The sequence below is a fragment of the Microvirga zambiensis WSM3693 genome, from assembly GCF_016735695.1.
Taxonomy (GTDB): Bacteria; Pseudomonadota; Alphaproteobacteria; order Rhizobiales; family Beijerinckiaceae; genus Microvirga; species Microvirga zambiensis.
Genome location: NZ_JAERQD010000035.1, coordinates 1 through 54,555 on the forward strand (window position 1 = coordinate 1; position 54,555 = coordinate 54,555).

A 54,555-nucleotide genomic window follows, 5' to 3' on the forward strand; every position below is an offset into this window, starting at 1 on the left:
GCCTCGTGATCACCAACAACGTGCTCGCCGGCGTCGGCAACGTGCACTACAGCACCTACGGCGCCAACACGGGCCTGGTCAATTCGACGATCGCGCCGAACTCGATTCACAGCAGCGCGGACGCCATCGCACGTCCGGTGCCCAATTCGACGCCTTCGTCGACGCCTGCTCCGACGCCGACCACCAGCCTGACGCCGGACGGAACCGATCAGCTGACGGGCACTGCCACCAATGACGTCCTTAAGGGCACTGCCGGTAACGACGTCATCAAGAGCGGCGCCGGCAACGACGTCATCAAGGGTGGTGCCGGAAACGACAAGATCTGGGGTGGCGCAGGAAATGACGTGATCTTCGGCGGTCACGGCAAGGACACGCTGACCGGCGGTACGGGTCATGACGTTTTCGTGTTCAATACCAAGCTCAAGAAGACTGCCAACACGGACAAGATCACCGATTTCAACGTGAAATACGATGCGATCTGGTTGGACAACGCAGTGTTCAAAAAGCTCGGCACGAAGGGTACCGAGTCGGATCCGGCCAAATTGAACAAGGGCTTCTTCACCGTCGGCTCTGCCGCGAAAGACAAGGACGACTACCTTGTCTACGACAACAAGAAGGGCGCGCTGTACTACGATGCGGACGGCTCCGGAGCGGGCAAGGCTGTGCAATTCGCTACTCTCTCCAAGAACCTGAAGTTGACGGCAGCCGATTTCTTCATCGTCTGAGCCGACATCATTCCCGATCAAGTGAAAGGAGCTGCCATCCGTATCAACTCGAACGGTGCGGCAGCCAATCATTTGACCCTGCATCCGACCCGCCAAAAACGGCAGGCCCGTGAGCGGCTAACGCTGCCCACGGGCCTGCCTGCATCTGCGCCCAATAGGGACGAGCTGAAGATCGAAGTTTTACATAAGTATTATATTCAGGGCATCAGGAAAAAAGACCGACAAAGGCCAAGTCATCGATGTTCGTGATCTTTCCGAATGTATTGTTCCGCGATGGGAAAGCTTTGTTCGCCTTCATCGTCCGAGGTATACCTCCCTCTAAAGAGCCGCATCCTGGATCTAGCTTTTCTTCGCAAGCCCGGTCATTGAGAGATGATGACCCAAGGCTGCCCCTACGGGTCACAACTTCGCGCCTTCCCTCGGGAGGCGCTTTCTTTTTGGTTCGACAGCCCGGCACAGGACCGCCCCGCGGGACGGGACGATTTGTCCGCCCTCCTCCCGGCTTTCGAGAAAACCCTCACGCCAGCTTCGCCGGATATTGAAAGCATTCTTCCGCCTTAGGGATTGCAAGCATGAGCCCCTGGACGCCCGAGCGCAGATCGAGACCGCGCCATTCCACCTATCTGGAAGGGCGGATCACCGGCAAGGACAGCGGGGCACCGCTCGACTGTACTGTCTGGGACCTGTCGGAGACGGGCGTAAGGCTCATCATCCCGGCCCCGGCCGACGTTCCTCTGAAATTCGAGCTCCAGATCCCGGCGGAAGACGCCCGGGCCATGGTTCAGCTGGTCTGGAACTCCGGAGCGCATTACGGCGCAAGGTTTATGGATTAGCGCATCGTGCAGACCCGGAGGGCCGCGTCAGCGAAAAGTGGACCCGGTTTTCACTGACGTGGCCCTCCGGGTCTGCGTTCAACGATGCGCTCTCCCAAGAGTGGAGCATCGGATTGGATCCCAAAAGTGGGTCCACTTTTGGGTCCGATGCTCTAGCCCTCGCTTTCGCAGGCGAGGCAATCTTTCCAAGACCCGGTGAACCGGATATTGGGCATGTTCCGTTGCGGAATATTCCTATAATTACATCTCGAGCGGGACGAGAGGGCCGATGAAGACCTACCGACTGTTCAACAAGCTCGGTCGCCCACGCAGTTACGCGGGTCGGATCCTGCTGATCTGCTTCGTCGGCACTCATATTCCTCTGATCGCGTTCGCATTCTGGATCCTTATTGCCAATCCGAACCTCGGCCGTGAGCACTGGAATGAACTGCTTGTGCTGCTGCTTGCGACCCTTGCCGGCACGGGACTGACCTTTTTCTTCGTCAATGGGATGCTGGCTCCCGTCCGTGTCGTGTCCAGAGCCCTCGGCGACTATCGCCAGAACAAGCAGATCCCGACCCTGCCCCGCGATCTTTCGGACGAGGCGGGCCATATGCTCGAGCAGGTTCAGGACGCGATCGAGGAGCTGGACCTGACCTTGACAAATCTCGCGAGAGCCGCGGAGACCGATCCCCTGACCGAGATCGGCAACCGGCGATGGCTCGTCAGCCGGGCGGAGGAGCAGATCGCCCGCGCGCAGCGGAACCAGACGCCGATTTGCGCCATCCTTTTCGATCTCGACCGCTTCAAGACCATCAATGACCAGCATGGCCATGCCAAAGGCGATGCAGTCCTGGTCGGCGTGGCAAGGTTCGTGAAGACAATATTGCGCCCCGCCCATCTCTTTGCCCGGACAGGCGGGGAGGAATTCTGCATCGTCCTGCCCAACACGCCACTGAGCGACGCGGTCGAGACGGCTCGATTGATCCAGGAAGGCCTTGCGACCCGATCGATCGGGCGCCTGACACCCGGCTTGGTAACTGCGAGCTTCGGGGTGGTCGAACGTTCTCCGGAGGAGAAGGATCTTTCGGCCCTGCTGCGGCGGGCGGACGCCCTGCTCTATGAGGCGAAGAATGACGGCCGCAACAGGGTTGCGGCATCGACTCTGGTGTAGAAAAGCCTCAGCGCCTGAAGACCGGGTGCTCCACCCGATCTCCAGGTTTGATCCCGAGCTTGGCCGCCGTGCCGGCATTCAACTCCAGCACTGCCAGAACCGGCTCGCCGGACGGGATCGTCCGGGTCGAAAGCGGCTCGGTATTCGCCGCGATGCGGGCTATGGTGCCATCCGAGCGGATGAAGAGCATGTCGAGCGGCAGATAGGTGTTCTGCATCCACATGGAAACGGGCTCGACCCGGCCGAAATCGAACAGCATTCCCTGGTCGGCCGGCATCGCCCGGCGGAACATCAGCCCCTGCGCCCGGTCGGCATCGTTGCGCGCGACCTCGACCCGGAAGCTCTGACGCTGCCCGCCCTGCGACGAGATGGAAAGCTGCTCGAAAGCCTGGGCGTAGACAGCCCCTGCGAGAAGAACGAGAAAGCCCAGGGCCGGGAACGCAGGCCGAAAACGCGACAGCACGGGAACGCTCGCTAGTGGGAGTGCGGCAGGGCCATATCGGCCAGACGGACTTCGGCGGCCATGAGGCCCTTGGAGCCATCGCCGAAGCGGACGAAGACGCGCTCGCCCGGCTTCAGCTCGGCAATGCCATAGCGGCGAAGGGTCTCCATATGAACGAAGATGTCAGGCTTGCCTTCGCCCTGGGTGAGGAAGCCGAAGCCGCGCAGGCGATTGAACCATTTCACCACAGCCGGCTCCAGACCGCTTGTGGGCACGACCTGGACATGGGTGCGGGGCAGCGGGAGTTCCGAGGGGTGCAGCGCCGTCGATTCATCGAGGGAGAGAATCCGGAAGGCCTGGAGACCGCGCGGGCGTTGGACTGCTTCGACCACGATCCGGGCGCCCTCATTGGCGGCTTGGTAGCCGTCGCGCCGCAGGCAGGTCACATGGAGCAGAACGTCGGGCTTGCCATCGTCGGGCACGATGAAGCCAAAGCCCTTGGCCACATCGAACCACTTGATCCGACCACTGACCTGGATGAGTTCGAGAGCCCCCTCTTCATTGGCCGGCTGCGGAACTTCGCGGCGACCCTGATCTAATGAGGGATTCTCCTCTCGGAGACTAAAAGAATTGGAGCCGTAATCGCCAGTCATGAAATTACCCAAACTCGAATCATGAACCCGATTCTTAATAAGAGGATAACATCGTCCTGAATCAGGGGAAGCCGGAAACGCGACTCAACCGGCGATGAAATTTTCGGCAATCTGCATGTTCTTGAATTTACGTGATAAATTTTGAGAAGATCGGGCCGATTTCCGCATGAATCACCAGATCCGCCTCAGAATCGAGGGGTGTCGGCTCCCGATTGACGATGATCAGCCGCGCTCCGTTCTCCTTGGCGAAGGCCGGAAAGGCCGCGGCCGGATAGACAATTAGTGACGAGCCCGCGACGAGAAACAGGTCGCAGGATCGCGCGAGTTTCTGCGCCCGGCGCATCGCCTCATCGGGCATCGCTTGCCCGAATGAAATGGTTGCCGATTTGAGAACACCGCCACAGGCGATGCATTCAGGCGGATCGCCATCGGAGTCGAAACATTGTCTCACCCAATCGAGTTCGTGACGCCGGTTGCAGGACAGGCACTTGGCGTAAGTGCCGTTGCCATGCAGCTCGATGACTTGGTCGGCGGAGAGGCCGGATTCCTGATGAAGACCGTCGATGTTCTGCGTGATCACCGCCGGCATGCGGCCGGATGCGGCAAGTGCGGCGAGACCGATGTGCCCTTGGCTCGGACGCGCACCGCGATAGAGATCGTCCATCGCGAATTTCCGCCGCCACGCCTCTCTCCGGGCTTCCGCGCTTTGCAGGAAGAGATCGAACGGAATTGGCTTGTGGCGCATCCAGGGAGAGCCGGGCGACCGGAAATCGGGGATGCCGCTCTCCGTCGAGATCCCAGCTCCCGTAAAGCCGGCAATCAAGCCGGCCTCTTGAACCATGTCCAGGAATGTGGCGATTGACGCAGGATGGCTCTCGGTCATTTCACAAAACTAACGCCTCGCGACCCGGAGGGAATGGCCCTGTCCATGACACAAGCAGATTTGACCGCCCTCTCCTCCTCAGGGGCCAGAGCCGCCGCATCCCAGCGCTGGGACGCCGTCGACGTCGCCCGCGGCCTCGCGATCGTCGCGATGATCGTCTACCATTTCAGCTGGGACCTGAGCTTCCTCCAGCTGATCGCGACGAACATCCTGCAGATCCCGGCATGGCGCTGGTTCGCGCGCGGAATCGCCGGTTCGTTTCTCTTCCTTGCGGGCTTCGGCCTTGTCCTGGCTCACGTCCAGGGCTTCCGCCGGAGGCCGTTTCTCAGGCGCCTGATGAAGGTCGGCGGAGCGGCTCTCGCGGTGACGCTGGTGACGTATTTCGCCTTTCCGGAGAGCTACATTTTCTTCGGCATCCTTCACTGCATCGCCGTATCGAGCGTTCTGGCCCTGCCCTTCCTGAGGCTTCACCCTGCACTGACGCTGGCAGCGGCTGCCTTATGCCTCATCGCACCGCAAATCTTCACGAGCCCGGCTCTCGACGCGCCCTGGCTCGACTGGCTCGGGCTCGGCGCATCGGAACCGGTTGCCAACGATTACGTGCCGATCTTTCCCTGGTTCGGCCTCACCCTGATCGGGGTGGCCGCAGGACGGCTGTTGCTGCCGCGCCAACAAACGATGAGCCTTGCCCGCTGGCGCGCAGAGAATGCGCTCTCCCGTGGATTGGTCTGGGCGGGGCGCAAGAGCCTGCCCATCTACCTCATCCATCAGATCGTTCTGCTCGGCATTCTCTACGGTGTCGCGCAGATGGTCGGGCCGAACACGACGGCGGCCTGCCAGCAGATCTGCCTGGCGCAGAATGGCAATCCGGCCCTCTGCCCATCCGTCTGCTCATGCATCGTGCAGCAGGTGCCCGAGCGCGATCTCTGGCAGAGGCTCCTCGCCGGCACGGCCGCGGCGGAGGACAGCACCCGGATTTCGCGCGCCGCGCAGCAATGCATGCGCCAAAATCCGCCGTCATAGATCGTGCTCCTCAGCACGTCATCACCTCCCCGGACTTGATCCGGGGATCGATGCCGGTGATCCCGATGACGAAGAGTGCGGCGCTTCTCAGTATCGAGATGGTCGGGACAAGCCCGGCCATGACAAGTGGGACTTGCTCAAATCACTTCGAGCTGTGTTGCTCTCGAGCGCTGCTCGCTCCGCGCTTCCGCCAGCAGGCAAAGCAACTCGAAGGCAATGGAGGCGCCGACCAGTGCCGTTCCGCCCGATTGGTCGAGCGGCGGCGAGACTTCCACCATATCCGCGCCGATGAGGTTGAGGTGCCGGAAGCCGCGCACGAGCTGCAGGGCCTCGCGGCTGGTGAAGCCGCCGATTTCCGGCGTGCCGGTGCCGGGCGCGAAGGCGGGATCGATGGAATCGATGTCGAAGGTGAAATAGGTCGGCTCCATGCCGACCACGCGGCGGGCCTCGTCGATGGCGTAGGAAATGCCCTTCTCAGCCACCTCTTCCATATCGATGATGCGGACGCCCTGATCGAGGGCCCATCGGCGCTCGTCGGCTGAATACATGGTACCGCGAATGCCGATCTGAACCATGCGTTTCGGATCGAGCACGCCGTCCTCGATCGCACGTCGGAAAGGCGTGCCGTGAGTCAGCTTCTGGCCGCCGAAATAGGTGTCGCCGGTGTCGCTATGTGCATCCACGTGGATCAGGCCCACCGGTCCAGAGGATCCCAGCGCCCGCAGGATCGGATAGGAGATGATGTGATCGCCACCGATGGACAGCGGCGTCACGCCGCCTTGATGCAGATACGACACCTCGGCCTCGATCCGACGCAGGGTGTCGTGCACGTCGATGGGATTGACCGGCACATCGCCCACATCCGCGCAGGCACAGAGATCGCAAGGCGCGACGAGCGTCCCGTAATTGACGAGGCGCATGAGCGAAGACGCCTCGCGCACCTGACGCGGGCCGAGGCGCGCGCCGGGGCGGTTCGTGGTCGCCCCGTCGAAAGGAATCCCGAGAATGGCGATATCGATCTCGCCGGGGGCCTGCGTCGGCGCGACGTGCGGCAGGCGCATGAAGGTCGAGATCCCGGCAAAGCGCGGCACGACCATGCCGGACAGGGGCTGGTAGGCTTCGAGGCGCTGTTCGCGGCTTGCGGGAGCGGTCTTTTTCTTGAGGTTCTTCATCATCGCTCGTCTACCCCTTGCATCAGTGAACGGCGCGGGCGAAGACCCGCTCGATCCGCTCCATTCCCCAATCGATCTCGTCGCGGGTGATGGTGAGCGGCGGCGCAAAGCGCAGCACTGTGCCGTGGGTGTCCTTCGAGAGCACGCCGTTCTCGAGCAGCGCATCGCAGACGGACCGCGCGGAGACGACGTTCGCATCGACTTCGACGCCGACCCATAGGCCGCGGCCGCGCACATCCTTCACGATGTTGCTGCGCATGGCGCGCAGCCGATCCTGAAGGTAGCCGCCCATCTCGGCGCTGCGCTCGACGAGATGTTCCTCTTCGATGATGGCAAGCGCCTCCAGTCCGATCCTGGCGGCGAGTGCATTGCCGCCGAAGGTCGAGCCGTGCGAGCCCGGATTGAACACGCTCATGACGTCGTGCGTGCCGACGAAGGCGGAAACCGGATAGACGCCGCCGCCCAGCGCCTTGCCGAGGACGAGGCCGTCCGGCTTGATGTCCTCGTGCTGGTGGGCGAACCAGCGACCCGTCCGCCCGAGGCCTGACTGAACCTCGTCGAGGATCAGAAGGACATTGTGCCGGTCGCAGATAGCGCGAAGATCCTTCAGGTAGCCCTCCGGCGGCACCACGATTCCCGCCTCGCCCTGGATCGGCTCGATCAGGACGGCGCAGGTGTTTTTCGTCATCATTCGTTCGACGGCAGTGGCATCGCCGAACGGCACCAGCTTGAAGCCGCCTGCGAACGGCCCGAATCCCTCGCGATACGATTCATCGGACGAGAAGCCGACTATGGTGGTCGTCCGGCCGTGAAAATTGTTCTCGGCAACGATGATCTCGGCCTGGTCCGGTGCGATCTTCTTCCTGGAATAGCCCCAGCGCCGGGCAGCTTTGATGGCAGTCTCCACGGCCTCCGCGCCGGTGTTCATCGGCAGCGCCATATCGAGACCGGTGACCTGGACGAGGCGTTCCAGGAAGGGACCGAGAATGTCGGTGTGATAGGCGCGGCTGGTGACGGCCAGCCGGGAAGCCTGCTCCATCATGGCGTTCAGGATCCGCGGGTGCCCATGGCCGAGGCTGACGGCCGAATAGGCGCTCATCATGTCGAGATAGCGCCGGCCTTCCGTGTCGGTGACCCAGACGCCCTTCGCCTCCGTCAGGACGACGGGCAAAGGATCGTAATTATGTGCGGTGACCGATCGTTCGAGAGCGATGAAATCCATGGGATCCTCCATGGATAAGCTTATGTCCCATGCGATCCGGTTGAGGCTGAAATCCGCACGGACCACAGCCGATTCTGTCGTCGGTCCGCTGCACTCGGATCAATCCCGGTTGTCGGGGACAGGATAGCCCTCGAAATCCTTGAGCGTTTTCAGGACGAAAGTCGTGTGGATACGCCCGATTCCGAAGCCGGGATCGGCGAGATAAGCCTCCGTCAGCGTCTCATAGGCTGCCAATGTCGGCGCCACGATGCGGGCGACATAATCGTACTCGCCGTTCACCACCTGCAGATCGATCACAGCGGGATTGGCGGCGAGCGCCCGCTCAAGACGCTGTCGCGTCCCCGTGGACGGGTCCCGCATGCTGATCCCAGCAAGCGCGATGATGTCGTGCCCAAGGGCGGAAGGGTCAATCTGGGCCGCATAACCTCGGATCACCCCCTTTTGTTCAAGCCGTCTGACGCGCTCGAGGCAGGGTCGTGCCGACAGCCCGACACGTTCCGAAAGGGCCTGATAAGTGATGCGCCCATTGTCACGAAGGGCATCGAGAATCAGGAGATCGATCCGGTCGAGAGCGGGCTTGGCGCTGCGGCTCGGCAGCTTCGATGGCGGCTTCATGTCTAAGCTCGAACGAAACCCATGCGGACCGGGACGGATCCGATGGCGGTTCATCAGGTCTCTATCCACGAACCGCGGGCGGCGCAATTCCGCCGATAGGCGGGTGCGGAATTCGCCGCTTGGCGATGCGAAAGAGAAACCAGAAATTGTTCGCATCGCCATCCCACAATCAAAGAAATATAATTGGATATACTATACCAAATTACCCATTCAATTATTATTAATTACACAAGGAATTATATCATTTCATTGTTGAACGAAGATGTTTTCCCGATATGACTCTACGTCAATTGAATCGGGGCAAAACCAGTGACCTCTACTCCGGAGGGGGATGTCGCAAAGCGTATCGTAGCGCTTTGCCAATCGCTCAACAGCAACAGCAAGACGCCGATCGGTCTCGATACATCACTGACTTATGCTCTTGGTTTCGATTCCCTGAGGCTCATGCAGTTCTTCGCCGGGGTCGAGGAATTGTACCCTGGTGTTGCCCTCGAAGACTGGTTCATCGAGCACAGCACCGATGGGCAGGATACGATCCGCAGCGCCGTTTCTCATCTGACACGATTTCTCGCGCCGCCGGCGACAAAAGGTTGAAACCCGTTTTCATCTTTGCCAACTAGAACACCGGATCGATGGCCGCCTTGCTGCGGCATGGAGGTGATGTGGTGCTGCGGGATTATCTGACCGAACTTCCTCTGATCGCCATCCTGCGAGGCCTGAAGCCCGAGAACGCCGAGGCCGTCGGCAACGTTCTGGTCGAAGCGGGTTTTCGAATCATCGAAGTGCCCCTGAACTCGCCCGACCCGTTCCGCAGCATCGGGATTCTGGCCAAGACCATGCCGAAAGGCGTGCTGGTCGGTGCAGGCACGGTGATGAATCCTGAGCAGGTGCACGGCGTCCGAGATGTCGGCGGCAGGCTGATCGTCATGCCCCACGCCGATATCGAGGTGATCGAAGTCGCCAAGGAGCAGGAGCTCGTCTGCACCCCCGGCGTCGCCACGCCGACCGAGGCTTTCGCCGCACTGAAGGCGGGAGCCGACGCCATCAAGATCTTCCCCGCCGAGGCCATTCCTCCCGCAGTCGTGAAAGCCTGGCGAGCCGTGCTGCCCAAGGAGACCGTCGTGCTCCCCGTCGGCGGCATCAAGCCGGACAACATGAAGCCCTACCTCGATGCGGGCGCCAACGGCTTCGGGCTGGGCTCCGCGCTCTTCACGCCATCCATGTCGGTGGAGGAGATCGGCGGCAACGCCCGCGCGTTTGCGACCGCCTGGCAGGTCTTAACGGCGGGTTGAGCCTTAAAAACCATCTGAAACACCAGAGCAGGAACCCCTCGGAGAGAAAGCCGTTCTCACCGGGTCAGGCTTAACGTTGGAGTTTCACGATGAAGAAGACTGTCATTATCCTCGCCGCTTCGCTTCTCAGCACGGCCGCCTTCGCCCAGGACACGACCACCACCATCAAGAAGGAAGAGGGCATCCTGGGCAGCAAGACCACGATCGAGCGCACGACCGAGCCGAGCACGACGTCCTCCACCTCCGTCACGACCTCCACGGGCAGCGTGGGCTGCACAACGGAGACCAAGCAGAAGACCGACGAGTTCGGCGACACGACCACCAAGAAGAAGACCGAGTGCTGATCGCTCGACGTCGATTGGCAGAGAGGGCCCGGCTCGAAGCCGGGCCTTTTCTTTGGAGCATCGGACGGACCCGGAGGGCCGTCTTGACCGATGCTCTCATTCAGTAAGAAACCATTGGGATCATCCCAAAAGCGCAAATCCACTTTTGGGTCCGATGCTTTAGCGACGCCGCCCGCCCTGCCCCCCTCGGAAGAACGGAACCGTCAGAAGGCGCCGGCCGGTCTCGTCGGTGATCTCGAGCTCGATATTGCCCGCATCGGCCAACTCGTCCCGAAGCTCTTCGACGGTGGCGAGCGCCTCGGCGCGGGCTGCATCGAGATCGGGCAGCTCGATGCCCTCCTCGTCCTCGTCGACGTCGTAGCCGTCCCGAATGTTGAAAAAATAGCGCGGCATGGGAGTTCAGCTCAACGATATCTATGGCGAGAGAAACGCGTCTGCAGGCAGCAGGTTCAACGGAAGGTCTAACCCACCCCCATACATCATGCAAAGGGGCCTCATATTGCCTCACAGCTTCAGAATGAGGTTCATCCGGTCGGCCGCCTCGCCGGAAAGTGCCGCCTGCCTGGCCCGTCCAGACAGCCTCAGCTGGCTACGGCCGGCCCGCTTTGCCTCGGAAAGCGCGTCGTCCGCCTCGCCATAGAGCCTCTCGAAGGTGTCGTCGGGGCCGCGGATCGCGATGCCGGCCGACATCGTCACCTGGATCGCGCCGGTCGGGGTGATGATCGGCGTCCTCCCCACCGCGCGCAGCATGTCAGTTATGACGTTCACGATTCGCTCGATGGGCGTCTCGAACGAGATGAGCGCAAACTGCTCGCCGCGCATATGGCCGACGAGGCCGTAATCGGAGAGATGCGCCTCGATGGTCCGGGCCAGGGCCTGGAGCACGACGTCGCCAGTCCGAAGGCCGTGATTGTCGTTGATCGCGTCGAACTGATCGATATCGGCAATCACCATCGCGGTCGTCGCCGGGGTCGGCGAACTGATCGCCTCGATCAGGGCGCGGCGGTTCGGCAGGCCGGTAAGCGGATCGGTATGGCTGATCGCTTCGAGGCGGCGCTTCGTTTCCTGCAGCTCGCGCTGCGCCCGCCCAAAGATCCAGGAAACGGGGATCGCGATCACTCCGACGGTCAGGGTCGTGACGATTGCCGTTCGCAGCACTGCCGTCCATGACGTGAAAAAGACGATCTGCGTGGTCAGGTCGGCCGCGAGCGAGATGACGAGCGCGAAAACCGTCACCTTTACGACGTAGCGCACGAGGTCCGCCTGGCTCGTGATCGTCGGCATGGTGAATTTGCGGATGAAGTTCCGGAACATCGACATGGTTGGAGAGCGGCCTGAGACGACACTTTATAGCAGAGCCGTTAGCCGATCTGAAATCGCTTGGATAGAGGTAATTCCACTCAGCTCAGCTGGAGCTTTTTCCGCTGGCCGGCGTTTAGAGCCATGCCGAGGGTCAATGCGGGTCAACCGTCAAGGGAACGCCATGATCCGCTACCCACTCGCGACCATCGGGGCTATCGCGGCCCTGATTGCGATCGCGCCGTCCGCCGGCGCCCAGACCGCCTGCGCCCCCCGTGAACAGCTCGTGAAGCTGCTTGCCGATCAATACAAGGAAGGCCGGGTCGGGATCGGCCTTGCCCAGCCCGGACAGGTCATGGAGGTCTTCGCCTCCTCGCATGGCTCCTGGACCATGGTGCTCACGCTGCCCGATGGCAAAGCCTGCATGATCGCGAACGGCAATAATTGGGAAATGGTCACGAAGATCAAAGGCAGCCCGATCTAGCGCTGGCACAGCTATCGAACCGGCTGAGGTCTGGAAGGATATCGATTTCCGGAATTGTAAGGTGGCGCGCCCTACGGGACTCGAACCCGTGTTTTTGCCGTGAAAGGGCAACGTCCTAGACCGCTAGACGAAGGGCGCAATTTCGGGGCGGTGCCGCCGAAGTGGGCGAACCTATAGATGGGTTCGTGACGCACCGCAAGCACCAGATTTCAATTATTCCGGCCGCGCCGCGTCCATGATCCGCACCTCGACTTTCTCGTTTCCGCCCCAGCGGTCGACCGAGAGAGTTCCGGCGACATGGAGCGGATTGCCGATGCCGTGGGACAGGACATTCCCGAGCGGCTGGCCGGCCGCGCGGAATGCGATTCCGCCGATGAAGCTGCCATCACCGCCGCGCATCTTGACCCGCATGTGCCCGCCGCTACCCACTTCCCGCGCCTCGACGACCCGGTGCTGCGGGAACACGAAAACCGGCTCGGGCTGCCCCTGTCCGAAGGGCCCTGCCCGTTCGAGGGCGCTCACCACTGCTGGCTGTGCGCCCGCCGCGGTCAGCGTCGCGTCGACGGCGAAATTGTCCCGCAGGCGCGTGGCGCTCACGGGCTCCGAGAGCTTATCGGTGATGAACTCCAGAAAACTCTGAAGATTGGCCGCCCGGATCGTCACGCCGGCCGCCATGGTGTGGCCGCCGCCCTTGATGGCAAGACCTGCATCGACGGCAGCGCGCACGGCGTAGCCCAGGTCGACGCCAGGCACTGAGCGGCCCGAGCCGGTCGCCGTACCGTCGGGATTGAGGGTGAAGGCGAAGGCCGGGCGGCGGAACCGCTCCTTGGTGCGGGCGGAGATCAGGCCGACCACCCCCGGGTGCCATTCGGCGGATGCCGTCATCAGAACGGGGCGGTCCGGCATGTTCTCGAGAGCGAACAGGGCCTGCGCTTCGGCCTCGGCCACCGCCACCACTTCGATGGCCTGGCGCTCGCGGTTGAGCCGGTCGAGTTCGGCGGCGAGCTTGGCCGCCTGGACGGGATCCTCCGTCAGCAGCAGCCTCGAGCCTAAGGCCGCATCGCCGATGCGCCCGCCCGCATTGATGCGCGGCCCCACGAGATAGCCGAGATGCCAGCTTTCCGGCGCACCGGCGAGGCCGGCGGAATCGAGGAGCGCGGCAAGGCCGACCCGGCGGCGGCTCTTCATGATGGCCAGCCCCTGCCGGACGAAGGCCCGGTTGAGGCCGGTCAGCGGCACCACGTCCGCCACCGTCGCGAGGGCGACCAGATCGAGGCTCGCCATAAGGTCGGGCTCGGGCCTGCCCTGGAAGAAGCCGCGCAGGCGCAGGGCGCGGTTGAGGGCGACGAGGAACAGGAACACCACGCCGGCCGCGCAGAGATGGCCGAGGCCCGACAGATCGTCCTGCCGGTTCGGGTTCACGATGGCGAGCGCGTCCGGCAATTGCTCCGGCGCCTGATGGTGGTCGAGGACGATGGGATCGAGGCCAAGCCGCTTCGCCTCGGCCAGAGGCTCGATGCTCGCGGTTCCGCAATCGACGGTGACCAGGATATCGGCCCCCTGCTCCTTCAGCGCCCGGATGGCATCCACGTTCGGGCCATAGCCCTCGGTGATCCGGTCCGGGATGTGGATGGCATAGTCGAGCCCGCAGGCGCGCAGGTATTCCGCCAGCAGCGCGGCGCTGCAGGCGCCGTCCACGTCGTAATCGCCGAAGATCGCGACCTTCTCGTTGCGACGGACCGCATCGGCCAGCCGGGAAGCCGCCGCTTCCATGTCGGTCAGCACATGCGGATCGGGCATGAGGTCGCGCAGACGCGGATTCAGGAAGCCCTCGGTGTCGTGGATGCCGACGCCTCGTCCGGCAAGGACGCGGGAGAGCACGTCGGGAAGGCCATGGGTCTGGGCGATGGCGAGCGCGATCGTGCTCTGGGCGGCATCGCAGCGCTCGACCCAGGTTCGCCCGAGAGCAGAATTCGTAACGCCCAGGAAGGGCTTCGGCAGGAGGAGAGGCGATGATTCGGTCACAGCGCCAGTCTTACCCGCGAATTGTGGTCAAAGCATCCTGGCACCCCTGCGGCTATCCACCGTGTCATTCCCGGCCGGAGCGGAGCGGAGGGGAAGGGAATCCACTCGCACGCTCGGCGCAATGGATCCCCTTCCCTCACCTTCGGCTCGCCGGGGATGACACAGCTGATCAGCCGAACAGCTGCCGATACTGGATGAAGCCGCTGCGGTCGGCGACCTTGTCGTAGAGGGCTCGCGCGGTCGTGTTCGTCTCGTGCGTCAGCCAGTAGACCCGGCTCGCGCCGGCGGCCTTCGCCTTCTCGTACACCGCCTCGATCAGGGCTCGCGCCACGCCCCGGCCCCGCGCCTCCTCCGCGGTGAACAGGTCCTGCAGGTAGCAATAGTCGCTCGTCGTCCATGTGGAGCGATGGAAGATGTAGTGGACGATGCCGACGATCCGGCCGTCGAGGACGGCGGCGAGCCCATGGATCGGCTCTGCGGGATCCAGGAAGCGGTTCCATGTCGCCTCCGTCACCTCGGCCGGGACGGAGGATTTGTAGAAGGTCAGGTAGCCCTGCCAGAGAGGCTCCCAGGCCTCGCGGTCGTCCGAAGTGAAGGGGCGGATTTGAAGCATATGATGTCCAGTCTCATGAAACACTGCCCTCATCCTGAGGAGCAGACGAAGTCTGCGTCTCGAAGGAGGCTCCAGAGAGCACTGGATCCTCCTTCGAGACGGTCGCTCCGCGACCTCCTCAGGATGAGGTGAGAGTCGGTCGAAATGCAAATGGCCGGGACGAGCCCGGCCATGACGATCGACGAGATGCCTGAAGCGCTAATCCAGGTGGAACTTCGACAGCTCGCGGTGCTCGCCGTAGATGCGACGCACGGTGCCGGTGGCGGAGCGATAGACGACCGTCTCAGTCGTGATCACCTCTTTGCCGAAATGGACGCCCTTGGTGAGAGCGCTGTCGGTCACGCCGGTCGCCGCCACGATCACGTCGCCGCGGGCGAGGTCCGTCATGTCGTATTTCTTGTTGGGGTCGGTGACGCCCATCTGGAGGGCACGGGAGCGCTTCTCCTCGGTGTCGAGGATCAGGCGGGCCTGCATCTGGCCGCCGATGCAGCGCAGGGCGCCGGCCGCCAGCACGCCTTCGGGCGCCGCGCCGATGCCGAGATAGATGTCGATGCCGGTTTCCGCAGGCTTCGTCGTGAAGATCACGCCGGCCACGTCGCCGTCCGAAATCAGGCGGACGCCCGCGCCGGTCTTGCGGATGGCGGCGATCAGTTCCGCGTGGCGCGGCCGGTCGAGCACGAGGGCGGTGAGCTCGTTCACCTTCACTCCCTTCGCCTTGGCGAGGCTGTGGAGGTTCTCCTCGGGGCTGGCATCGAGATCGACGACGCCCTTCGGATAGCCGGGACCGACGGCGATCTTGTGCATGTAGACGTCCGGAGCGGCCAGCAGGGTGCCGGCCTCGGCCATGGCCATGACGGCGATGGAACCGGGCATGTCCTTGGCGCACAGCGTCGTACCCTCGAGCGGATCGACGGCGATGTCGACCTTCGGACCCTGCTTGTTGCCGACCTTTTCGCCGATGAAGAGCATCGGCGCCTCGTCGCGCTCGCCCTCGCCGATCACCACCGTGCCGTCGATGGGGAGCTTGTTCAGCTCACGACGCATGGCGTCCACGGCGGCCTGGTCGGCGGCCTTCTCGTTGCCACGGCCACGCAGCCTTGCGGAGGCCACCGCCGCGCGCTCGGTGACGCGGACGAGCTCCAGGGTCAGAATGCGTTCGATGATGAGGCCCGGTTGGACGGTAATGCCCTGCGACATGGACTTGTCGTCTCCCTTATTGAGGTCGGCAGCTGGCCTGTCGGCCCTGCGTGAGGTTACTCGCGTTCGATGCGGATGACTTGGGGCGGCTCGGCGATAAGACCATCCCCCGTGATTTTTTCCAAGGCCGAGCGGATCGAGGATTCGGCGGCCGCATAGGTGATGAGAACCAGCGGCACCGGCGTGCCGGACCGCCCGTGCGGATCCTTCGTCGCCGCGATCTCGGAGCGCTTCTGCAGGATGCTCTCGAGCGAGATGTCGGCCTCGGCCATGCGGGTCGCCACCCCCGCCGCGACGCCGGGACGGTCATGCACCGTCAGGCGCACGTAGTAACCGCCCTCGTGCCGCTGCATCGGCGCGCGCTGCGCCTTTTCGAGCTGGCCGGTCGGGGCGCCGAAGAGCGGCTGCACATTGCCGGTCGCCACATCGGCGATATCGGCCACGACGGCGGATGCCGTGGCATCGCCCCCTGCCCCTGGTCCGATCAGGGTCAGCTCGCGCACCGCATCGGCATCGATGGTGACGGCATTGGTCACGCCCATGACCTGGGCGATGGACGAGGTCCGGGGCACCATGGTCGGGTGCACGCGCTGCTCGATCCCGGTCCTGGTGCGCTCGGCGACGCCAAGAAGCTTGATGCGGAAGCCAAGTTCCCTCGCCATCGCAAGGTCGAGCGGCGTGATCGAGGAGATGCCCTCCACGTAGATCGCCTCGGCGTCGATCTCGGTGCCGAAGGCGAGGCTCGTCAGGATCGCAAGCTTATGGGCGGTGTCGAAGCCTTCCACGTCAAAGGTCGGGTCCGCTTCCGCATAGCCGAGGCGCTGCGCATCCGCCAGGCATTCGGCGAAGGTGAGCCCCTCGAGCTCCATGCGGGAGAGGATGTAGTTGCAGGTGCCGTTGAGGATGCCGTAGAGGCGCGAGATGCGGTTGGCCGGAAGCGCCTCGCGCAGGGTCTTGATGATCGGGATGCCGCCGGCGACGGAGGCCTCGAAGGCGAGCGAAACGCCCTTCTCCTCCGCCAGCTTCGCCAATTCGAGGCCATGCTTGGCCAGGAGCGCCTTGTTGGCGGTCACGACATGCTTGCCGAGCGACAGGGCTGTCCGAACCGTCTCCAGCGCCGGACCGTCCGCGCCGCCCACCAGTTCGACGACGCAATCCACATCGGTCGAGCGGGCCAGCTTCACCGGATCGTCGAACCACGTGAAACGGGCGAGATCGAATCCCCGATCCTTGGCTCTATCACGGGCCGAGACGGCCACGATCTCGACCGGCCGGCCGCCGCGCTGGGCGACAGCCTCGTTCTGGCGGTCGAGAATGCGGATGACCGAAGCGCCGACGGTGCCGAGGCCGGCAATGCCGACCCGAAGGGGACGTGTCACGAACAACAGCTCCTTGAGATTTGCCGGGCCGCTTGTACGACCCTCAAGGTTCCATGTCCATGGCGGCGCGGCACCCGAATGGCATGCCGCGCGCTCTGGTGGAGATCAGCCCCGGCGCACCATCGGCACGACGTTGTGGAGCGTCTGGTCGGCGTTGTCGAAGAACTTGCGGATGTTGCGGGCGGCTTGGCGGATGCGCTGCTCGTTCTCCACCAGCGCGATGCGCACATAGTCGTCGCCGTGCTCGCCGAATCCGATGCCGGGGGCGACCGCCACATCGGCCCTCTCCACCAGGAGCTTGGAGAATTCGAGGCTGCCCATGGCGCGGAATTTCTCCGGGATCTGCGCCCAGGCGAACATCGACGCGGTGGGAACCGGCACCTGCCAGCCCGCCTTGGCGAAGGATTCGACCATCACGTCGCGGCGACGCTTATAGGTCGCGCGCATCTCGCGAATGCAGTCATCCGGCCCGTTCAGCGCAGCGGTGGCCGCCACCTGCACCGGCGTGAAGGCGCCGTAGTCGAGATACGACTTCACCCGGGCGAGCGCCGCCAGGAGCCGCTCGTTGCCGACCGCGAAGCCGATGCGCCAGCCGGCCATGGAGAAGGTCTTGGACATGGAGGTGAACTCCACCGCCACATCCATCGCGCCGGGCACCTGCAGGATCGAGGGCGGCGGGTTCGACTCGTCGAAATAGACCTCGGAATAGGCCAGATCTGACAACAGGATCAGCTCGTGCTTCTTCGCGAAGGCGACGAGGTCGCGATAGAAGTCGAGGGAGGCCACGTAGGCGGTCGGGTTCGACGGATAGCAGACCACGAGCGCCACCGGCTTCGGAATCGAATGCGCCACCGCGCGCTCGGCGGCGACGAAGAATTCCGGGGTCGGCTCGGCCGGGACCGAGCGGATGACGCCGCCGGCCATCAGGAAGCCGAAGGCATGGATCGGATAGCTCGGGTTCGGCACCAGGATCACATCGCCCGGCTCGGTGATGGCCTGGGCCATGTTGGCGAAACCCTCCTTCGAGCCCAGGGTCGCTACCACCTGCGTGTCGGGATTGAGCTTCACGCCGAAGCGGCGCTCGTAATAGCCGGCCTGGGCGCGGCGCAGGCCGCCAATGCCCTTTGAGGCGGAGTAACGGTCGGTACGCGGCTTGCCGACGGTCTCGACCAGCTTGTCGATGACGTGCTGGGGTGCCTGAAGGTCCGGATTGCCCATCCCGAGGTCGATGATATCGGCGCCGTTGGCTCGGGCGGCGGCCTTGATGCGGTTGACCTGCTCGAAGACGTAAGGCGGGAGGCGCTTAATCCGGTAAAAGTCAGGCATCGTTCTCGTCCTCGCGCGGAATCAGGGATTCCGGTATAGATTCTAAGGCGTTCTCTTGGAATTAATCTTCTGGCGCGTCGGCTGCGACGTGTTGGCCGGGAGCTTGATCGGTTCGGGCGGCGGCGTGTTGCCGAGTTCCGCGGCGGCAGCGCCGGCCGCCTCGTTTTGGGTGCGCAGGGCGTCGAGCTCCGCCTCGGCCGCCTTGATCTCGTCCGCCGTGCGCGCCGGCGTCGGCCGCTCCGGAATCGGGGCGCCGATCGGCATGTATTCCAGATTGGCCGGCCGCGAGCGGGCGACGAAATCGGGCGTCGCCGCCGATTGCGGTCCGGCGCCCAAGGAGGACGCCACATCGCGGACAGGGTTGAAGCTGCCGTTGCAGCCTGCAACCCCGGAGGCCGCCAGCATCGCCAGGGCAATGGACGACCGGCGGTGGATCGAAAAAAGCGTCATACGCATTGTGATACCTAAGAGCTGCAACTTGACGCTGGCATATCCGACAGGTCGAACGGTAAGATGTCGGAAATGCGGCTTGCGGGCAATGCTGCTGCGATAGAGGGAGATCGCCTTATGGACAAGCCATACGGTGAGGAGAAGCTTCAATCCTCCACCCCGGATTTCGAAGAACTCTCCCGCAACATGGCCCGCTTCATCGAGGGAGCAGGCAAGGCTGCAGCCGCCTATCTCAAGCCCGTTCAGGAAGGCCAGCCCCCGGCTGCGGGGGATGCTTCCGAAGCGATGAAATCCCTCGGCCGGGTGGCTGAGGCATGGATGAGCGACCCGCAGAGAGCGTTCGAAGCGCAGTCGCGCCTCGGCACCCAGTTCCTGAATCTCTGGGCCTCGACCCTGAAGCGCGCTCAGGGCGAGACCGCCGAGCCGGTGGCCGAGCCGGAGGCGAGGGACAATCGCTTCAAGGACCCGGAATGGTCCGAGAACCCGGTCTTCGATTTCCTGAAACAGGCCTATCTGATCTCGTCGCGCTGGGCGGAGGATCTGGTGGAGGATGCGGACGGGCTCGACGAGCGCACGCGGCACAAGGCGCAGTTCTATCTCAAGCAGCTGTCGAGCGCGCTCTCGCCCTCCAACTTCCTTCTGACCAACCCCGAACTCATTCGGGAAACCCTGCGGGAGAACGGCGCCAACCTCGTTCGCGGGGTCACGATGCTCGCCGAGGATATCGAGGCGGGTCGCGGCGAGCTGAAGATCCGCCAGTCGGATCCGAGCAACTTCAAGATCGGCGTGAACATCGCGACCACGCCCGGCAAGGTCGTATTCCGCAATGAGCTGATCGAGCTGATCCAGTATTCTCCCGTGACCGAGAAGGTGCTGAAGCGTCCGCTCCTGATCGTGCCGCCCTGGATCAACAAGTTCTACATTCTCGATCTCAACCCGGAGAAGAGCTTCATCCGCTGGGCCGTCTCGCAGGGGCTGACCGTCTTCTGCATCTCCTGGGTCAACCCCGCCGAGCAGCATGCGGAGATGGGCTTCGAGCATTACATGCAGGACGGCATCTTCGCGGCGCTCGATGCGATCGAGCAGGCGACGGGCGAAAAGAAAGTGACGGCCATCGGCTATTGCGTCGGCGGCACGCTGCTGGCCACGACGCTCGCCTACATGGCCGCCAAGAAGGACAAGCGGATCGACAGCGCCACGTTCTTCACCGCACAGGTGGACTTCACCCACGCGGGCGACCTCAAGATCTTTGCCGGCGAGGAAGAGGTCCGCAGTCTCGAGACCGCCATGAAACAGCGCGGCTATCTCGAGGGCTCGCGCATGGCCAATGCCTTCAACATGCTGCGGCCGAACGACCTGATCTGGCCCTATGTGGTCAACGTCTACATGAAGGGTCAATCGCCCTTCCCGTTCGACCTGCTGTACTGGAACGCGGACTCGACGCGCATGCCGGCTGCGAACCATGCTTTCTATCTGCGCAACTGCTACCTCGAGAACAAGCTCGCGAAAGGCGAGATGGAGCTTGCGGGCCTAAAGCTCGATCTGAAGAAGGTGAAGGTGCCGATCTTCAATCTGGCGACGAAGGAAGACCACATCGCCCCTGCCCGTTCGGTGTTTCTCGGCTCCAAGGCCTTCGGCGGGCCTGTCGACTATGTTCTCGCCGGATCGGGGCACATCGCCGGCGTCGTCAACTCGCCCAACAAGCCGAAGTATCAGTTCTGGACCGGCGGCCCGGCCGAAGGCGAACTGGAAGACTGGATGAAGAACGCGACCGAGACGGCGGGTTCCTGGTGGCCTTATTGGCTCGAATGGATCAAGGCGCAGGCGCCGCGCATGGTGGCGGCAAGGAAGCCGGGCGGTGGAAAGCTCAAGCCGCTCGGGGATGCGCCGGGCACTTATGTTCTGACGAAGTCGTAGGATCCATTCCGCCTCACAGTGCCAAAAGAAAAAGGCCGGCGTGATGTCGGCCTTTTCGTTGCGTCGGCGCATCGTGCGGAAAAGCGGATCCGGTTTTCGCTTGCGCGGCCCGCTGGGTCCGCACTCAACGATGCGCTCTTCAAAGAGTGGAGCATCGGACCCAAAAGTGGGGCCACTTTTGGGTCCGATGCTCTAGTGGAACCGATCAGTACTTGCGCACGATCGGAGCGGCCGGGATGGCGACCTTCGGGTCGTCCCAGCGATAGCGCACGGCGGCAGAGATGATGTCGACGGTGGCATCGGCCTCGGCGACGAAGGGCAGCCCTTCGAAGTCCTGCTGCCCGGGAACGATGCGGATATCGCCTTCCTTCGCGAAGATATGCGTGTAGGCGACGTCGAACGACAGCTTGTCGTTCCACTGATAGGTCGCACCGATCGACGCCCAGATGCGGTCGCTGTCGGGCAGTCGCGTGGAACGGACGCGCGTGTCGATCGGCGAATCCTCGTAGGCGAGACCGGCGCGCACGGTCAGCTGGTCTGTCAGCCTGTAATCGAAGCCGAGGGAGTAGAAATAGCCGTCGTCATAGTTGAGCGGCAGATCCGTGACCACGACGCCGCCGGGTCCGACGACGAGCGGAGTCTTGAGGACGCTCCAGTTCGTCCACTCGAAGCCGGCATGGACGGTCAAAGCAGGCGTGAAGGCGTGCGAGATGCCCACCGTGATCTGGTCAGGGGTGGTCAGGTCGGCGGTGATCGGAACCTGCGCGGCAATGGGGGCAAGAACGCCCGCGGGCGCCTTCACCGTTCCCTCGAGCTCATGGTCGATCTGCGAGCGGTAGCCGATACCGATCGTAGTGCCGGCGAATGGGGTGATGGTGACACCGGCCGTGAAGCCGAAGCCCACATCGTCGCCGTCGAGAATGAGGCTCGGCGCGCCCGGCGTGATGCCTGCGGCGCGCTTGAGGCGGATGTCGAAATACTGCAGCGACGGACCGGCGGCGACCGACAGCCAGTCGTTGATCTTGACGCCGAGCACCGGGTTCACGTTCACCGAGAAGATCCTGGACGAACGCGAATAAAGCTGGCCGGACCAGGTTTCGCGCGGATCGGTCACGAGGCCATAGGGCGAGGTGGCCGAAAGACCGACCCAGAACATGTCGTTGATCTGGTAGGAATAGTAGCTGGACGCCAGGATCGCGTCCTGACCGATATCGCCAGAGCCGCCGAGCGCGAAGGTCGGCACCGAGGGCAGCGGGTTGATGTCGACCCGCGGAATGATCAGCGAGGCATGGCCCTCGCTCCAGATGCCCGGCATCATCGTGATGACGGCAGGGTTCCAGTACATCGAGGACAGGAAGCCCGAACCGGACGCGGCGCCGGCGAAGGAATATCCCTGAGCCGTGGCGCTCTGCTCACGGAGTGCGAACGCACCGGCCTGCGCACCACCCTGCGCGGCAATGAGCGCTGCAAGGGAGACCGCGGCCAGGGACAAAGAACGAGAGAGATGACTCATGGAGGTTTTCCTGCCCTTATGCTTCTTGTGCGGGAGAATCCCGCGTCTCGCTCCAATGTGCCAATGCTTAATTTTGGCCGCAATCTCTCTATTAGGCTCCGGCAAGGCATTAAAATTGTCTAAAGGTCAAGCTTCGTTACTTTATTCAACTTCACTATGCTTTGTTACTCATCAGCAACCGCACAGCACTTCCTAAAGGTTCACATGTAAACCGATGTATAGTCGGCCAACTGGCTGGCTTCGCGGGAGCCCGGAAGAAACGTGGAAATTCGCCCTTTTGTGCGGGTTCGTGGCATAACGGCAACATATTTGCGCCAGGAACGTGCATTGTAGCGGTGCGCGTTCGCGCCAATTATGCCCATGCCGCAACGAGAGGAGCGCCTGATGAAGCTGGTGAGATTTGGGGCACCCGGAGAAGAGAAACCCGGTCTGTTGGATTCCCAAGGACAGATTCGCGATCTGTCGGGTCTGGTTCCCGATATTTCCGGAAAGAACCTGTCTGCAAAGTCCCTCGATCGCATCCGCCAGACCGACCCCAACAGCCTCCCCCTCGCTCCGTCGGGACAGCGCCTGGGGGCCTGCGTCGGACAGGTGCGCAATTTCATCGCCATCGGCCTGAATTACGCCGACCATGCCGCCGAGACCGGCGCCGCGATCCCGGCCGAACCGATCGTCTTCAACAAGGCTCCGTCCTGTATCGTCGGTCCCAACGACAACGTCGTCATCCCGCGCGGCTCGCAGAAGACGGACTGGGAGGTAGAGCTGGCCATCGTGATCGGCGAGCGCGCATCTTACATCGGCGCCAACGAGGCGATGGACTTCGTTGCCGGCTACTGCGTCTGCAACGACGTCTCCGAGCGCGAATTCCAGATCGAGCGCGGCGGCACGTGGACGAAGGGCAAGGGCTGCCCGACTTTCGGCCCTCTCGGTCCCTGGCTCGTCACCAAGGACGAGATCCCCGATCCGCAGAACCTCGCCATGTGGCTCGACGTGAACGGCGAGCGCATGCAGAACGGCTCGACGAAGACCATGATCTTCAACGTCGCGCAGATCGTTTCCTATGTGTCGCACTTCATGATCCTGGAGCCCGGCGACGTCATCACGACGGGCACGCCTCCCGGCGTCGGCATGGCCATGAAGCCGCAGCGATTCCTCAAGGACGGCGACGTGGTCGCCCTCGGCATCGAAGGCCTCGGCGAGCAGCGCCAGAGCGTCGTCGGGTTCAAGGGGCATGCGACCGACATCGGCAAGAGCTGGAAGGGGCATTAGCTGCTCCCTCGACGTCATGGCCGGGCTTGTCCCGGCCATCCCGATGCTGAAAAGCGCTGCGCTCTATGCGATCGGGATCACCGGCACGAGGCCGGTGATGACAACGCGGATATTGCCCGGCCTCAGATCAGCCCCAGCATGAGCTGGATGTTCTGCACGGCGGCACCCGAGGCGCCCTTGCCGAGATTGTCGAGCCGCGCGACCAGGACGGCGTGGTTGTAGCTGTCGTGCTTGAACACGAAGAGTTCGAGCTTATCAGTGTCGTTCAGCGCCTCCGGCTCGATCCGCTCGATCTTCTTGCCGTCCCGGATGCTCGGCACCACGCTGACGAGCCCGCCGGTCTTGTAATGCTCCAGCAGCGCCGCTTCGAGATCGCCTGCCTTCGGCTTGCCCGGCAGCAGGTCGAGATGGAGCGGCACGCTCACCAGCATGCCTTGGCGGAAATTGCCGACGGACGGGATGAAGATCGGCCGCCGGGTCAGGCCGGTATATTTCTGCAGCTCGGGCACATGCTTGTGCTCGAAGCCGAGGCCGTAGAGCTCGAAGGACGGCGCCGTGCCGGCCTCGTAGGCCTCGATCATCGAGCGTCCGCCGCCGCTATAGCCGCTGACCGCGTTCACGCTGATCGGGTAATCGGTCGGGATGAGGCCTGCATCCACGAGCGGCCGGATCAGCGCGATGGCGCCGGTCGGATAGCAGCCGGGATTGGCGACCCTGTCGGCATCGGCGACGGCCTTGCGCTGGGCAGGCTCGAGTTCGGCAAAGCCGTATTCCCAGCCGGGACTGACCCGGTGCGCGGTGCTGGCGTCGAGAATGCGGGGCTTGTGGCCGGGCAAGTCGTCGACGAGGCTCACGGTCTCCCGGGCCGCGTCGTCGTGGAGGCAGAGCACCACGAGATCGACTTGCGTCAGGATCTCGCGCTTGGCGGCCGGATCCTTGCGCCGCTCCGGGTCGATGCTCCGGATGGCGACATTGGGAACGTCCTTCAGCCGCTCGCGGATGCCGAGGCCGGTCGTGCCCGCCTCGCCGTCGATGAAGACGGTCTTTGTCTTGAGCTCAGCGTTTGAGGCTCTGTCGAGGGTCGCGGTCATAGTCGATCCATTCTGTCGGTCGGGACTGACATAGGGCGTAACGCCTGAGCCCCTCAAGGTTTCAGAAAAACAAAAGCCGCGCAGAGGGCGCGGCTTGCTAGACGGACGGACGGGCAGCCGTCATCGCAGGCGCGCGGGCGCAGCGAAGAGGCGACGTCGGATGTCTGAAACGATCAACATGCCAAACCTATGCGGCGAGACGGCTGCGCTTGTCAAGGAACCGGCGCAGGATCGGCGCGGTTGCCCCTCCATTCTCCGAACAGGACAGGCGGTTTTCATGGCGGCAACGGCGAAGAAGACCAATCCCAGGCTCTGGGAGACGGTGAAGGCGAAGATCACCCGCGGGGCCAAGGGCGGCAAGCCCGGGGAATGGTCTGCACGCAAGGCACAGATGGCCGTCGCCGAATACAAGGAAAAAGGCGGCGGCTATGAGGGCCGTAAGTCCAAGGACAACCATCTCCAGCAATGGCAGGACGAGGATTGGGGCACCAAGTCGGGCAAGAGGAGCGGCGAGACTGGGGAACGCTACCTGCCGCGCAAGAGCCGCGAGGCGTTGACCGACACGGAATATAAGCGAACCAGCGACAAGAAGCGCACCGATACGCGCAAGGGCAAGCAGGTCTCGAAGCAGCCCCGCGATATCGCCAAGAAGGCCGCTGCCGCGCGCAAGAGCGCCGGCGGAACCGCGACGACGAAAGTTGAGCTCATGCAACGGGCGCGCAAGCGCAACCTTCCCGGCCGCTCGCGCATGACGAAGGCGGAGCTGGAGCGCGCCCTGGCGTGAGACCGGGCGTCACTTGAGCGGGTCGTGCCCCCAGTTCATCAGGGAATAGCGCCAGCGGCTGTCCTTGATCTCGCTGTCGGGACGCTGCGCCATGTGCCGATGGACGTAGCCGACCACCTTGCGCATATGGGCGTAGTCGTCCTCGTCCAGTTCGGCCTTCTGTTTGCGCTTGATCGCGACGATGCGGCGCCCGGAATGGTGGCCGACGGACTCACCCTCGCCTTCCTTCGTCCAGCCGACAGACCGGCTCTCATCCGTCTCGAGCCATTTCTCGAGCTCGGCCGGCGCCATGTTGACGGCTTCCTGAAAGTCCTTCGCGATCTTGTCTTGGTCATCCATGGGCGTTCGGTCTCCGATGCGAGGAGGAAACGCGGAGCCGCCGCACGCGTGCGGCGGTCAGAACGACGCATGAAAAAGGGCGGCCCGAGGACCGCCCTTTCCAAACCATATGGCTGAGTAAGCCTTAGCGCATCGTGCGGAAAAGTGGCTTCGGTTTTCCGCGAAGAACGATGCGCCAACGTAACGAAGAAGCATCGAATGGATCCCAAAAGTGGAATCCACTTTTGGGTCCGATGCTTTAGCGCTTCGAGAACTGGAAGCTGCGGCGGGCTTTCTTCTTGCCGTACTTCTTACGCTCGACGACGCGCGGATCGCGGGTCAGGAAGCCTTCCTTCTTGAGCGGGCCGCGAAGCTCCGGCTCATAGTAGGTCAGCGCCTTGGAAAGGCCGTGACGGACCGCGCCGGCCTGGCCGGAGAGACCGCCGCCATCGACGTTGACGGTGATGTCGTACTGGCCATCGCGCTGAGCGACCTGCAGCGGCTGCGACAGGATCAGGCGCAGCACCGGACGGGCGAAGTACACCTCGACCGGACGGCCGTTGATCACGATCTTGCCCGAGCCGGGCTTGATCCACACGCGGGCAACCGCGTCCTTGCGCTTGCCGGTGGCATAGGCGCGGCCGAGCGAGTCGAGCTTCTGGACGTGCTTCGGAGCTTCCGGAGCGGCGGTCTGGGCGTTCTGGCCCAAATCGGCGAGAGACTGGAGGGTCGCCATGATTAAGCTCTCACGTTCTTGCGGTTGAGGGCAGCGACATCCAGCGCTTCCGGCTGCTGAGCGGTATGAGGATGCTCAGCGCCACCGTAGACACGCAGATTGCCCATGATCTGGCGGAAAAGCGGGCCGCGGGGGAGCATGCGCTCCACAGCCTTCTCGACCACGCGCTCGGGGAAACGGCCATCGAGAATGAAGCGCGCGGTGCGCTCCTTGATGCCGCCGGGATAGCCGGTGTGGTGATAGTACACCTTCTGCTCGCGCTTGCGGCCGGTGAACACCACCTTATCGGCGTTGATGACGATGACATTGTCGCCGCAGTCGACGTGGGGCGTGTAGCTCGCCTTGTGCTTGCCACGCAAACGCATGGCAACGATCGAAGCGAGACGACCAACGACGAGACCCTTCGCGTCGATGACAACCCACTTCTTCTCGACCTCGGCGGGCTTCAGCGAAGTCGTAATCTTCATTGCGCTGGTTCCCGTTGGAGCCTTTCGGCTCAGGTTCTGAAAAACGACAAACCGCCGCGAGATGCGGCGGCGAGTGAGGGGTGTTTAGTGTTTTATGCCTGGCAAGTCAACAGACATCAGCTGACAGAAACATACAAAATATCTATTAAAATACAATAACTTAACCTCGGAAGGTATTTAAATACCGTATATGTGGTATCAGAAAACCACACCAATTTGCTGAACGCCTTGGACGAAGCTATTGTACCGCTTCCCTTATCATACCTTGAGGCTTTCGAATGGCTGAGGAACTCGTCTTCTATACCAATCCCATGTCGAGGGGCCGCATCGTGCGATGGATGCTGGAGGAAACCGGCTGCGCCTATCGGACGGAGATTCTGGGCTTCGGGAAGGAGATGAAGTCCCCCGGCTATCTTGCCGTCAATCCCATGGGCAAGGTGCCCGCCATCCTGCACAGGGGAACGGTCGTCACCGAGGGGGCCGCGATCTGTGCTTATCTGGCCGATGCCTTTCCCGAGGCCGGCCTCGCACCGGCTCCGGGCGATGCCCGCCGGGGGCCTTATTACCGCTGGATGTTCTTTGCCGCCGGCCCCGTGGAGGCCGCGCTGAGCAACAAGGCCTTCGGCTTCGAAGTGCCCACCGACAAGCAGCGTGCGGTCGGCTATGGCAGCGTCGAGGATGTGATGAACGCCCTGGAATACGCCGTCTCCCAGTCCGAATACATCGCAGGAGACCGCTTCACGGCGGCGGATGTCTATGTCGGCTCGCAGATCGGCTGGGGCATGATGTTCGGCACTTTGGAAAAACGTCCCGCCTACGAGGCCTATTGGCAGCGGATCGGCAACCGCCCGGCGGCGATCCGGGCACGGGAGATCGATGACGCGCTCGTGCCGCCGAAGGCGTGAAAGTTATCTCGTCATTCGTTGTAAAGCGCAGTGGCCTTTCCCTCCCCCTTGTGGGGAGGGCTAGGGTGGGGGTGTGAGCCATAGCCTATGCGAATGTGGCTCGCGCTCACCTCTCCCAGAGGGAGAGGTCGGACCGTCAGGTCCGGGTGAGGGGTTACAGATTTATCCGGGAAAGCCTATGCCCCCTCAGCCTCGCTCCGCTCGACCTCTCCCCGCCGGGGAGAGGTATGGCTGCGCCATGCTCGGATAACTATCGCATCTAACAGCCAGGCTTCGAGGCCGAGGCCGCTAACGGCGCTCCGGGATCGAATAGGTCCCGGTCGCATGGCAGACCACCTCCGGAATGCCTTCGGAAAAGATTGAGACTTCGCCCACCGCCAGCCGCTTGCCGAGCTTGAGCAGACGGCAATCGGCAATGAGGGCGCGGGGCTCGGGCTTTCGTAAGAAATTGAAGTTGAGGCTCGTGGTCACCGCGAGCGCCACAGGCCCGATATGCGCGAGAATCGCGGCGTAGAGGGCGAGATCGGCGAGTGCCATCATGGCCGGCCCCGAGATGGTGCCGCCCGGCCGCAGGTGGCGCTCGTGGTAGTCCATCCGCATCCGGGCCGAGAGCGGGCCGATCTCGTCGATGAAATAGCTGCGCCCGCCTGCGTGCATCTGCGGAAATTCGCGGTCGAGGAAGGCCGCGAGCTCGTCCTTGGTCATGATCGGGTGGTGCGAAGCCATGCGTCAAATGCTCATTGAACTGCCCTGCCCTATCCCATACGTTCCAGCCATGAACCACGACAATTATCCGAACGATTACATTCGCGGCATCCTCAACAGCGTGAAGACCATCGCGCTGGTCGGCGCCTCGCAGAACCCGGCCCGGCCGAGCTGGATCGTCACCAAATACCTGCTGGAGCGCGGCTACGACGTGATCCCGATCAATCCCGGCCTCGCGGGCGGCGAACTCCTCGGAAAAAAGGTCTACGCCTCTCTCAAGGATGTGCCTTTCCCCATCGATATGGTCGAGATCTTCCGCAATTCGGAAGCCGCCGGCCCGATCACGGACGAGGCCCTTGCCCTCGACCCGCTGCCCAAGGTCCTGTGGATGCAGCTCTCCGTCCGCAACGATGCGGCGGCCGCCAAGGCCGAAGCCAAGGGCCTAAAGGTGGTGATGGACCGCTGCCCGAAGATCGAGTTCGGCCGCCTCTCCGGCGAGATCTCCTGGCAGGGCGTGAACTCGCGGATGATCAGCTCCAAGAAGCCGGTTCTCTCGGGCAAAGGGTTCCAGAAGCTCAGCCTCAACCGGCCTTGATCCCTGGTGTCATTCCCGGCCGGAGCGCAGCGGAGGGAAAGGGAATCCATCAGCGAAGCGCTTGATCGTGGATCCCCTTTCCGACCCTCCGGGCCGCCGGGGAAGACAAACGGGCAACCCAACACTCTCCTTGACGAAAGAACGATCCGTTCGATAAATAGAACGGACTTTTTCTCCTAGAGGAACGCCCCATGACCGACCGCCTGCCAGGCTTCAACACGCTCGCCATCCATGCCGGAGCAGCCCCTGACGCCGCGACGGGCGCGCGGGCGACGCCGATCTACCAGACGACCTCCTTCGTCTTCGACGATGTGGATCATGCGGCCTCGCTGTTCGGTCTGCAGGCCTTCGGCAACATCTATTCCCGAATCGGCAACCCGACCTGTGCCGTGCTGGAAGAGCGCGTGGCGGCACTGGAAGGCGGCACCGCCGCTCTTGCGGTGGCCTCGGGCCATGCAGCCGAGTTCCTGGTGTTCCACACCCTGCTCCAGCCCGGCGACGAGTTCATTGCGGCGAAGCAGCTCTATGGCGGCTCGATCAACCAGTTCAACCATTCCTACAAGAACTTCGGCTGGAACGTCGCCTGGGCCAATGCCGACGACCCGTCGAGCTTCGAGGCCGCCATCACGCCGAAGACCAAGGCGATCTTCGTCGAATCGATCGCCAATCCGGGCGGTGTGATCGTGGACCTTCAGGCCATCGCGGCGATCGCCAAGAAGCACCGCATCCCGTTCATCGTCGACAACACGATGGCGACGCCGTACCTGATCAAGCCGTTCGAGCATGGCGCCGACATCATCGTCCATTCCGCCACCAAGTTCCTCGGCGGCCACGGCAATTCCATCGGCGGCGTGATCGTCGACGGAGGCTCGTTCAACTTCGCCGGCGACGACCGCTATCCCATGCTCTCGAAGCCGCGCCCCGAATATGGCGGCATGGTGCTCGGCGAAACTTTTGGGAATTTCGGCTTCGCCATCGCCTGCCGCGTGCTCGGCCTGCGCGATCTTGGACCGGCGCTATCGCCCTTCAACGCCTTCCTGATTCTCAACGGAATCGAGACCCTGCCGCTGCGCATGCAGCGCCATGCCGACAACACCCTCGCCGTCGCGGAGCATCTCTCGACCCACAACAAGGTATCCTGGGTCAGCTATCCCGGCCTGCGCGACGATCGCTATCACAACCTCGCCAAGCAATATTGCCCGAAGGGCGCGGGCGCGGTGTTCACTTTCGGCCTGAAAGGCGGTTACGAGGCGGGCGTAAAGCTGGTGTCGAACCTGAAGCTATTCTCGCATCTGGCCAATATCGGCGACACGCGCTCGCTGGTGATCCACCCGGCCTCCACCACGCACCGCCAGCTCAGCGACGAGCAGAAGACGCAAGCCGGTGCCGGGCCCGAAGTGGTGCGGCTCTCCGTCGGCCTGGAAGACAAGGAAGACCTGATCGACGATCTCAATCAGGCTCTGGACGCTGCGTAAGCTGCGTCCGACTTAGAGACACACTGTCATTCCGGGGCCGCGTAGCGGAGCCCGGAAACCATAAACACGACCTCTCTCGGAAGGGCGGGCAACGCTGCGCTTCTTTTCCGCATTGTCAGCGGTTATGGATTCCGGGCTCCGCTACGCGGCCCCGGAATGACAGTAAGGCAAACAAAAAGGGCGGCTCTCAGGCCGCCCTTTTCGCTGCACTGAAACCGAAACTTATGCGGCGCGCGATGCGCCAGCTTTCTTGTAGGTGTTGTGGATCGCGTTGAGCGAGCGCTCGAGGGCCGTCCAGAGACGGCCGATCTCGTCCGCACCCTGCGAATGCGCATCGTACTCGCGCGCGCCCTCGCCCGTCGAGAGAGACAGCGTCAGCTCGGGACGATGCGTGATCTGGCCGGCCCAGACGGGGACCTGAAGCGCGTTCAGCGCGCCGCGGGCATCGGCCACCACATGGGCCTCCGCATCGCCGTGCCTGGCCGGTGCGGCGTTGATCACGGCGGCATAAGGCTTGCGATGCTCGCGGGCGATGGCGACTGTATCCTGGAGAGCCGCGATGTCGAACAGGCTCGCGCGGGTCGGGATAATCACCAGCGTGGCGTGCTTGATCGCATCCGCAACGATCGAGGACTTGTTCGGCGGCGTGTCAACCAGCACCCATTCATAACCCTCGCGCTTGGCATCCCTAAGCGCATCACCGATATGACGGGTATTGTGCCTGAGGCCGAGATGTTCCTGGCTGCGGATCTTGTGCCAGAGCGACAGCGAGCCCTGCGGATCGTTGTCGATCAGCAATGTCCGGCGCGAAGGGTTGGCGATATAACTCGCGAGGTGAGCAGCAAGCGTGCTCTTTCCCGAGCCGCCTTTCCGCGAAGCAAAGACCAGCACATTCATGCCTGACTCCTTATCAGCCTGTTCCTGCAGCACTGCGCTTGAGGGTTAATCACATCTTAATATTGTTCACCTGTAGCAGGGCAAGTACTGATTTCCTAATTCAAGCCCTATTCCCACTGCGATTTTTCATTTTCGACAGCATCCATCGCCCTGTTCCGAACGATGCGCCGCCTGCCCAAGCTTCCCATGGGAAAGCGCCACGGTCGCTGGTTTCCCAGGCATTCCAAGCCGCGCAAGCTCGGCGATACATGAGTTTTGTTCCCGATTTGAAACGTTTTTCCGACTCGGAACCACCGCTCCGCTTGGCCGTTAAGCACCAGACTTCACCAGTCTAGGAGCTGACACATGAAGAAGATCTTGTTTGCAGGTGCCGTTCTCGTCGCCCTCGCCCCGGTCGGCGCCTTCGCCCAGTCCGGCGGCGCAGCGGCCGGTGCGGCCACGGGCGCCGTCGGCGGCGCCATCGTCGGCGGCCCCATCGGTGCTGCAGTCGGCGGCGTGACCGGCGCCATCGTCGGCGGTCTGGCCGATCAGCAGCAGCCGCAGTTCCGCCAGTATGTGGTGACCCAGGGCGTCCCGTCCTACCGCTATCAGGAAGAGGTGCGCGTCGGTGCGGTGCTCCCGTCCTCGGGCGTGACCTACTACGAGGTTCCGGCCCAGTACGGCGTGCAGAACTATCGCTATACGGTCGTGAACGACACGCCGGTTCTGGTCGATCCCGGCACCCGCCGCGTCGTTCAGGTCATCCGCTAAACGCCTTTAGAATCATGAATGGGGCGGCCCTCGAGGCCGCCCTTTTGTTTTTCGCTAAGCCGCGCTCACGCGCGCGTGGACCACTGCCATTGCGAGCACCACCATGGCGAAGACCTGATGCGCCAGCCCGGCCCAGAGGGGCACCACGAGCAGCAGCGTCACGATTCCGAGCACCATCTGCGCCAGCGTCAATCCAGCCATCGCCGTTGCTCGCTTCGCTGTCTTGGACACGGCGCCACGTCGACGAATCGTCAAGGCATGCCAGACGGCAAAGGCCACGATGGCATAGGCGACGAGGCGATGATTGAACTGTACCAGCACCACGTTGTCGACGAAGTTCTCGATCCAAGGCTTGACCACGAAAAGCGCCGAAGCCGGCGGGACGAGAGCACCATCCATCAATGGCCAGGTGTTGTAGGTCAGGCCGGCCTTGGAGCCGGCCACGAGGCCGCCGAGGGCGATCTGGAACAGAATCAGCGAAACGAGAATGCGCGGCACGGCTCCCGCCTTGACCTCGAGATGAGCCGTCTCGGAGCGGTCCCTCAGCCCGGCCGCCACCCAGACGAGGCAGGCCAGGATGATGCTGGCCACCGTCAGGTGCAAGGCGAGCTTGATCGGCGCGACCGCCGTCATGCCCGGCTCGAGGCCTGAGGCGACCATGAGCCAGCCGATGGCGCCCTGAAGGCCGCCAAGGGCGCCGATCCCGAGGAGCGTCAGCGCCAGCCTGTGCTTGATCGTTCCCCGCAACCAGAACCAGATCAGGGGCAGGAAGAAGACGATACCGATCAGGCGGCCGAGCTGGCGGTGGCCCCATTCCCAGCCGTAGATGAACTTGAACTCGGCCAGGGTCATGCCCTTGTTGACGAGCTCGTACTGGGAAATCTGCCGATATTTCTCGAACTCGGCGAGCCAGGCCTGCTCGGTCAGGGGCGGGATCGCGCCGGTCACAGGCTTCCATTCGGTGATCGAGAGGCCGGAGCCGGTCAGGCGGGTAGCACCTCCGACCGAAACCATCAGCACGACCAGCGCCGCAAGGCTGTAGATCCAGATGCGGACGGCGGACAAAGATCGGGTTTGCGGCGCGCGCGCCAGCGGCATGCCCTCGGTGGAGGCTGCGACAGCCATGCTCATTCTCATCGTCGATTTGGGCTTGAACCCGGGATATGGACGTCACATAGAGGCTGTGCCTCCGGGAGGCAATTCATGCCGGTGACGCACCGCGATGGCGGGCATTGAATGAGGACATCGAGGATTTCCGCCATGGGCATTCGCACGCGCAAGCTGATCGGGACGGTGGCGATGCTCACCTTCATCATTTTCTATGCGCTGTTCGCGATGGCGATCGCCGAAGGCCGGATTACGCAGGCGCCGAAGCTGGTGCAGACCGTCGCCTATATCGTTCTCGGCCTGATCTGGGTGGTGCCGATCCTGCCGTTGGTCCGCTGGATGGCGAAGCCGGATAAATCCTGACCGCAGCAGCCATCAAGCCTCCGGCTGCTCGATCCCTGAATAAGAAAAGGCCCGCTCGAAGCGGGCCTTTTTTTGAGAAAATCAGCGGCAAACCCTGCGGTTGCGGTGCTCCCAGCCCCAGCCGGGAACCCATTCCCGGTAGCGCTCGGTGTAGCAGCGCTCCACATAGACCTCGCGGACGGGGCGCTCGTAGTAAACGGGCGCCCGCTCTTCCACATAGACCGGCGGCGGGGGCGGCGGCGGAGCGCGATACACCACGGGCGGCTGAGGCTGAGCGACGGCAGCGCCAACGGCGGCGCCCACGGCAAGACCTCCCAGCGCGCCGAGAGCCACGGCGGCACCCGGGGAGAGACGGTCGCGGGCGGCGGCCGGCTGAGCGGCCGCCAGACCGGTGACCAGGGCAAGAGCCGCAGCGGTACCGGAGACAAGACGGAAGATCTTCATGATCGTCACCTCGACAGGAGGGAGGCCACCTGCCTTCCTCTTCATGTCATGAGATATACTGTTCAAAACCTCTCTGAAAGCTGAACGGATTGTGGCAAAGCTTGGGCGTGAGCCATTTGTGCCGGAATGGTGAGCGAGTGATTAACGCCCATTTACCTTGCGATAATCAGGTCCCGGCGCTGCGCAGCGGCACCGACAGAAGCACCCGCACCAGATCCGCCTGCCGATTCGTATCCGTCTTGCGGAACAGGTTTTTCAGGTGGAAGACGACGGTGGTTTGCGCCACCTCGAGCTCCTCGGCGATCTGATCGAGGCGCTTGCCGTCGATGAGCATCAGCGCGACCCGCGTTTCCGAAGGCGTCAGGTTGTAGAGCCTGACGAGCGTATCGCCCGAGACCTTGGCGCGCTGTTCCGTGTCGATGACGAGCAGCACGACGGCTTCCGGCCGCTCCTCCACGGAAAAGCGCTGGCCCGGGATGAGCACGAGATAGGGCCGGCCGCCCGAATTGCGCGGAAACGAGACGATCTCGTCCAGGGCCTCTTCCTCGAATGCCTTCTCGATCGCGGAATAAAGCTTTCCGTTCTGCTTGACGGCTGTGCCCTTCAGCACGCCCTGAGTGACGCTCAGACCGTCCTCCTCCGCCAGGATGCGTTGCGCTTCCTTGTTCATGACGCGGACGGTCCCGGCCTCGTCGACGATCACCACGCCGACCAGGAACCGGTCGAAAGCGAAGGTTGCCTTGTAAAGGGCATCGACGGTTCGCCCCTTCGAAGACTTGAGGATTTCCTGCCAGGATTCCTCGGCGCGGTGCACGGCACTCGTCTGGACCCGGGCCACCTGATCGAGACGCGCCGCGACGGTCGCGAGCAGAATCTCGTAGTCGATCGGCTTGACGAGATAATCGTCGGCGCCGGCCTGCTTGCCGGTCAGGACGTCGTTCCGCTCGGCCAAAGCCGTCAGGAAGATGAAGGGCACGTCGGCCATGGTCCCCTGCTCGCGCAAGGCCTTGAGCACATCGTAGCCACCGAGTCCCGGCATGGTGATGTCGCACAGGACGAGATCGGGTCGGTGCTTCTCGAGCAGGCTCAGCGCCTCGCTGCCATTTGCAGCCTGGAGCACACGATAATTCGCAGCCTCCAGTTCCTCGGCAATGTCGCCCCTCAGGTCATCTTCGTCTTCGACGCAAAGAATTGTTTTTTTTGTCGTCATTGGAGTCAGTCACTCATGCTGCCTGTTGCGTTTGGTCGGCATTGGCGATCGGCAGGTCGAACGTGAACAAGGAGCCGGCAGCCTCATAGCTCTCAACCTGAATTTCACCCCCATGCAGATGCATGATCCTCTGGGCAAAGTTTAACCCGATCCCCGTCCCGGCGATGCCAGACGCCGTGCGTGCGCGATAGAACCTGTCGAAGATCTTCGGCAGTTCATCCGCCGGAATTCCAATGCCCCAGTCGCGTACAGAGCAGAAAGCCCGCGACCCGTCCATCCAAATCTTGATTTCGACCACAGGTGTATTGCCCGAATACTTGATGGCATTCGACAACAGATTGACGACAACCTGCTCGATGAGCATGCCGTCGCAATAGACACGGGCCGGGAGATCGGGAACGTCGAAGCGAATATCGGCCTGAGCGCTCACTTCTTTCTGCCGCTCGCAGATATCCATCACCAGATCGACGAGATTGTAGGAGGCCGGATTGAGTTCGATCGTACCGGCATCGAGTTTTGCCGCGTTCAGGACGCTGTCCACGAGCCGTGTCAGCCGCGTTCCCGCGTTACGGATTTTCTGGATGCGGGTGACGAGTTCGTCCTCCGTCATGGCCGCGCCGCGGCGCAGAATGCGCTGCGCGCTCGAATCCAGGATCGCCAGGGGCGTCCTGAACTGATGCGACACCATGGAGACGAAGCTGCGATAGGCATTCGTCGTTTCGCGTTCGCGCGCGAGCGCCGATTCAAGGGCCCTGGCCACCTGTTTGTAGCCGGTGATGTCGGTCAGGCGCACGAAGATCGTGGCGCCATCAGCTTTCGTAAGGGAAAGCCTGGACCACGTGTCCTTCTTCATCAGGAGATCGAACTCGAGCTCCTCGAAGGGCGACTGGGCATTGACGAGCCGCCGATCCGCACCTTCGCACATGGCAAAGCACTGCAGGAACGCTGTGAGGCTCATCTCCTCGCGGCACCAGAGGGAAACGGGGGCCGCCGCCCAGATCTGATCGTTCGCGAAGAGCAGCTTGCCGGTCCAGTCGAAGGCGGCGAATCCCTCGGAGGCGGAATTGATGGCGGCGATCAGCCGGCGCTCGGCCTGGCGCAGGGCAGCCGTTCTCTGCAGGACCTTGATCTCCAGGTCGAAGTTCTGCCGCTCCGCCTGTTTGCGGGCGAGCCATTGCTCGGTCACGTCGCGGATGAAGGCGATTCCGAGCTTGCGCTCCGCCATGAAGACGGGGAAGCAGTTGATTTCCAGGCAGCGTTCGTGCCCCTCCGAGGCGGCTGACTCGTCCTCGAAAATCGAGCTCGTTCCTTCCGTTGCCCGGGTCAGCGCCCCGACGACGTCCTCCTTTGCAAAAAGCCGATCCAGATCCTGCATCCGCCGGCCGACCGCCTGATCGGGCTTGATGGTCAGAAGGTCCTCCATGCCCGGATTCCAGAGCAGGCATCTCAGCTGACCGTCGAACATGACGATGCCCTGGTTGCTGATATTGCTGATCACGAGGTCGGACAGCTCCTGCTCCTGCTTGAGCAGTTGTTTCGCCTGGCTGGCTTCCTGAACGCCCTTGAAGAGCCGCACCATCAGGAACGCGGCGCAGAGAACGATGCCGGAGAGATAGGCGACGCTCTCGAACACCACCTGCAGGTAATTGGAGCGCTTTGCGACGGCCTCTTCTCGACTGAGCCAGACGATCCTGTTGGCGGCATCTCGGAGCTTGTAGGAAAGATCCCGGATCTGCTCACGCAATCGCGTCGCCGCTTCGTGGTCGATGGTCCCCTGAAGGATATCGTCCGCCATCGTCAGTTGGAGATAAGCCTGCTTGAGGTCAGACGAGACCCCGAGGATTTCCAATGTCCGGCCCTGAGGTCCTTCGAGAAGGACGGCGAGACGGCTGATCAGAATGTCGGCGCGAAAGGAAGGAGCGTGCTCCGGGTTTGCGAACGTCTCGCCGCCGGCCGCGCGCGCAAGGCTCTCGGCGAAAATCGCAGCCTCGAACTGCGCCTGCGTGACATACCAGGTATTGGCGTACATCGCATCCGTTCGGAACTCGCGCTCGAGCTCGAACAGCCGGGCAACCGTGAATCCGAGGCAGACGATCAGGCTCGCCATCGCCGCGAGCGTGACCAAAGCCGCCTTGTAGCTATGCAGATTCAATCTCATCACTACTCGATATTCAGCTTACTGAGCTGCCAGACCCATCGAGAATCGTAGCGTATATCCTGAAGGACCTTGTGGGCATCTCTCGGATAGACGATCCATAGAGGCCCCTTGTCCCGGACGGTCAGAACGCGATTATCCGCGCGCATCGCGAGAATCGGATCGAACTGCAGATCTTCGAGAGGGATCACGATGACGTAGTCGTTGAGAGCGGTCGCTCTCATCGCATTTCCCTTCGCGCCCACCCGCTCCAAAACCGCCCGCAACGGCACGCCGTCGAAAACCTGCGGAATGCTCGACACCTCTGACCGCGTGGTAATGGAGGCACGGCCGAGTGTTTCGAGCATCTCCCTGTCGAACTGCGCCCCTGCGGCACTGTTCGTCTGGTCGACATTCCCGGAAATCGTCAGGATCACCGGGCCTTTCGCCGGCGGGAGAGGCTCGGCCGCATGAGACAGCGTTGCCAATCCGAAGAAGACGAGCAAGGACGAAAAGGCGGCCGGGCGCTGCATGATTTCCTATTTCACGACAGATTATAATAGAACGTCCGCATCTTCCGCGATTTTGTGCAAAAAATCCAGTGCCGGCGGCGAGCGACGTTCATCGACTTCCCTTGAGGTTTTTCGTAGCGCTCGCCCAATGCAATCATGAAGGGAATTGCGAAGAAATCTTAAATGCAACCTTGTTATAATTGGTCTCTTGCCGTTTGCTCGAACCGCAATACTTCCTACGACATGACTGCATTCCTCGCTTCGGAACCGATTACGGAACCTATGCGACACTTGCCGTATTTACCGGAAAGCTTTTCAAGCTTGGCCGGCAACGCTATGATATGCCGTATGTCAGACCGGGCGCGCGGCCCGGTATTCTGCGAAACGAGGAGTTCCTTATGCGCAAATTCGTAACGACTCTGGTCGGAGCGGCCGTGCTCGCGTCCGCATTGCCCGCAGTTGCGAGCCCGATCCAGGGCCGTTCCCTGCCGCAGGTGGAGAAGGCCTATCCGAACGAGAGCTACGCGCAATACTATTACCGCCGCGGCTATGCTCCCCGTCCCTATTATCGGGATGGATATTATTACAGGCGCAACAACAACGGCGCCGCCGTCGCTGCCGGCGTTGCCGGACTTGCGGCCGGCGCCCTGATCGGCGGCGCGATCGCCAGCCAGGCCCAGGCTCAGCCGGCCGCTCCGCCGCCTCCCGGCGTGGTCAATCCACAGGTCGCGGCCTATTGCGCCCGCAAGTACCGCTCCTACGATCCGGCGAGCGGCACATTCATGGCCAATAACGGGATGCGCTACGTCTGCACGTATCCGTAAGCTCTGCGCCTCCCGCGAATCCGATGGCCCTGCCGCTCAAACGCGGCAGGGCTTTCTCTTATCTGGGCCCATCGGCCGCCTTTACCTCTCCGGCCCCCGCCTTAGAACAACGCCAATGAGGCGGCGACGCACTGTCTCCGTCGAAACCCTCACGGACACATCTACGAAAGGCCTCGATCGGCTCAATGGCTCAAGACTCTGAAATCGGCACAGTCATTCCTCCCAACGAGGCGGCCATTCTGACCTCCGGCGACATGACCGAGCTCGAATTGGTTCTTCCGGATCTGGGGGAAAAGGATTTGCCGGAGATCGCGATCTTCCTGGTGGCCTGCGCCATGCGATTTCACAGCGATCCCGAATTCGTCCAGGACCAGTTGGAATGGCTCGTCAAGGCGCATGATTCCGAAGTGGACGAAGGCCTGCGGCCCGATCAGCTGAACTCCGCCAACGACGACTGACCGCCTGGAATCGGGGGCGCTCAGTCCAGGAACGCGACCGGCGTCCCCTTCTCCACCATCTTCGACAGCTCCTCCACATCCCAGTTCGTGAGCCGCACGCAGCCTTGCGAATGGGCCTTGCCGACCTTCTCGGGGTCCGGTGTGCCGTGGATGCCGAAGCTCTCGACCGAGAGGTCTATCCAGGTGCTGCCGACCGGGTTGTTCGGGCCCGGCTTGATCTCGAATTTTTCCTTCGCCTTCACGCCCTTGAAGGCATAATCCGGATTGTAGGTGTAGTTCGGATTCGACGCGACCGCGCGCACGGTATGGTTTCCGCTCGGCGCCGGCTTTTCCTCGCTGCCGATGGAGGCCGGATACACCGCCAGCACCTTTCCGTCCTTGCCCAGCACGCGCAATACATGTTCGCTTTTGACGATCTCGATCTTGGCGGCCTTGTCCTTCTTGCCGTTCGAGCCGGGTGCGGCTGCGACATTGGCAACGACGACGGTTGAGCCGGACTTGTCGAGGGCTTTGCCGGAATTGAGGGCCTTGAGCAGATCCACATCCATGTGGAATTTCTCGGCCAGGAGCTCCTCGGGACTGGAATAGGCAAGCCGGTCGAGCTTTGCCTGATCTTCCAGCTTGTCGGGGATCTCGACGAAGGGACCTTTCACATCCTCGGCCGCAATCGTGTATTCGACGAGCGCCGGATCGGCCGAGGCCTCGTTGAGCTTCGCCCACACCTCATCGTCGAGATCGCCGTCCGCTTTGAGATCGTGTTCCTTCTCGAAGGCCTTGATCGCGTTCTTCAGATTGTCGCCGTGGTGACCGTCGATCACGCCAGGCGAGAAGCGTGCACGGTCGAGCAGAACCTGAACTTTCACGAGAACCGGGTCGATTTCCTTGCTCTTGCCGCCCTTTGTCGACCAGGTGGCGCCATTCACGGATTCGAGGTTCAACCTCTCGGATGCAGCAAGGACAGGGCTCGTGACTGCGACGAGCCCGAGAAAGGCATACGCAACGATCTTCATGGATGTCTCCGGAAACCAAATCATGCACGACAAAGCCCTGGCGGCCCGCCTGTTCCAGCGCTCCTATTGGCAGATCCGGTAATCCCCCTTCCGCTGCCGCAGATCGAGATGCAGATGATCGCCATGATCTGCGTCGGATCCAGGTCCCAGCACCGTGTTGAAGATCGGGCAGGCGCCCTTGCGGATGGACATCTCGAAAGCGGCCTCCGGGGCGTTATCTGCATGCTTGCCGATCGTCACCGGCGCGCGCTTCGCGAATTCGAGCCCCATGATGTCGAGTCCGTTGCCGAAGGCATGTTCGCTGAGCTTTTCGCCGTTGCGCTGGTCCCGGCATTGATAGGAAGTGCCGATGAGAAGCTTGGTCGGAACGCTCTGCAATTGGCGTTCCGCCTCGGGAATGACCACCTCACCCAGCCAGCGGGAGATGCCTTCCGCAGCCGGGCAGCCCATGAGCGATGCCGGCGATACGCCGACGCCGTTCGGCAGGCCTGAGACGAGCACGGGATTTTCGATCCCGCAGCTGCTCTCCTGCACCGGAGGGCGGCGCTCGAATTTCAGGCCGAGCTGTTTCAGACGGTCGAGACAGGCCTCTTCAGCCCGCTCCTTTGCTGGGTCGCTCTTGCGGGCGGCAACGGTTTCGTTCGGGAGCGGCTTCTCGGCCCGAGGCTCGGAAACCACCGGAGGAGGCAGGCGATCCGGCCGGGGCGGCGGCAACGGCGGAGCCAAAGGCTGCTGCGCCATGGCGAGCGGAATTGCCATAAGAGCGGCGAAGCCGGCCAATCCCGTCCTCCAATAACCCGTCGGGCCCATACCACCTCCAATTCTCAAGCTCGCCCTTTCCATTAACCCTGATGAACCGAGGTTGGGTTCCATCTGCGCCATCAGGGCGTCTTGCTCTCGCGCCCGTACGCACCACAATCGAATGAACAGATGGAGGAGCCCCGATGAGGGCATTTTCGGTGACGGATTTCGGTTCCGATAAGAGCTTGTCTCTGGTCTCGGCGTTCAGCCACGATCAGAGGGATACACGTACGAGGCGCGTTGCCGAGCTGGTGGAGCGCGTAGCCAAGCTCAGATCCGAGCTCGAGGAGGCCGAGACGGCCTTGGAATTCGAGAAGACACGGATGCCCGTCCCTGGCGATTTCGTCCGCTGCCCCCTGACAAGCTTCTTCGGACGCGTGACCAAGGTGAAGCCCCGGCCGAGCGGCCGCCCCTGGGTCGAAATCGTTCCGTATCTCGGGCCGAACCTCCCCGGCCATTCGGCGATGGATCTCTTCGAGAGCTGGGAGCTGATCGATCCCCCTGCCGCCAATTCCGAGGCGGGCGAAGCCGCCGAGGCCAGTCCCAAGCTTCCCACCATCGCGCCCTTCATGCCGATGCCGCGCGCCATGCTGACCGCGCCCGATGAGGAAGACGACGTGGAGGCTTCGCTCAGAAAGCTCTGGGCATCGCCGAAGGGGATTTCGTCGTAGAGCTGCTTCCACTTGCGTGGAATCACCTCTTTTCTCTGGTTTGCCGCATTTTTTGACGACGAACCGGAGCCACTTCGCCGAAAAATGCTCTAGAGGTGATGGCCCTCTCCCCTCCGTCACCTGCAACAATTCGAGTCATCTTGCGTTTGCCCTGCGGTTTCGCTGCCTGATGCAGCCTGTGAAACCTTCGATGCGTGGCAGCTGGAAGACGTAAGCTCCAAGCCTCTTCCCCTTACCTGCCATCGCGCGATCGCTTGTACGAACAAGGGGACATAAGCCATGGCAGAGGAAGGGCAGAGTGTACGCCTTCAGGTCGCGAATGCCCGGCCGGACGATTCGGGCCGGGGCATCGCGCGCATCAGCCGCCAGGCGCTGGCCGAGATCGGCATGCAGGAAGGCCAGGCGATCGAGATCGTCGGCAAGCGCCACACCACCGCCATCGCCGTCACGCCCTATCCGGAAGACGAGGGCCTCAACATCATCCGCCTCGACGGCCTGCAGCGCGTCAATGCCGGGGTCGGCAGCGGCGATCACGTGGAGGTGAAGCGGGCCGAGGTTCGCCCCGCGACCCGGGTCGTGCTCGCTCCAGCCCAGAAGGGCCTGCGTCTGCAGGGATCGGGCGATGCCCTGAAACGCACATTCTATCAGCGCCCGGTCACGGCTGGCGACGTGATTTCAACCTCGGTCTACTCGCAGCGCTCGGCCGATCCGAGAATGCCGGAGGAGATGCGCGGCCTTCTCAACATCCCGGCCTACGGTTTGCAGGAGATCCGCCTCGTGGTGGTCTCGACCCAGCCGCGCGGCATCGTGCATGTGACGGCCGAGACCGAGATCGAACTGCGCCCGCAATTCGAGGAGCCGAAGGAGGCGCGTCGGGCGGATGTGACCTATGACGATATCGGCGGCCTCGGCAGCACCGTCGACCAAGTACGCGAGATGGTGGAGTTGCCGCTGCGCCATCCGGAACTCTTCCAGCGTCTCGGCATCGACCCGCCGAAGGGCGTGCTGCTCTACGGTCCTCCAGGCACCGGCAAGACCCGTCTGGCGCGTGCGGTCGCCAACGAGACGGAGGCGCAGTTCTTCCACATCGCCGGCCCGGAGATCATGGGCCAGCACTACGGAGAGTCCGAGCAGCGGCTGCGGCAGGTGTTTCAGGAGGCGCAGCAGAATGCCCCCGCCATCATCTTCATCGACGAGATCGACAGCATTGCGCCGAAACGCGAGGAAACGAAGGGCGAGGTCGAGCGGCGTATCGTGGCGCAGCTCCTCACCCTCATGGACGGGCTGGAGCCGCGCCAGAACATCGTGGTGATCGGCGCCACGAACCGCCGCGACGCCATCGACGAAGCCCTGCGCCGTCCGGGACGCTTCGACCGGGAAATCGTCATCGGCGTTCCCGACGAACCGGGACGGCGGGAAATCCTCGCCATCCACACCCGCGGAATGCCCTTGGCCGAGGACGTCAGCCTCGACGAGATCGCCCGCACCACCTACGGCTTCGTTGGTGCCGATCTCGCCGCGCTTTCCCGCGAGGCGGCCATGGATTCCCTGCGCCGGGTGCTCCCCGGCATCAATCTCAGGGACGGCATCCCGTCGGACGTCATCGAGAGCCTTCAGGTTACGCGGCAGGATTTTCTCAACGCCATGAAGCGCGTCCAGCCTTCGGCCCTGCGTGAGATCATGATCCAGGTGCCGAACGTGACCTGGGACGATATCGGCGGCGTCGAGGAAGCCCGCACGCGGCTGCGCGAGGGTGTGGAGCTTCCGCTCAAGAGCCCCGAATCCTTCAGCCGACTCGGCATCCGCCCGGCCAAGGGCTTCCTGCTCTTCGGCCCTCCCGGAACCGGCAAGACACTTCTCGCCAAGGCCGTTGCCCGCGAGGCGCAGGCGAATTTCGTGGCGACGAAATCCTCCGATCTCCTGTCGAAATGGTACGGCGAATCCGAGCAGCAGGTTTCCCGCCTCTTCGCCCGGGCCCGGCAGGTCGCCCCGACGGTGATCTTCATCGACGAGATCGATTCCCTCGCCCCCATCCGCGGCGGCGGGCTCGGCGAACCTGCGGTGACCGAGCGCGTGGTCAACACGATTCTGGCCGAGATGGACGGCCTGGAAGAGCTGCAGGGTGTCGTGGTTCTGGCAGCCACCAACAGACCGAACCTGATCGACCCTGCCCTCCTCCGACCGGGCCGCTTCGACGAGCTGATCTATGTGCCCGTTCCCGATGCGCTCGGCCGCCGGCACATCCTCGGCATCCACACGAAGTCCATGCCGCTCGCACCCGACGTCGATCTCGACTCCATCGCGGAGCGAACGAGCCGGTTCACGGGCGCGGATCTCGAAGACCTGACCCGCCGCGCGGGCCTCCTCGCGCTTCGCGAGTCGCTCGAGGCACAGACGGTGACGATGGCGCATTTCGAACAGGCGCTGCGGGAAACCCGCCCGTCGGTGACGCCCGAAATGGAGCGGGAATACGAGGACATGGTGCGGACCCTCAAACAGACAGGCCCCCAACGCCAGCCCATCGGCTTCCTGCCTTTGAAGCAGGCAGCCGAGTAGGCACATTCTCGCTCCGATAAAAGAAAACGCGGGCCAGTTGGCCCGCGTCTCGTTGTCGGTGTGATCGGTCTCTGGCGCATCGTGCAGAAAGGTGTAGGCGGTTTTCTGCGTTCAACGATGCGCTCTCCAAAGAGCGGAGCATCGGATTGTTCCTAAAAGTGGATTCCACTTTTAGGTCCTATGCGCTACCGCCCGCAAGCAACCGGAATTCGGCCACCGGTCTGCGGATCATAAACGGTGCGGCAAGGCACGCCGTTGACGGTCCGGACCTCATGAGGCGCCGCATAAGGATCGGCAGACACATAGGGAGCGGGAGCACCCATCATCGGACCCATCGGCGCCGGAGCAATGCTGCCCGTGGCCACCACATCACCCGCCATTGGAGCTGCCGCCATCGGTGCAACCGCAACACCGCCTGCGCAAGCGATCGGAATGCGGGTGTCTCGTGTATTCGGATCCAGGATGGTGCGGCAGGGCACACCATTGAAATACTGGATCTCATGCGGAGCGGCATCTGGGAACAGGGAGCCTGGGGTACCGGAAATCGGTGACGGCTGCGCCGAGGCGGTTCCGATGATGCCAAACGCCATAAGACCTGCGCCGGCGAAGATCGCGAGCTTTTTCATCAATGTCTCCTGTGCTTTATTTAAACATGGCCGCTCGCCACAAAGGACATTAGCTCAACGCATCCGGTCGAGAACGTTTCCCTAGGTAATTTCGCCACACACAGTTGTGATTACGCCGATTGTGAAAAGCAAAGCTTCGTAATTGCCCAGTTTGTATTCGTTGATTTTCAAGGGAAACTCGCGATATTTATGCCTCGTTCCTATGCGTCCTGGGCGCGAAAGCTGGGCACTATCCAAATCTCATTACAAAATATTCATCAGAAAGTTAGAAAATTTTCATCACCGGATTGGATTGCCAGCAATGCGCCACGATTACTTGGTGTCCGGCACCGCACGGGTCGCGAGCCAGAGCCCAGCCACGACACCGGCGAGACCGAGAAGAACGCCGGCCGTCAGGTGTTCCCCCAGGATTCCGACGCCGAGCAGAGCCGCCGTGATCGGACTCAGCGACAGGAAGACCGTCACTCGCGTCGGCGTCGTGTTCTTGAGTGCCCATAGCCAGAGAACATAGGCGACGCCGCTCGACAGGCCGATGCAGAGGATAACGATCCATCCCTTCGCACCGAGGCGCGGCGTCTCCGTGAACAGGCCTTCCAGTCCGGCAAAGCCGGAGAGGAACACCACCGACGCCAACATCGCCCAGGCGCCGACAGGAAGGGTTGGGTAACGTGCAAGATAGGGCCGATAGAGCACCGAACAGAGCGCACCGCAAAGGGCCGCCGTCAGCACCAGAACGGCACCCACCCATTCGCCTGATGCACTCTCGCTGAATAGCCGCTCGCCTAGCGCGATGCCGACACCGACGATGGTCAGCACCACGCCCGCAGCCTTTTTGCCGGTCAGACTCTCGCGTCCGAGAAGAGCTGCGATGACCATGGTCATCAGCGGGAACGTGGCGAACAGAAGCGCGGCGCGGGTGGAGGAGATGTAGTGGAGACCGAGGTTGAGCAGCGCAATGAGGACACCGAACTGCACGATGCCTAAAGCCATCACCACGACAAGATCGCGCAGCGCGAACCGCGTCCGCACGCTCATCAGCAGAGGCGGGATCAGGCAGAGAACGGCGACGGCATAACGCAGGAAGGCCAGGGAGGCCGGCCCGACATCTTGGATCACGAACCGCGTCGCCACCAATGCCGCACCGACCTGAACCCCGGTGATGGCCGCGGCCGCCAATGCGAGCGTTTCCTGCCGCTTCAAAGGTCGAGATCCCAGGTCTGGCCGACGAGATCCTTGCCGAAGGAATGGTGCGCCTCTTCCTTCACCAGCCGGAAGCCGGCCGCCTGATAGATCTTGCGCGCCGAACCGAGAATATCGTTCGTCCACAGGGTCAGCGTCCGGTAGCCCTTGGCCCGTGCAAACGCGATGCATTCCTCGACGAGACGGCGACCGATGCCAAGCCCGCGCGTCGATGGCTCGACATAGAGCAGGCGGAGTTTCGCGACCTCGTCCGAATGGTGCACGAGGAAGACGCTGCCGACGACCTCCCCTTCCCGCTCTGCAATCCAGCAGCGCTCCCACTCCGGATCGAAATTCTTGACGAAGGCTGCGGCGATCTCGGCGACGAGGGCCTCGAAGGTCTCGTCCCAGCCGTATTCCTGGGCATAGAGCATGCCCTGGCGACGGGCGATCCAGCCGATGTCGCCGATCTGGTGCGGACGGAGGATGTAAGGGATTTTCGGCACCGGCGCGGTGCCGATCAGACGCTCGACCGTTTGCATGGCCCGCACCAATTGCTGACGCTCGGCTCCCGAGAGATCCGACAGCATCGATGCGACCTGGGCGGCGGAGGCTCGGTTCAGGGGCGCGAATGCGGCGCGGCCTGTATCGGTCAGCGACAGCAGAGCCTGACGCCTGTCTCCTTCGAGGGGCGTCCGCTCGATCAGGCCCCGCGCCGTGAACCGCTTCAGGAGACGGCTGAGATAGCCGGCATCGAGCCCGAGCTCGCGACCGAGATCGGCGGCGTTGACGGGGCTGCGGTGCGCCAGCTCGTAGAGCACGCGCGCCTCGGTGAGCGAGAACTCGCTTTCGAGCAGGCCTTCGCTCAGCAATCCAATATGGCGGGTGTAGAAACGGTTGAAACGGCGGACCTGCTCGATCTCATCGTCCGTCGGCAGTTGCGGCATGTGAGACATGGGCGCCTCCCCTGACAACCAGAGTCGGGCATATTGTTGACTGAGTCAACTATTTTCGAAGTCCGTCCCGGCCCTCCCTTCCACGTCATCACCGGCCTCGTGCTGGTGATCCCGATCCGAAAAGCCTGACGCTTCACAGGATCGGGAGGGCCGGGACAAGCCTCGGCCATGACCTGGAGGATAGCAACGCAGGCTGTCGCCGAGACAATCACCCGTCACGATCGGCTCTGGCAACCACCCGGACCTCGACGACGGGCCCTTCACGCCCCTTAAGCCGCAGCGTCGATCGACAGGCGCCCCTCATGGATCGCGTGGCAGGCCACGCCTCCGAGCAGCGCCGGGATTTCTGTCCGGCAGCGGTCGTTGGCGAAGGGGCAGCGCGGGTTGAAGGTGCAGCCGGAGGGCGGGTTGATCGGGTTCGGGATCTCACCCTTGACCGGAATGCGCTGGCGTCCGGTCATGCCCACATCCGGCACCGCATCGAGCAGCATGCGCGTATAGGGATGCTTGGGATGGGCGAAAAGCTCGCGCCCATTGGAGATCTCGACGATGCGGCCGAGATACATCACGCCGATGCGCGTCGCCATGTGGCGCACCACGGCGAGGTTGTGGCTGATGAACAGGTAGGTCAGGCCGAGCCGGTCCTGTAGGTCGCGCATCAGGTTCAGGATCTGCGCCTGGACGGACACGTCGAGGGCCGAAGTCGGCTCGTCGCAGACGATGAACTCCGCATTCGAGGCAAGCGCGCGGGCGATGGCGATACGCTGGCGCTGGCCGCCGGAGAACTCGTGCGGATACTTCGTGCCGTCCGCCGGATGCAGGCCGACCAGCGACAGCAGCTCGCCGACGCGGGCGGCAATGTCCTTCTCGCTGTCGATCAGGTGGAAGGCGCGGATGGGTTCTGCGACGATGCGGTCCACCTGCCAGCGCGGATTGAGGCTGGCATAGGGATCCTGGAAGATCATCTGGATGCGGCGCCTGAGACGCTGCCGCTCGGCGCTGTCGGCTTTGCCCGACATCCCCACGCGATCGATCGACACCGTGCCGCCGGAGGGCGGCAGCAGGCCGACCACCATGCGCGCCACCGTCGACTTGCCGGAGCCGGATTCGCCGACGAGGGCGAAGGTCTCGCCTTTTTCGATGGCGAAGGAGACACCGTCGACCGCTTTCAGATACTGCTTCTCGCCGCCCTCCAGCACCCGGTTGAGCCAGGGCTTGGAGACGTCGAAGACGCGGCGCAGGTCCTTGACCTCGACATAGGAACGCTCGGTCACGCGACGGCCTCCGACCGGATATGGGATTGATCGTAGAGATGGCAGGCGACGCGGTGCTCGCTGTGCTGGATCGGCTCCGGACGCTCGACGCGGCAGCGGTCGAAGACATAAGGACAGCGCGGGTTGAAGGCGCAGCCGGGCGGAATGGCGGACAGGCGCGGCATGGAGCCCGGGATCTGCACGAGACGATCCGTATCGCTCTCGAGCGACGGGATCGCGCCCATCAGGCCCTTGGCATAGGGATGGAGCGGGTTCTGCACCACATCGCGCACGGGCCCGATCTCCGCGATGCGGCCGGCATACATCACAGCGACGCGGTCCGCGGTCTCGGCGATCACGCCCATGTCGTGAGTGACCAGCATGATCGCCGTGCCGTGCTCGCGTCCGAGGCGCTTCAGGAGCGCAATGATCTGTGCCTGGACGGAGACGTCGAGCGCCGTCGTCGGCTCGTCGGCGATGATGAGCTCTGGCTCGGCGCAGAGCGCAAGCGCGATCACCACGCGCTGGCGCATGCCACCCGAAAACTCGTGCGGATAGCTGTCGATGCGCCGCTCCGGCGCCGGGATGCCGACCTCGGTCAGAAGATCGATGGCGCGCTTGCGGGCTGCGGAGGCGGAGAGATTGGTGTGCGTGCGGATCGTCTCGACCAGCTGCTCGCTGATGCGGAAGAGCGGATTGAGACTCGTCAGCGGATCCTGGAAGATCATGCCGATGCGCTTGCCGCGCACCTTTCGCATCTCCTCCGGCGGCAGGTTGTCGATGCGCATGCCCGACAGCCGGATCTCGCCGCCGGCAATCCGCCCTGGCGGATCGATGAGGCCGATGACGGCGGAACCGGTGACGGACTTGCCGGCGCCGGATTCGCCCACGACGCCGAGCACCTCGCCCTTGCCGATGTCGAAGGAGATGCCGTCGATGGCTTTGAGAATCCCGCGCCGCGTGACGAATTCGACGCGCAGATCGCGGACGGAGAGGACTGGTTCGGTCATGACAGTTTCTCTCTCATCGCAGCTTCGGATTGAGCGCGTCGCGCAGCCAGTCGCCGACGAGGTTGATGGCGAGCACGAGAAGCGCCAGCGCGATGCCGGGGAAGGCCACGATCCACCATTCGCCGGAGAACAGGTAATTGTTGCCGATGCGGATCAGGGTGCCGAGCGACGGCATGGTCTCCGGCATGCCCGTGCCGAGGAAGGACAGGGTCGCTTCGGTGATGATCGCAAGCGCCAGGTTGATGGTGGCGATGACGAGCACCGGCCCGAGCACGTTGGGCAGCACGTGCCGGAACATGATCACCGGCGCCGGCAGGCCGATCAGGCGGGCTGCGGCGATGTAGTCCTTGTTCTTCTCCACCATCACCGAGCCGCGCACGGTGCGCGCGTATTGCACCCAGAAGCTCAAGCCGATGGAGAAGACGAGCACGGATAGCGTCGTGGCGCCGTCGAGCTGCCCGCCAAGCACGGATTTGACCACGCCGTCGACGAGGAGCGCGATCAGGATCGCCGGAAAGGTCAGCTGCACGTCGGCGATGCGCATGATGATCGCATCGGTGGTGCCGCCGACATAGCCGGCGATCAGGCCGAGCGAGATGCCGAGCGTCGCCGAGAAGGCGACGCCGAGGAAGCCGACGGCGAGCGAGATCCGCAGGCCGTAGAGAATCGCCGAGAAGATGTCGCGCCCCTGCTCGTCGGTGCCGAGCATGAAGGGCATCTGCCCTTCCGCGTCCCAGATCGGCGGCAGACGGCTGTTCATGAGTTCAAGCTGCGCCGGATCGAAGGGATCCTGCGGCGAGAGAAGCCCGGCGAAGACGGCCGATGCCATGAACAGGAGGGTGACAAAGGCCGCGACCATGGTGAGCCTGGAGCGTTTGAAGCTCGCCCAGACATCGCTGTCGAGAAAGCGCCCGGCCCAGGTGGTCGGCTGGGAGGCCTGCACCGCTTCGATTGCTTCTGCCATCATCCCCTCCTCAGGCCGGCTGCCGGATGGTCGTTCTCAGGCGGGGATCGACGATCGTGTAGAGGATGTCGACGGCGAGGTTGATCACGACGAAGATCAGCGCGACCAGCATCAGGTAGGCCGCCATGATCGGGATATCGACGTTCTGCACGGCCTGGACGAAGAGCAGGCCCATGCCCGGCCATTGGAACACGGTCTCGGTGATGATCGCGAAGGCGATCACCGAGCCGAATTGCAGGCCGACGACGGTGATGACCGGAACCAGCGTGTTCTTGAGCGCGTGCCGGAAATGGACGGCGCGCGTGGTGAGCCCCCTCGCCCGGGCGAACTTGATGTAGTCGGCGCGCAGGACCTCCAGCATCTCGGCCCGCACGAGACGCATGATCAGCGTCATCTGGAACAGGCCGAGAGTGACCGACGGCATGATCAGCGCCTTGAGGCCGGACAATGTGAGAAGGCCGGTCGTCCACCAGCCGAGGCGCACGGTGTCGCCGCGACCGAAGGACGGGAGCCAGCCGAGCGTGACGGAGAACAGATAGATCAGCAGAATGCCGATCAGGAATGTCGGCAGCGAGATGCCGATCAGCGAGATGGTCTGAAACAGCTTCGCGAGAGCGCTGTCGCGTTTGAGACCGGAATAGACCCCCATCAGCACGCCGAAGCCCGTGGCGAAGATCGTCGCGCAGATGGCGAGCTCTAGAGTCGCCGGCATGCGCTCCGCCAGCAGGGTCGAAACGGGCTGCCGGAACTGATACGAGATGCCGAAATTGCCCTGGGCGGCCTGCACGAGATAACGCGCGAACTGCACTGGGACCGGATCGTCGAGACCGAGGGAGCGGCGCACCTGCTCGCGCTCGGCGGCGGGAGTATCGAGGGAGACGATCTGGTTTACCGGATCGCCGGCAAAGCGGAACATCGCAAAGGAAATGATCCCGACGGCCAGAAGAACGCCGATAGCCTGAAGGGCTCGTCGGATGATGAAAGCAAACATGAACAATCTCTAGATCGCTTCGCCCCAGGCCAACGACGTCGCCTGAGGCTTTCGAAAGAAATGTCCCGGGCAGAGTCCTGCCCGGGACGAGCGATCAGGCGCGGACTATTCCTTCTTCTGCGCCCAGTAGAACAGCACCTGGTTGTCGGCGCGCTGGACCATGTTCACCTTGTTCGAGACACCCCAGGCGAGAGCCTGCTGGTGCAGCGGGATGTAGCCGTACTCGTCGAAGGTGATCTGGAAGGCCTGCTTGATCATCTGGTCGCGCTTCTCCTTGTTGCTCTCGACCAGGATCTTGTCGGTCAGCTCGTCATGCTGCTTGTTGCAGAAATTGCCGAGATTCGACTCGCCGCGCGACGAGTTCGGATCGTTGCGGCAGCCTTCGATGTCGAACAGCACGTTGTGGCTGTCGAAGGTGCCCGGCGTCCAGCCCAGCAGGTAGAACGAGGTGTTGTAATTGCCGGACTTCAGCACCTTGCCGAAATACTGCGCCTTCGGCTGCGCCATCAGGTTCACCTTCACGCCGGCGCGGGCGAGCATGCCGACCACCGCCTGGCAGATCGCCTCGTCATTGACGTAGCGGTCGTTCGGGCAGTCCATGCCGATTTCGAAGCCGTTCGGATAACCCGCATCGGCGAGCAGCTTCTTCGCTCCGTCGACGTCGTATTTCGGACGCACGAAGTCGCCCGCCTTGCTGAAGAGCTGCGGCGCGATCATCAGGGCCGCCGGCGTGGACATGCCGCGCATGACGCGGGACTTGATGGTCTCGATGTCGATGGCCTTGTAGAAGGCCTCGCGCACGCGCTTGTCCTTGAACGGGTTCTTGCCCTTCACGTTCGAGAACAGAAGCTCGTCGCGGGTCTGGTCGAAGCCGAGGAAGATCGTGCGCAGCTCGGGGCCCGCCAGCACCTTGGCGTTGGCCGTGCCATTGACGCGCTGGACGTCCTGCAGCGGAACCGGCTCGATCACGTCCACCTCGCCGGAAAGCAGCGCGGCGACGCGGGTCGCGTCGGAGGCGATCGGCGTGAACACGATCTCGTCGAGATTGTGCTCGACCTTGCCCCACCAATCCTTGTTGGGCTTGAAGACGGTCTTCACGCCAGGCTGGTGGCTCTCGATCTTGAACGGGCCGGTGCCGTTGGCGTTCAGCGAGGCGAAGCTCGGCGTCGTCGCGGCGGCGGGCGTCGGCGCGACGCTGTTGTTCGCCTCCGACCATTCCTTGTCCATGATGTACCAGGTGTCCCACTGGGCATTCATGATCGGGTTCGGCGACTTCAGCTTCACGTCGACCGTGTAGTCGTCCACCTTCACCCATTCCGAACCGCTCGGAACGCGGGTCTGGAAGTTCGAGCCCGGAGCCCGCACGCGGGTGGCCGAGAAGATCACGTCGTCGGCATTGAACGGATTGCCGTTGTGGAACTTCACGTTCTTGCGCAGGAACAGGCGCCAGGTCAGGCCGTCCTCGCTGATCTCCCAGCGCTCGGCGAGGCCCGGCTCGATGGCCAGATCCTTGCCGCGCTTCGTCAGGCCTTCGAAGACATGGCCGTGATGGGCGATCGTGGTGGTCTCGTTGAGGGTGTAGGGATCGAGCGACTTCAGATCGCCCTGGTTGGCATAGCGAAGGGTCACGGCCATCGCCGGTACGGCGACGCCGACCATGAGCGTCGCGACCGTCGCCGCGAGAAATTTCGAACGGATCGTCATATGTCTCTTTCTCCTCTGGAAGCCCGCGTCTTTGCGCGGTGTTCTTTCTTCTCGGAAGCCCGGATTGTTGCCGTGTTCCTTCCGCCGGGCATGAAGTTAGGCAGGAAAGTGGCCGACGGTCCAGCCCCGACTTGGGCCAAGATGCTCAGCAATTAGGCACAGAGATCCTGGATCATCCGGCGCAGAACCCGCTCGCCGGCCTCCAATTCGCTGATCTCGAGATATTCGTCCGGCTGATGCGCCTGGGCGATATCTCCGGGGCCGCAGACCACGGTCGACCAACCGACCCGCTGGAACAGGCCCGCCTCGGTGCCGTAGGCGACCACATGTGTCCCGTTGTCGCCGGTGACCCGGCGCATGACGCGCTCGGCCGCGCCGTCCGTTTCCGGCCTGAGACCCGGGACCTCCGCGATCAGCTCGACGGCGACGCCGGTCTCGGGCGCAATCGCCTTCATCCGCGGCTCGACGACCTCGCGGATATAGGCCTTGTAGCGCTCCATGTAATCGAGCGGGCTCTCGGTCGGGATGGCACGGATGTCAGTGGAGAACCAGGCCGAGGACGAGACCACGTTGGCGGCGCTGCCGCCCGCCACCACGCCGCAATGCAGCGTCGTGTAGGGCGGCTCGAAGGGGTTGCTGGGATCGGCCCTGCGCCGATTCTCCTCCATCACGTCGTCATGCCAGGCGATGAGGCGCGCCGCGTTCATGACCGCGCTGACGCCCTGGTCGATCCGGCTCGAATGAACGGCATGCCCGGTCACCTGCGTGCGCAGCTGCACGGACGCCTTGTGTCCCGTCACCACCGCGTGGCGCGTCGGCTCGCCGACGATCACCGCGGAGGGCGCGGCGATGCGTTCCGCCATCTCCCGCACCATGGAAGGCGCGCCCCGGCAGGCGATCTCCTCGTCGTAGGAGAGCGCGATGTGGACCGGCCGCTTGAGCGGCGCACGCACCATCTCGGGCACCAGCGCCAGGACGAGGGCATCGAAGCCCTTCATGTCGGCCGTGCCGCGCCCATAGAGGCGGCCGTTCTTCTCCGTCAGCGTCCAGGGATCGGTCGACCAGTTCTGCCCCTCCACCGGCACAACGTCCGTGTGGCCGGACAGGACGATTCCGCCTTCGACCTGCGGCCCGATCGTGGCGTAGAGATTGGCCTTGTCGCCCTCGGGGCTCATCACGAGGCGGCTCTCGACGCCCTGGCTGTTCAGCCAGTCCCGGCAGAATTCGATG

General features: G+C 63.1%; 57 protein-coding genes and 1 tRNA gene (1 of these 58 only partly in view). 20 read left to right on the forward strand and 38 right to left on the reverse strand.

The annotated features are described in order from the left end of the window. From JKL46_RS22405 to JKL46_RS22415, 3 genes are all read left to right on the forward strand, one after another. Nucleotides 1-725 (forward strand): calcium-binding protein (locus JKL46_RS22405; protein ID WP_201837550.1); only part of this gene is annotated, 725 nt, incomplete at its 5' end. Between the two features lie 572 nt (nt 726-1,297). Further along, nucleotides 1,298-1,558, forward strand: a complete 261-nt coding sequence (locus JKL46_RS22410; protein ID WP_201837551.1) for a PilZ domain-containing protein — start codon at nt 1,298-1,300, stop codon at nt 1,556-1,558. Nucleotides 1,559-1,826: 268 nt separating this feature from the next. Further along, nucleotides 1,827-2,711 (forward strand): GGDEF domain-containing protein, encoded by an 885-nt coding sequence (locus JKL46_RS22415; protein WP_201837552.1) that lies wholly within the window; start codon nt 1,827-1,829, stop codon nt 2,709-2,711. A gap of 7 nt (nt 2,712-2,718) precedes the next feature. Here JKL46_RS22415 and JKL46_RS22420 read toward each other — a convergent pair whose 3' ends face one another. The 3 genes from JKL46_RS22420 to JKL46_RS22430 all read right to left on the reverse strand — a co-directional run bounded on the left by JKL46_RS22420 (nt 2,719) and on the right by JKL46_RS22430 (nt 4,647). Next, entirely contained in the window at nt 2,719-3,174 is a 456-nt protein-coding gene (locus JKL46_RS22420) for a DUF192 domain-containing protein (protein WP_201837553.1), read from the reverse strand. Nucleotides 3,175-3,185: 11 nt separating this feature from the next. Next, complete coding sequence (locus JKL46_RS22425; RefSeq protein ID WP_210381434.1) at nt 3,186-3,806, reverse strand: cold-shock protein; 621 nt, start codon at nt 3,804-3,806, stop codon at nt 3,186-3,188. Between the two features lie 127 nt (nt 3,807-3,933). Continuing rightward, entirely contained in the window at nt 3,934-4,647 is a 714-nt protein-coding gene (locus JKL46_RS22430) for an SIR2 family NAD-dependent protein deacylase (RefSeq protein ID WP_201837677.1), read from the reverse strand. Nucleotides 4,648-4,734: 87 nt separating this feature from the next. Between JKL46_RS22430 and JKL46_RS22435 the strand changes: the two genes are divergently transcribed. Then, on the forward strand, nt 4,735-5,712 hold the full coding sequence (locus tag JKL46_RS22435) for an acetyltransferase domain-containing protein (protein ID WP_201837554.1): 978 nt from the start codon (nt 4,735-4,737) through the stop codon (nt 5,710-5,712). A 137-nt stretch (nt 5,713-5,849) separates the two neighbouring features. On the opposite strand, the gene speB is transcribed toward JKL46_RS22435, so the two are convergent. The 3 genes from speB to JKL46_RS22450 all read right to left on the reverse strand — a co-directional run bounded on the left by speB (nt 5,850) and on the right by JKL46_RS22450 (nt 8,721). Then, entirely contained in the window at nt 5,850-6,887 is a 1,038-nt protein-coding gene (gene speB, locus JKL46_RS22440; RefSeq protein WP_201837555.1) for an agmatinase, read from the reverse strand. A 19-nt stretch (nt 6,888-6,906) separates the two neighbouring features. Continuing rightward, nucleotides 6,907-8,106, reverse strand: coding sequence for an ornithine--oxo-acid transaminase (rocD, locus tag JKL46_RS22445; protein ID WP_201837558.1), 1,200 nt, complete (start codon nt 8,104-8,106; stop codon nt 6,907-6,909). A gap of 99 nt (nt 8,107-8,205) precedes the next feature. Continuing rightward, the gene (locus JKL46_RS22450; protein WP_201837560.1) at nt 8,206-8,721 is read right to left on the reverse strand and encodes an Lrp/AsnC family transcriptional regulator; all 516 of its coding nucleotides are present in this window, start codon (nt 8,719-8,721) and stop codon (nt 8,206-8,208) included. A 309-nt stretch (nt 8,722-9,030) separates the two neighbouring features. Here JKL46_RS22450 and JKL46_RS22455 point away from each other — a divergent pair, with 309 nt between their 5' ends. The 3 genes from JKL46_RS22455 (at nt 9,031) to JKL46_RS22465 (ending at nt 10,357) form a co-directional block, all read left to right on the forward strand. After that, a complete protein-coding gene (locus tag JKL46_RS22455) occupies nt 9,031-9,315 on the forward strand; it encodes an acyl carrier protein (protein WP_201837562.1) in 285 nt (94 codons plus the stop codon). Nucleotides 9,316-9,353: 38 nt separating this feature from the next. Beyond that, nucleotides 9,354-10,013, forward strand: coding sequence for a 2-dehydro-3-deoxy-6-phosphogalactonate aldolase (locus JKL46_RS22460; RefSeq protein WP_201837564.1), 660 nt, complete (start codon nt 9,354-9,356; stop codon nt 10,011-10,013). A gap of 89 nt (nt 10,014-10,102) precedes the next feature. After that, on the forward strand, nt 10,103-10,357 hold the full coding sequence (locus tag JKL46_RS22465) for a hypothetical protein (RefSeq protein WP_201837566.1): 255 nt from the start codon (nt 10,103-10,105) through the stop codon (nt 10,355-10,357). A 159-nt stretch (nt 10,358-10,516) separates the two neighbouring features. Here JKL46_RS22465 and JKL46_RS22470 read toward each other — a convergent pair whose 3' ends face one another. Both JKL46_RS22470 and JKL46_RS22475 read right to left on the reverse strand, forming a co-directional pair. Next, nucleotides 10,517-10,750 carry a DUF6894 family protein gene (locus JKL46_RS22470; protein ID WP_201837568.1) on the reverse strand — a complete coding sequence of 78 codons (234 nt, stop codon included), beginning with the start codon at nt 10,748-10,750 and terminating at the stop codon, nt 10,517-10,519. Nucleotides 10,751-10,861: 111 nt separating this feature from the next. After that, on the reverse strand, nt 10,862-11,677 hold the full coding sequence (locus tag JKL46_RS22475; protein ID WP_201837570.1) for a GGDEF domain-containing protein: 816 nt from the start codon (nt 11,675-11,677) through the stop codon (nt 10,862-10,864). A 163-nt stretch (nt 11,678-11,840) separates the two neighbouring features. Between JKL46_RS22475 and JKL46_RS22480 the strand changes: the two genes are divergently transcribed. Beyond that, nucleotides 11,841-12,140, forward strand: coding sequence for a hypothetical protein (locus tag JKL46_RS22480; RefSeq protein ID WP_201837573.1), 300 nt, complete (start codon nt 11,841-11,843; stop codon nt 12,138-12,140). A 62-nt stretch (nt 12,141-12,202) separates the two neighbouring features. Here JKL46_RS22480 and JKL46_RS22485 read toward each other — a convergent pair. The 7 genes from JKL46_RS22485 to JKL46_RS22515 form a co-directional block, all read right to left on the reverse strand. After that, nucleotides 12,203-12,278, reverse strand: a tRNA-Glu gene (locus JKL46_RS22485). A gap of 75 nt (nt 12,279-12,353) precedes the next feature. Beyond that, on the reverse strand, nt 12,354-14,165 hold the full coding sequence (gene recJ / locus JKL46_RS22490; protein WP_201837575.1) for a single-stranded-DNA-specific exonuclease RecJ: 1,812 nt from the start codon (nt 14,163-14,165) through the stop codon (nt 12,354-12,356). A gap of 169 nt (nt 14,166-14,334) precedes the next feature. Continuing rightward, entirely contained in the window at nt 14,335-14,778 is a 444-nt protein-coding gene (locus tag JKL46_RS22495; RefSeq protein ID WP_201837577.1) for a GNAT family N-acetyltransferase, read from the reverse strand. A gap of 198 nt (nt 14,779-14,976) precedes the next feature. Continuing rightward, nucleotides 14,977-15,975 (reverse strand): class II fructose-bisphosphatase, encoded by a 999-nt coding sequence (gene glpX, locus JKL46_RS22500; RefSeq protein WP_201837579.1) that lies wholly within the window; start codon nt 15,973-15,975, stop codon nt 14,977-14,979. 56 nt (nt 15,976-16,031) lie between these two features. Continuing rightward, complete coding sequence (locus JKL46_RS22505) at nt 16,032-17,354, reverse strand: homoserine dehydrogenase (protein ID WP_201837581.1); 1,323 nt, start codon at nt 17,352-17,354, stop codon at nt 16,032-16,034. Between the two features lie 105 nt (nt 17,355-17,459). Then, nucleotides 17,460-18,680 (reverse strand): LL-diaminopimelate aminotransferase, encoded by a 1,221-nt coding sequence (locus tag JKL46_RS22510; RefSeq protein ID WP_201837583.1) that lies wholly within the window; start codon nt 18,678-18,680, stop codon nt 17,460-17,462. A 42-nt stretch (nt 18,681-18,722) separates the two neighbouring features. Then, on the reverse strand, nt 18,723-19,136 hold the full coding sequence (locus JKL46_RS22515) for a hypothetical protein (protein ID WP_201837585.1): 414 nt from the start codon (nt 19,134-19,136) through the stop codon (nt 18,723-18,725). A gap of 111 nt (nt 19,137-19,247) precedes the next feature. Between JKL46_RS22515 and JKL46_RS22520 the strand changes: the two genes are divergently transcribed. Further along, on the forward strand, nt 19,248-21,047 hold the full coding sequence (locus tag JKL46_RS22520; protein ID WP_201837587.1) for a PHA/PHB synthase family protein: 1,800 nt from the start codon (nt 19,248-19,250) through the stop codon (nt 21,045-21,047). Nucleotides 21,048-21,252: 205 nt separating this feature from the next. Here the strand turns inward: JKL46_RS22520 and JKL46_RS22525 are convergent, their stop codons facing one another. Then, nucleotides 21,253-22,560 carry an OmpP1/FadL family transporter gene (locus JKL46_RS22525; protein WP_201837589.1) on the reverse strand — a complete coding sequence of 436 codons (1,308 nt, stop codon included), beginning with the start codon at nt 22,558-22,560 and terminating at the stop codon, nt 21,253-21,255. 384 nt (nt 22,561-22,944) lie between these two features. Here JKL46_RS22525 and JKL46_RS22530 point away from each other — a divergent pair, with 384 nt between their 5' ends. After that, on the forward strand, nt 22,945-23,829 hold the full coding sequence (locus tag JKL46_RS22530; protein WP_201837591.1) for a fumarylacetoacetate hydrolase family protein: 885 nt from the start codon (nt 22,945-22,947) through the stop codon (nt 23,827-23,829). 122 nt (nt 23,830-23,951) lie between these two features. Here the strand turns inward: JKL46_RS22530 and argC are convergent, their stop codons facing one another. Beyond that, nucleotides 23,952-24,920, reverse strand: coding sequence for an N-acetyl-gamma-glutamyl-phosphate reductase (gene argC, locus JKL46_RS22535; protein WP_201837593.1), 969 nt, complete (start codon nt 24,918-24,920; stop codon nt 23,952-23,954). Nucleotides 24,921-25,197: 277 nt separating this feature from the next. On the opposite strand from argC, the gene JKL46_RS22540 reads away from it, so the two are divergent. After that, nucleotides 25,198-25,704 (forward strand): hypothetical protein, encoded by a 507-nt coding sequence (locus JKL46_RS22540; RefSeq protein WP_201837679.1) that lies wholly within the window; start codon nt 25,198-25,200, stop codon nt 25,702-25,704. Between the two features lie 9 nt (nt 25,705-25,713). On the opposite strand, the gene JKL46_RS22545 is transcribed toward JKL46_RS22540, so the two are convergent. The 3 genes from JKL46_RS22545 to rplM all read right to left on the reverse strand — a co-directional run bounded on the left by JKL46_RS22545 (nt 25,714) and on the right by rplM (nt 27,225). Next, entirely contained in the window at nt 25,714-26,043 is a 330-nt protein-coding gene (locus tag JKL46_RS22545) for a DUF3140 domain-containing protein (protein ID WP_201837595.1), read from the reverse strand. A 238-nt stretch (nt 26,044-26,281) separates the two neighbouring features. Continuing rightward, nucleotides 26,282-26,758 carry a 30S ribosomal protein S9 gene (rpsI, locus tag JKL46_RS22550; protein WP_201837597.1) on the reverse strand — a complete coding sequence of 159 codons (477 nt, stop codon included), beginning with the start codon at nt 26,756-26,758 and terminating at the stop codon, nt 26,282-26,284. Between the two features lie 2 nt (nt 26,759-26,760). Further along, nucleotides 26,761-27,225, reverse strand: a complete 465-nt coding sequence (gene rplM / locus JKL46_RS22555) for a 50S ribosomal protein L13 (protein WP_201837600.1) — start codon at nt 27,223-27,225, stop codon at nt 26,761-26,763. A 278-nt stretch (nt 27,226-27,503) separates the two neighbouring features. On the opposite strand from rplM, the gene JKL46_RS22560 reads away from it, so the two are divergent. Next, the gene (locus JKL46_RS22560) at nt 27,504-28,130 is read left to right on the forward strand and encodes a glutathione S-transferase family protein (RefSeq protein ID WP_201837602.1); all 627 of its coding nucleotides are present in this window, start codon (nt 27,504-27,506) and stop codon (nt 28,128-28,130) included. 288 nt (nt 28,131-28,418) lie between these two features. On the opposite strand, the gene JKL46_RS22565 is transcribed toward JKL46_RS22560, so the two are convergent. Beyond that, on the reverse strand, nt 28,419-28,856 hold the full coding sequence (locus JKL46_RS22565) for a PaaI family thioesterase (protein ID WP_201837604.1): 438 nt from the start codon (nt 28,854-28,856) through the stop codon (nt 28,419-28,421). Nucleotides 28,857-28,905: 49 nt separating this feature from the next. Between JKL46_RS22565 and JKL46_RS22570 the strand changes: the two genes are divergently transcribed. Both JKL46_RS22570 and JKL46_RS22575 read left to right on the forward strand, forming a co-directional pair. Beyond that, nucleotides 28,906-29,430, forward strand: a complete 525-nt coding sequence (locus JKL46_RS22570) for a CoA-binding protein (protein WP_246529465.1) — start codon at nt 28,906-28,908, stop codon at nt 29,428-29,430. Between the two features lie 191 nt (nt 29,431-29,621). Next, nucleotides 29,622-30,905: an O-acetylhomoserine aminocarboxypropyltransferase gene (locus JKL46_RS22575; RefSeq protein ID WP_201837606.1), complete on the forward strand. Its 1,284-nt coding sequence runs from the start codon at nt 29,622-29,624 to the stop codon at nt 30,903-30,905. A 222-nt stretch (nt 30,906-31,127) separates the two neighbouring features. Here the strand turns inward: JKL46_RS22575 and JKL46_RS22580 are convergent, their stop codons facing one another. Continuing rightward, nucleotides 31,128-31,802, reverse strand: coding sequence for a ParA family protein (locus JKL46_RS22580; protein WP_201837608.1), 675 nt, complete (start codon nt 31,800-31,802; stop codon nt 31,128-31,130). 345 nt (nt 31,803-32,147) lie between these two features. Here JKL46_RS22580 and JKL46_RS22585 point away from each other — a divergent pair, with 345 nt between their 5' ends. Continuing rightward, a complete protein-coding gene (locus JKL46_RS22585) occupies nt 32,148-32,552 on the forward strand; it encodes a DUF1236 domain-containing protein (protein ID WP_201837610.1) in 405 nt (134 codons plus the stop codon). A 54-nt stretch (nt 32,553-32,606) separates the two neighbouring features. On the opposite strand, the gene JKL46_RS22590 is transcribed toward JKL46_RS22585, so the two are convergent. Further along, nucleotides 32,607-33,650 carry a COX15/CtaA family protein gene (locus JKL46_RS22590; RefSeq protein WP_246529468.1) on the reverse strand — a complete coding sequence of 348 codons (1,044 nt, stop codon included), beginning with the start codon at nt 33,648-33,650 and terminating at the stop codon, nt 32,607-32,609. 162 nt (nt 33,651-33,812) lie between these two features. On the opposite strand from JKL46_RS22590, the gene JKL46_RS22595 reads away from it, so the two are divergent. Continuing rightward, complete coding sequence (locus JKL46_RS22595; RefSeq protein ID WP_201837614.1) at nt 33,813-34,022, forward strand: DUF2842 domain-containing protein; 210 nt, start codon at nt 33,813-33,815, stop codon at nt 34,020-34,022. An 81-nt stretch (nt 34,023-34,103) separates the two neighbouring features. Here JKL46_RS22595 and JKL46_RS22600 read toward each other — a convergent pair whose 3' ends face one another. The 4 genes from JKL46_RS22600 to JKL46_RS22615 all read right to left on the reverse strand — a co-directional run bounded on the left by JKL46_RS22600 (nt 34,104) and on the right by JKL46_RS22615 (nt 38,343). After that, nucleotides 34,104-34,466, reverse strand: a complete 363-nt coding sequence (locus tag JKL46_RS22600; RefSeq protein WP_201837616.1) for a hypothetical protein — start codon at nt 34,464-34,466, stop codon at nt 34,104-34,106. 166 nt (nt 34,467-34,632) lie between these two features. After that, the gene (locus tag JKL46_RS22605) at nt 34,633-35,676 is read right to left on the reverse strand and encodes a response regulator (RefSeq protein WP_201837619.1); all 1,044 of its coding nucleotides are present in this window, start codon (nt 35,674-35,676) and stop codon (nt 34,633-34,635) included. Between the two features lie 13 nt (nt 35,677-35,689). Next, nucleotides 35,690-37,834 carry a sensor histidine kinase gene (locus tag JKL46_RS22610; protein ID WP_201837621.1) on the reverse strand — a complete coding sequence of 715 codons (2,145 nt, stop codon included), beginning with the start codon at nt 37,832-37,834 and terminating at the stop codon, nt 35,690-35,692. A 2-nt stretch (nt 37,835-37,836) separates the two neighbouring features. Next, on the reverse strand, nt 37,837-38,343 hold the full coding sequence (locus JKL46_RS22615) for a putative pterin-binding protein (protein ID WP_201837623.1): 507 nt from the start codon (nt 38,341-38,343) through the stop codon (nt 37,837-37,839). Between the two features lie 377 nt (nt 38,344-38,720). Here JKL46_RS22615 and JKL46_RS22620 point away from each other — a divergent pair, with 377 nt between their 5' ends. Both JKL46_RS22620 and JKL46_RS22625 read left to right on the forward strand, forming a co-directional pair. Next, entirely contained in the window at nt 38,721-39,146 is a 426-nt protein-coding gene (locus JKL46_RS22620) for a BA14K family protein (RefSeq protein ID WP_201837625.1), read from the forward strand. A gap of 185 nt (nt 39,147-39,331) precedes the next feature. Beyond that, nucleotides 39,332-39,604 carry a hypothetical protein gene (locus JKL46_RS22625; RefSeq protein ID WP_201837627.1) on the forward strand — a complete coding sequence of 91 codons (273 nt, stop codon included), beginning with the start codon at nt 39,332-39,334 and terminating at the stop codon, nt 39,602-39,604. A gap of 20 nt (nt 39,605-39,624) precedes the next feature. On the opposite strand, the gene JKL46_RS22630 is transcribed toward JKL46_RS22625, so the two are convergent. Both JKL46_RS22630 and JKL46_RS22635 read right to left on the reverse strand, forming a co-directional pair. Continuing rightward, nucleotides 39,625-40,614, reverse strand: a complete 990-nt coding sequence (locus JKL46_RS22630; protein ID WP_201837629.1) for a L,D-transpeptidase family protein — start codon at nt 40,612-40,614, stop codon at nt 39,625-39,627. A gap of 63 nt (nt 40,615-40,677) precedes the next feature. Continuing rightward, complete coding sequence (locus tag JKL46_RS22635) at nt 40,678-41,394, reverse strand: extensin-like domain-containing protein (protein WP_201837631.1); 717 nt, start codon at nt 41,392-41,394, stop codon at nt 40,678-40,680. A 164-nt stretch (nt 41,395-41,558) separates the two neighbouring features. Between JKL46_RS22635 and JKL46_RS22640 the strand changes: the two genes are divergently transcribed. Next, complete coding sequence (locus tag JKL46_RS22640) at nt 41,559-42,086, forward strand: hypothetical protein (RefSeq protein ID WP_201837633.1); 528 nt, start codon at nt 41,559-41,561, stop codon at nt 42,084-42,086. A gap of 279 nt (nt 42,087-42,365) precedes the next feature. Continuing rightward, entirely contained in the window at nt 42,366-44,642 is a 2,277-nt protein-coding gene (locus JKL46_RS22645; RefSeq protein ID WP_201837635.1) for a CDC48 family AAA ATPase, read from the forward strand. A gap of 185 nt (nt 44,643-44,827) precedes the next feature. Here JKL46_RS22645 and JKL46_RS22650 read toward each other — a convergent pair whose 3' ends face one another. From JKL46_RS22650 to argE, 9 genes are all read right to left on the reverse strand, one after another. After that, on the reverse strand, nt 44,828-45,268 hold the full coding sequence (locus tag JKL46_RS22650; protein ID WP_201837637.1) for a hypothetical protein: 441 nt from the start codon (nt 45,266-45,268) through the stop codon (nt 44,828-44,830). Between the two features lie 312 nt (nt 45,269-45,580). Further along, nucleotides 45,581-46,468, reverse strand: a complete 888-nt coding sequence (locus JKL46_RS22655) for a DMT family transporter (RefSeq protein ID WP_246529466.1) — start codon at nt 46,466-46,468, stop codon at nt 45,581-45,583. Next, a complete protein-coding gene (locus JKL46_RS22660) occupies nt 46,465-47,403 on the reverse strand; it encodes a bifunctional helix-turn-helix transcriptional regulator/GNAT family N-acetyltransferase (protein WP_201837639.1) in 939 nt (312 codons plus the stop codon). Before JKL46_RS22660 ends, JKL46_RS22655 begins: the two co-directional genes overlap by 4 nt. Before the next feature lie 269 nt (nt 47,404-47,672). Then, on the reverse strand, nt 47,673-48,677 hold the full coding sequence (locus JKL46_RS22665; RefSeq protein ID WP_201837641.1) for an oligopeptide/dipeptide ABC transporter ATP-binding protein: 1,005 nt from the start codon (nt 48,675-48,677) through the stop codon (nt 47,673-47,675). Further along, a complete protein-coding gene (locus JKL46_RS22670) occupies nt 48,674-49,666 on the reverse strand; it encodes an ABC transporter ATP-binding protein (RefSeq protein ID WP_201837643.1) in 993 nt (330 codons plus the stop codon). The genes JKL46_RS22665 and JKL46_RS22670 overlap by 4 nt, the downstream gene beginning before the upstream one ends. Nucleotides 49,667-49,679: 13 nt before the next feature. Then, entirely contained in the window at nt 49,680-50,630 is a 951-nt protein-coding gene (locus JKL46_RS22675) for an ABC transporter permease (protein WP_201837645.1), read from the reverse strand. 10 nt (nt 50,631-50,640) lie between these two features. Beyond that, the gene (locus JKL46_RS22680; RefSeq protein ID WP_201837647.1) at nt 50,641-51,621 is read right to left on the reverse strand and encodes an ABC transporter permease; all 981 of its coding nucleotides are present in this window, start codon (nt 51,619-51,621) and stop codon (nt 50,641-50,643) included. A 105-nt stretch (nt 51,622-51,726) separates the two neighbouring features. After that, nucleotides 51,727-53,325 carry an ABC transporter substrate-binding protein gene (locus tag JKL46_RS22685; RefSeq protein WP_201837649.1) on the reverse strand — a complete coding sequence of 533 codons (1,599 nt, stop codon included), beginning with the start codon at nt 53,323-53,325 and terminating at the stop codon, nt 51,727-51,729. 152 nt (nt 53,326-53,477) lie between these two features. After that, nucleotides 53,478-54,555 carry the 3' portion of an acetylornithine deacetylase gene (gene argE, locus JKL46_RS22690; protein ID WP_201837651.1) on the reverse strand. Its footprint extends 77 nt past the window's final position, so only the last 1,078 of its 1,155 coding nucleotides appear in the window; its start codon lies off the right edge, out of view — the gene reads right to left on this strand; the stop codon is at nt 53,478-53,480.

Coding starts and splice junctions, on each gene's coding strand:
- JKL46_RS22410 (WP_201837551.1), top strand. CDS start 1,298: ATGAGCCCCTGGACGCCCGAGCGCAGATCGAGACCGCGCCATTCCACC.
- JKL46_RS22415 (WP_201837552.1), top strand. CDS start 1,827: ATGAAGACCTACCGACTGTTCAACAAGCTCGGTCGCCCACGCAGTTAC.
- JKL46_RS22425 (WP_210381434.1), bottom strand. CDS start 3,806: ATGACTGGCGATTACGGCTCCAATTCTTTTAGTCTCCGAGAGGAGAAT.
- JKL46_RS22430 (WP_201837677.1), bottom strand. CDS start 4,647: ATGGTTCAAGAGGCCGGCTTGATTGCCGGCTTTACGGGAGCTGGGATC.
- JKL46_RS22435 (WP_201837554.1), top strand. CDS start 4,735: ATGACACAAGCAGATTTGACCGCCCTCTCCTCCTCAGGGGCCAGAGCC.
- speB (WP_201837555.1), bottom strand. CDS start 6,887: ATGATGAAGAACCTCAAGAAAAAGACCGCTCCCGCAAGCCGCGAACAG.
- rocD (WP_201837558.1), bottom strand. CDS start 8,106: ATGGATTTCATCGCTCTCGAACGATCGGTCACCGCACATAATTACGAT.
- JKL46_RS22450 (WP_201837560.1), bottom strand. CDS start 8,721: ATGAAGCCGCCATCGAAGCTGCCGAGCCGCAGCGCCAAGCCCGCTCTC.
- JKL46_RS22460 (WP_201837564.1), top strand. CDS start 9,354: ATGGCCGCCTTGCTGCGGCATGGAGGTGATGTGGTGCTGCGGGATTAT.
- JKL46_RS22465 (WP_201837566.1), top strand. CDS start 10,103: ATGAAGAAGACTGTCATTATCCTCGCCGCTTCGCTTCTCAGCACGGCC.
- JKL46_RS22470 (WP_201837568.1), bottom strand. CDS start 10,750: ATGCCGCGCTATTTTTTCAACATTCGGGACGGCTACGACGTCGACGAG.
- JKL46_RS22475 (WP_201837570.1), bottom strand. CDS start 11,677: ATGTCGATGTTCCGGAACTTCATCCGCAAATTCACCATGCCGACGATC.
- JKL46_RS22480 (WP_201837573.1), top strand. CDS start 11,841: ATGATCCGCTACCCACTCGCGACCATCGGGGCTATCGCGGCCCTGATT.
- JKL46_RS22495 (WP_201837577.1), bottom strand. CDS start 14,778: ATGCTTCAAATCCGCCCCTTCACTTCGGACGACCGCGAGGCCTGGGAG.
- glpX (WP_201837579.1), bottom strand. CDS start 15,975: ATGTCGCAGGGCATTACCGTCCAACCGGGCCTCATCATCGAACGCATT.
- JKL46_RS22510 (WP_201837583.1), bottom strand. CDS start 18,680: ATGCCTGACTTTTACCGGATTAAGCGCCTCCCGCCTTACGTCTTCGAG.
- JKL46_RS22515 (WP_201837585.1), bottom strand. CDS start 19,136: ATGCGTATGACGCTTTTTTCGATCCACCGCCGGTCGTCCATTGCCCTG.
- JKL46_RS22520 (WP_201837587.1), top strand. CDS start 19,248: ATGGACAAGCCATACGGTGAGGAGAAGCTTCAATCCTCCACCCCGGAT.
- JKL46_RS22525 (WP_201837589.1), bottom strand. CDS start 22,560: ATGAGTCATCTCTCTCGTTCTTTGTCCCTGGCCGCGGTCTCCCTTGCA.
- JKL46_RS22530 (WP_201837591.1), top strand. CDS start 22,945: ATGAAGCTGGTGAGATTTGGGGCACCCGGAGAAGAGAAACCCGGTCTG.
- argC (WP_201837593.1), bottom strand. CDS start 24,920: ATGACCGCGACCCTCGACAGAGCCTCAAACGCTGAGCTCAAGACAAAG.
- JKL46_RS22540 (WP_201837679.1), top strand. CDS start 25,198: ATGGCGGCAACGGCGAAGAAGACCAATCCCAGGCTCTGGGAGACGGTG.
- JKL46_RS22545 (WP_201837595.1), bottom strand. CDS start 26,043: ATGGATGACCAAGACAAGATCGCGAAGGACTTTCAGGAAGCCGTCAAC.
- rpsI (WP_201837597.1), bottom strand. CDS start 26,758: ATGGCGACCCTCCAGTCTCTCGCCGATTTGGGCCAGAACGCCCAGACC.
- rplM (WP_201837600.1), bottom strand. CDS start 27,225: ATGAAGATTACGACTTCGCTGAAGCCCGCCGAGGTCGAGAAGAAGTGG.
- JKL46_RS22560 (WP_201837602.1), top strand. CDS start 27,504: ATGGCTGAGGAACTCGTCTTCTATACCAATCCCATGTCGAGGGGCCGC.
- JKL46_RS22565 (WP_201837604.1), bottom strand. CDS start 28,856: ATGGCTTCGCACCACCCGATCATGACCAAGGACGAGCTCGCGGCCTTC.
- JKL46_RS22570 (WP_246529465.1), top strand. CDS start 28,906: ATGAACCACGACAATTATCCGAACGATTACATTCGCGGCATCCTCAAC.
- JKL46_RS22575 (WP_201837606.1), top strand. CDS start 29,622: ATGACCGACCGCCTGCCAGGCTTCAACACGCTCGCCATCCATGCCGGA.
- JKL46_RS22580 (WP_201837608.1), bottom strand. CDS start 31,802: ATGAATGTGCTGGTCTTTGCTTCGCGGAAAGGCGGCTCGGGAAAGAGC.
- JKL46_RS22585 (WP_201837610.1), top strand. CDS start 32,148: ATGAAGAAGATCTTGTTTGCAGGTGCCGTTCTCGTCGCCCTCGCCCCG.
- JKL46_RS22590 (WP_246529468.1), bottom strand. CDS start 33,650: ATGCCGCTGGCGCGCGCGCCGCAAACCCGATCTTTGTCCGCCGTCCGC.
- JKL46_RS22595 (WP_201837614.1), top strand. CDS start 33,813: ATGGGCATTCGCACGCGCAAGCTGATCGGGACGGTGGCGATGCTCACC.
- JKL46_RS22600 (WP_201837616.1), bottom strand. CDS start 34,466: ATGAAGATCTTCCGTCTTGTCTCCGGTACCGCTGCGGCTCTTGCCCTG.
- JKL46_RS22605 (WP_201837619.1), bottom strand. CDS start 35,676: ATGACGACAAAAAAAACAATTCTTTGCGTCGAAGACGAAGATGACCTG.
- JKL46_RS22610 (WP_201837621.1), bottom strand. CDS start 37,834: ATGAGATTGAATCTGCATAGCTACAAGGCGGCTTTGGTCACGCTCGCG.
- JKL46_RS22615 (WP_201837623.1), bottom strand. CDS start 38,343: ATGCAGCGCCCGGCCGCCTTTTCGTCCTTGCTCGTCTTCTTCGGATTG.
- JKL46_RS22620 (WP_201837625.1), top strand. CDS start 38,721: ATGCGCAAATTCGTAACGACTCTGGTCGGAGCGGCCGTGCTCGCGTCC.
- JKL46_RS22625 (WP_201837627.1), top strand. CDS start 39,332: ATGGCTCAAGACTCTGAAATCGGCACAGTCATTCCTCCCAACGAGGCG.
- JKL46_RS22630 (WP_201837629.1), bottom strand. CDS start 40,614: ATGAAGATCGTTGCGTATGCCTTTCTCGGGCTCGTCGCAGTCACGAGC.
- JKL46_RS22640 (WP_201837633.1), top strand. CDS start 41,559: ATGAGGGCATTTTCGGTGACGGATTTCGGTTCCGATAAGAGCTTGTCT.
- JKL46_RS22645 (WP_201837635.1), top strand. CDS start 42,366: ATGGCAGAGGAAGGGCAGAGTGTACGCCTTCAGGTCGCGAATGCCCGG.
- JKL46_RS22650 (WP_201837637.1), bottom strand. CDS start 45,268: ATGAAAAAGCTCGCGATCTTCGCCGGCGCAGGTCTTATGGCGTTTGGC.
- JKL46_RS22660 (WP_201837639.1), bottom strand. CDS start 47,403: ATGTCTCACATGCCGCAACTGCCGACGGACGATGAGATCGAGCAGGTC.
- JKL46_RS22670 (WP_201837643.1), bottom strand. CDS start 49,666: ATGACCGAACCAGTCCTCTCCGTCCGCGATCTGCGCGTCGAATTCGTC.
- JKL46_RS22675 (WP_201837645.1), bottom strand. CDS start 50,630: ATGGCAGAAGCAATCGAAGCGGTGCAGGCCTCCCAGCCGACCACCTGG.
- JKL46_RS22680 (WP_201837647.1), bottom strand. CDS start 51,621: ATGTTTGCTTTCATCATCCGACGAGCCCTTCAGGCTATCGGCGTTCTT.
- JKL46_RS22685 (WP_201837649.1), bottom strand. CDS start 53,325: ATGACGATCCGTTCGAAATTTCTCGCGGCGACGGTCGCGACGCTCATG.